This is a genomic window from Kitasatospora sp. NPDC058063 (genome assembly GCF_042885395.1).
GTDB classification, from domain to species: domain Bacteria; phylum Actinomycetota; class Actinomycetes; order Streptomycetales; family Streptomycetaceae; genus Kitasatospora; species Kitasatospora lactacystinica.
Genome location: NZ_JBHVSD010000004.1, coordinates 2,843 through 60,513 on the forward strand (window position 1 = coordinate 2,843; position 57,671 = coordinate 60,513).

The window sequence follows — 57,671 nt, forward strand, 5'->3', positions numbered from 1 at the left end:
CCGGCGAAGGTACCGTCCCCGTTACCGGGCCACATGTACAGGTTGCCCGTCGCGTCCTCCCTCGCCATCAGATCCGCGTGACCGGTCCCCCGGAAGTCACCGGCGACCGTCTGCGAGAACGGACCCCACCCGTCGGTGACGAGCACCCGACCGGCGAAGGTACCGTCCCCGTTACCGGGCCACATGTACAGGTTGCCCGTCGCGTCCTCCCTCGCCATCAGATCCGCGTGACCGGTCCCCCGGAAATCACCGGCGACCGTCTGCGAGAACGGACCCCACCCGTCGGTGACGAGCACCCGACCGGCGAAAGTACCGTCCCCGCTACCGGGCCACATGTACAGGTTGCCCGTCGCGTCCTCCCTCGCCATCAGATCCGCGTGACCGGTCCCCCGGAAATCACCGGCGACCGTCTGCGAGAACGGACCCCACCCGTCGGTGACGAGCACCCGACCGGCGAAAGTACCGTCCCCGCTACCGGGCCACATGTACAGGTTGCCCGTCGCGTCCTCCCTCGCCATCAGATCCGCGTGACCGGTCCCCCGGAAATCACCGGCGACCGTCTGCGAGAACGCGCCCCAGCCGGCCGTCAGGTCGGTCCTGGCCGCGAAGGACCCGTCTCCCAGCCCCGCCCACTCGTACAGGTGCCCGTCCGAGTCGTCGCGGGCGACGAGGTCGCCGATGCCCTTGCCGTGGAAGGCTCCGGCCGTCGTCTGGGAGAAGGTGTGGGAGGGGCTGGTCGGGGCGGGCCGCGGGGTGAGGACCTCGGCGAGGGCCGCGTTCCCGTTGGTGGTGAAGTGCAGGTGGTCGGAGGAGACGTAACCGGCGAACGCGGCGCTCGGGTTGAGCGGGTCGCGGGTCGCCCGGTCGAAGTCGTGGAAGCCGTCGATAGCCGTCGTCGTGCGGATCCAGTCGTTGACGCACTGGCGCACCCGGTCGCGGGCGGCGGTGTAGTCGGTGTAGCCCTGGAAGGCGGGGATGGTGGCAACGGTGAAGCGCAGCCCGGCCGCGTGCGCGCGTGAGGCCAGCTGCTGGATCCCCGACTCGAGCGCGGAGTCGGAGGCGTCGTCCATCGTGATGTCATTGATGCCCTCGTAGAGCACGACGCTCCGCACTCCGGTCTGGGAGAGGACGTCCCGGTCGAAGCGGTTGAGCGCGCTCTGACCGAAGCCGACGCGTCCTCCCGTCCCGTCGGTGAGGATCCGGTTGCCGGAGATGCCCTTGTTGACGATGCCCTCGGGCGTCGGTCGGGCGCTGAGGGCGCGCCCGTAGTCATCGGTCCAGCGGGTGTTGGAGTCCTGGTTGGTGTGCCCGCCGTCCACCTGCGAGTCGCCGAGGGTGACCACCGTCCCGTCGCTGCCGGCGGCCGTGACGTCCAGGCCGTCGAGGAAGGCCCAGTAGGCGTACGGGGTGGAGAGGTTGGCGCCGCCCGTGTCCTGGGTGCGGTCGGCACCGTCGCCGGGGGCGGAGGTGTAGGAGGTGGTGAGCGTGTACGGGTGGTAGGGCGCGGTGGTGACCCCGTCGGGCAGCCAGAGGCTGACCAGCAGGTTCTCGTCTGCGGTGACCGGGAAGGCGACCGGGTCGCTGTAGACCTCGCCGCCGGGTGGGACGACGGTCCGGCCCGAACCGCCGAACGTCAGGGTGACCGGCGCGGCCGCCGCCGTGGCCGGGTTCCCGTTCCGGGCGGAAGTCCCGTCCTGGGCCGCGACGGTGACGTGCCCGATGGTCACCGGGTCCGGGCTGAAGGTGTTCACCAGGTGGATCCGGACGGAGCTGCCGCCGATGCTGGTGTGGACGACCATGCGCAGGGTCTGCCGCCCCGTCACGCCCGAGGATGCCGACGGTCCGGCCAGGCTCATGGCGGTACCCCAACTCCCCGTCCAGGCCGAGGACTCGGGGCGCGGCGCGCCCGGGCCCGACCGGAGCGCGGCGGGGACCGGCCCGCAGCCGGCGGCCGCGTTCGCCGGGGCCGCGGGCGGCAGGGCGGCGAACGCGCCGAGGACGACGGCGGCTGCCGTCATGGCGGACAGGCGGCCCCGCGGTGGGCGGTGGGCGACGTGCACAGGAGTCCTTTCGCCGGGTACGGAAAACCATTCCCGCATGGCTCGGGTGACGAAGAAGTGGCGGCGATCCGCTTCCCGAGGGAGGAGGCCCGAGAATGCGTCGAGAATTCTCGGAGCCGGCTCGCCATCCACCATGCAATCACTGCCGGCCCGGATTTCGCCAGGAGGAACATCAGGCGGAAACCATGGGGAAGTTCCAGCAGAAACCGCGCTGCACAGGCGAGATCGGCGGGAAGCAGACGGAGTGGCTCAATTGTCCGTCAGTCGACTGTCGTACCTGACGGGATTTGCGATATACCGTCTCGGGCACTTCTCGCCCTGCAATCCGCCAATCTCCTCCTGGCGTGATCACCTGCCGACCTCGAATCTCGAATGAGGGGAAATCACATGGCAATCGGACGACGGCAAATCCTCACCTCCCTCGCGCTGACCGCCCTCGCCGCACCCGTCCTGGCCAAGGGGGCCGCGACCCGCGCCTCCGCGGCCACGGGTACGGCCACGGGTGCGGGTACGGCCGCACGTATGGCCGCCGGCTCCGGGCCGCTGTTCATGCAGGTCGTCGCCCACGAGGACGACGACATCCTGTTCATGAACCCGGACCTGTCCAACGCACTCGCCAACGGCACGCCGTCCGTCACGGTGTTCGTCACCGCCGGAAACATCACCGGTGACCCGTGCGTGGGCGGCTGCTGGGACCCCGCCGGCGACCCACTGCGCACCTGGAACCGCCAGATGGGCGCCGTCAACGCCTACTCCCGGATGACCGGGGTCGGCGACAACGACCCGGCGACCGACGAGATCGGGCACTGGACGGCCGAGGCGTGGACGGTCGCGGGCAAGCAGGTCGAGCGGTACATGCTCAAGGACCGGCCGGTGCACCTGATCTTCCTCAACCTGCACGACGCCGGGCTCGCCAACGTGCTGAACGGCGGCACCGACACCACGGTCGTCCCGAAGGACAGCCCGCTGTCCGGGCCGTCGACCTACACGGCGGCGGACGTCGTCGAGGTGCTGCGGCAGATCATGGTGACGTACCAGCCGACCGTGCTCCGGGCCCAGGACGAACTCCCGGACACCCGCTACAAGGACGACCACTCGGACCACATCTCCGCCGCGAAGTTCGCGGGCGTGGCGGCGAGCCAGTACGGCGGCTCGCTGATCCAGGTGAACTACCGGGACTACAACATCAGCGACTGCCCGGTGAACCTCGACCCGGCGACGACCGGCGCCAAGGGCGTGTTCGTCTCCGAGTACGCCAGCCACGACCACTCGGGGAACTACGAAACCGCCTGGTTCTCCCGGATGTACTACCGCTGGTCGCGGGGCACCTCCTGGGCCGGACTCAACCAGGACGGCCGGCCGCAGGTCTTCGTCGTCCGGGCGGGCTCCCTCTACACGTACTGGCGCCAGGGGGACGGCAGTTGGGGCGGCCCAGCACGGTTCGCCGACCCGGGCGGGCGGCTCGCACCGGGTATCGCCGTCGGCACCAACGCCGACGGCCGGATGGAGGTCTTCGCCCGCCGCCTCACCGACCACCACATCGTCTCCGTCCCGCAGACCACGCCCAACGGCGTGTGGCGGGACAGCTGGGCCGACCTCGGCAACCCCAACGCCGGACTCGGCAACGAGGCCCAGGTCGGCGTGCCCGCGGTGGTCGCCTCCCAGGACGGCCGACTGGAGCTCTTCGTCAAGAACGGCGGCGGCGGCCTCAGCGCGATCCGGCAGACCAGCCCGAACGGCGCCTGGACGACCACCTGGGATGACCTGCACGGCACCGACATCCAGGACCCGGTCACCGCGATCCGCAACGGCGTCGGGAGGATCGAGGTCTTCGCCAGCACCCGCGACGGGGTCGTCAACTGGTGGCAGACCGCTCCGAACGACGCCATCAACGGCCCGGGGCCGATCCCGAACTCCCGGCCGGCCAGCCCGCCCAGGGCCGCGCTCGACCAGGACGGCCGCATCGAACTCGCCTACCGCGAGGCCGGCACCGGCGCGATGCTCGTCAGCTACCAGACCCAGCCCGGCGGACCGTGGAGCCAGTCCCCGACCGACCTCGGCGGCCACAAGGGCGTGGGCGAGCCGGCGATGGCCAACCTCGGCGGGCGGGTCGTCCTGTTCGAGCGCAATGCCGGCGGCGGCGTGAGCACCACCGCGCAGACCGCCCCGAACGCCGGCTACGGCGCCTGGCAGGACCTCGGCGGCACCGTCCTCGACTACCCGACCGCGATCGTCGACGGCGGCGGTGTCCTGTACGTGTTCGCCATTGGCACGGACGGCCGCGTCTACTACCGCACGGGCACGACGCCCACCAACCTCGGCGGCTGGCAGGGCATGCCCCTGTGACCGCCGGTCCCGTCGGCCGGTCGGACACCCTCCCGACCGGCCGACGGGCCGGGCCCGTGGGAGCGCCGGTGGAAGCGCCGGTGGGAGCGCTCTCACGGCGTGTAGGATGGCCACTCCCGAGAGTGAGCCACACCGGAGTGTGATCATGACCCGAACTGACAGGCCGGGCCCCGGTAGCACCCGGTCTGCCGCGCGACCGACGGTGGAGGACGTGGCCGCCCGCGCGGGAGTCAGCCGGGGAACGGTGTCCCGGGTCATCAACGGTTCGCCCAAGGTGAGCGCCCGGGCGAGGGAGGCCGTGGAGCACGCCGTCGCCGAGCTCGGCTACGTACCCAACCAGGCGGCACGGTCCCTGGTGACCTCGCGCACCGACGTCGTCGCCCTGGTCGTCCCGGAGAGTCTGGCGCGGCTGAGGTCGGAGCCGTACTTCGCGGATGTCATCACCGGGATCTCCGACGAACTCGCGTCGACCGACCTTCAGTTGCTGCTGACCCTGGTCCGCAACGAGGACGAGCGCGAGCGTCTGACGCGCTACCTCACCGCGCGTCGGGTCGACGGGGTACTCCTGGTCTCGGTGCGCCAGGACGACCTGTTGCCCGACCTGCTGGAACAGCTCGGGATGCCGGCCGTGCTGGGCGGTCGCCGGTCCGAGCGCGAATCGCTGAGCTACGTCCACGCCGACAACGCCGGCGGGGCCCGGGCGGCCGTCCGGCACCTGGTCGGGAGCGGCCGCACCAGAGTGGCCACCATCACGGGGCCGCTCGCCATGGAGGCGGCCGGGGCACGCCTGGCGGGATACCGGGAGGCGCTCACGGAGGCCGGCCTCGCTCCGGAGGACGCGCTCGTCGCCCACGGCGACTTCACCGAGGCGGGCGGCTACGCGGCGATGTGCGAGCTCCTGGCCGAAATGCCCACCCTCGATGCCGTGTTCTGCGCCTCCGACCTGATGGCCGTGGGCGCATTCCGGGCGCTGCGCGAGGCCGGGCGACGTGTGCCGGGAGACGTCGCCGTCGTCGGCTTCGACGACTCCGTCATCGCCCGTAGCACCGAGCCGCCTCTCACCAGCGTTCGCCAACCGACCGAGGCGATGGGGCGGTTGATGGTTCAGCTGCTGATCGAGGAGATCGCCGAACCCGGGCGGCCGCGTCGCCAGGTGATCCTTCCGACCGAACTGACGGTCCGCGCCTCGGCCTGACGGCCTCGGACGGCTTCGAACTGAACGGCCGTCACGTCCCGTTGTTCCGGTATGAGCCACTGCCGCGTGTCGCGGCTGACCTGGGCATGAGGTGCTGCTACGCTCCCGATGGGTGTGGGAGCGCTCCCACGCGCCAAGATCCTGGGGGGTGACGTGTCGAAGGCACAGCAAGGGGATTCGGCATTCGGGGGCATGCTGAGGACGCTTCGTCGTGAAGTGGGATTCACGCATGAGGAACTCGCCCGGCGTTCCCAGGTCAGTGTGAGGACGATCAGCGACATCGAGCGGGGCCGGGTGCGCCGACCACAGCGCCGCTCCGTCCAGCAGCTCGCGGAGGCGCTCGGCCTGGGGACCACGCGATTGGAATGGTTTCTCCGTGCCGCGCGAGCCGTTCCCGACAGCGGGCTCGATCAGCCGGACGGGAGCCGTCGCGAGACGCCGGCCGACGGAGAGGTGGACGGGAGCCGTAGCGAGACGCCGGCCGACGGAGAGGTGGACGAACAGCCGTCCGCGGTGGTCGTGATGGTCCTGCCGTTGACCGCGATCGGCGAGAACGGTCCGTGCTGTCGGCGCCGCCGACGCTGTCCGCAACCCCGCCCGACCGGGCCCCGACACGTGCGCCGGGCCGGTTGACGGCCGTCACGTGCGGCGGGCAGGCGCCGGCGGCCACGCGTCCGCCACGAGGACCCCGAACGCGTACGCCCGCCCCACCAGCGCCGTCCGGTTGGGGACGCGCCACCGGCGGCTCAGCCGGTCGAGGTGGTAGTTGACGCCGCCCGCGGTCAGGCCGCCCTCCCTGCCGATCCGGGCGGTGGTGTCACCCCAGGCGGCCACGGCCAGGATCCACGCCTCGGTCGGGCTCGCCTCGGCACGCGGCGCGGACGCCGGGGCCGGGGGCTCGGCTCGGGAAACGTCCCGAGGCCTCTGAGATCACCGGGTCCGGCTCCAGCGTTCGCCCGCCACCGGGCCGGTCGGCGATCCGGTACCCGTACGGCGGCTGCCCGCCCGCCCACCGGTCCGTCTCGCGCAGGTGCTTGTGCGCCGCGGTGACGCGGGCCTTGATCCGCTTGAGCTCCATCTCCGCGAAGATCGAGGCCAGCATCAGGAAGACCTCTGCCTGGATCAGGTCCGAGACCTTGCCCTCGTTGCCGTGCGTGTCCGAGAGCCGGGGCCAAGGTCTACGTCTGTGGCGATGGCGCCCGCATGGCCTCGACGTACGGGCCGCGTTCCACGCCCTCTACCTGAGCCACACCCCCAACGTGCGGGAGGACGACGCCGAGACGTGGCTCAGTCACTGATCGACGCCGGCGATACTTCCAGGGCGTGTACGCCGCTCGCTCAGGCACGAGGCACCGGCGCACGGTGACATCGGCGGGAGGTGAGTGCGGGGGTGGTCGGCCGGGGACTTGTCAGTGGGACTCACTAACGTTCGTCTCCTGATCATCAGTGCGAGGAGAGGGGCGGGGCTGTGCGGCGCTGGGAGTTCGTCGAGGGCGGCTCGGACAAGTTCTGGGAGGCCGCGGTCGACGGTGTCGCGGTGACTGTGCGGTACGGGCGGTCCGGTACGGGCGGGCGGGAGCAGGTCAAGGCGTTCCTGACCGTGGAGGAGGCGGAGGCGCACTTCGCCAAGGTGGTCGCCGAGAAGGAGCGCAAGGGCTACCGCGAGATCTGCGCGGGGGCGGGTACGGAGCCGGGTACGGCCACGGATTCGGTGCCCGTGGCGCAGCCCGGCGTGTCCGCGCCCACGGCCGAGGCCGCCGGTCCCGAGGACGAGGACGTCTTCGTCATGCCGGACGCCTGGCGTCGGGCCCTGATTCCGCGCCGGGGCGGCATTCCCCGGAAGCCGTCCGCGCCGGGGAAGGGCCCGGTGACCTCGTACCGCGACGGGCTGCGGCAGATGGGGGACTGGCTGGAGCAGACGCTCTCCTCGGAGCGCAGTGACCCGGAGCTGGTCGCGGCCGCCCGCGCCCACCAGTCCGGCAGCCGGGATCCGCTCGGTGCGGCAGTGCTCGCCTCCGTGTTCTCGTATCCCGGCAACAACGGGGTCCGCGTGGCCGTGGACGCCTGGGTGGCGGAGTTCGGCCTGCCGTTCGCGGCCAGGGCCACCGTCGAGCTGTTCACGACGGCTGTCGAAACCGACTGGATCCACCAGAGGTCCGTCCACCCCCGCGTCCGGCGCGGGGCCAACCAGAGGCACGGCGCTTACCGTCCCGCCGCGGACCGGGTCCGGTCGCTGCTGGCGGCGTGCGACGAGGAGACCCACCGCGCGGCGGTCGAGGCCCTGGCGGGCTGCCGGAACAATCTGACCCGCCTGGTGGTGGCGGCGTACCTGGTGCCGTCCGAGACCGCCTGGGTCGAGGAGTGCGTCGCGTCGGGCTCCCGTCTGGCCGCCGTCGAGTGGTCGATGTTGCTGTGCTCGCTCTCCTCGGCGGAACCGCTGGAGAAGCTCCCCCCGCTGCCGAGCCTGAGCTATAACGGTTGGTCCACCGAGATCATCGCGACCGTGGCCGAGGGCCTCGGCGGCGACGCAGCACCGGTGATGCTGCACGACCTGACCACCAGCTACCACAACAAGGACGGCAAGAAGCGGATCCTGGACGCGCTCGCCGAGCTCCCCTCCGACGAGGGCTTCCGGGGGCTACTGGCCCAGCAGGACGGCATCAAGTCCACCCGCGCCGCCCTCATGGCCGGTCTCCGCCGCTTCCCCCGGCGTGCCCTGCGCCTGCTCGCCGAGGCCGCGGCCACCTCCACCGACCCGGCCGCGCAGCAGCTCGCCCGGCAGCTCCTCACCGGCCACGTCGCCGTCCACCGCGCGACCGCGCTCGAACTGCTGCCGGAGCTGACGCCGGAGCAGGCAGCCCTGGTCGAGCCGCTCACCGACCTCGGCGAGCGGGTGCCGGAGGTCGGCCCCGACTCGCTGCCGGAGCTGTTCACCAGCCCGCCGTGGACGCGGCCGCGCTCCGCCGGCAAGCCCCGCGTGCTGACCGGCCTCAGCGCGCCTCGGGAACCGCAGATGCGGTGGCTGCCGGGTGAGCGCGAGGCGTGGGCGGCGACCTCCGAGTCCTGGTACACGAGCTGGTCGGACGACGACTGGCAGCGGGTCGCGGCCACGATCCGGGCCAGGATCGGGCAACCCGAGGACGCGCGGCTGCGCGGCGGACAGCACGCCGAGCTCGCGCTGTTCGCTTACGGCGACGAGGAGTTGGCCCGGCCCCTGCTCGCGCAGTGGCGCGCCGGTGAGCGTATCTGGCACTCCGGGGACTCCCTGCGCCGAGTCGCCGCCCGCTTCGGGACGGACGCCGTCGAACCGATCCGGGCCGCAGCGGCGGGGAACCCGGCCACGCACGCGTCCCTGCTGCTGCCGTACCTGGACGTCCGGGTGGCCGAGACGATGGCGGACTGGCTGGTGCGTCTCAAGTCGGCCGGGAGCACAGCGCGTTCCTGGTTCGTCCGGCACGGCGTGGACGCGGCCCGGCTGCTGGTTCCGGCCGCGGTCGGGAAGGCCGGAGCGGCCCGGCGCAACGCCGAGCAGGCCCTGCGAGTGATCGCCGAGGCGCACGGCGCGGCGGCGGTGCACGCGGTGGCCTGCGAGTACGGGCCGCAGGCGCAGGAGGCCGTGGGCGCACTGCTGTCGGCCGACCCGCTGGTGACCGCGCTCCCGGCGAAGCTGCCCCCGCCCTGCGACTGGACGGAGCCGGTGATGCTGCCGCAACTGCTGCTGTGCGGCAGCGAGGGCGCCCTGCCCGCCGAGGCGGTGCGGCACGTGCTCACCATGCTCGCGCTGTCCGCGCCCGGGGCGGTCTACCCGGGCCTCGACGAGGTGGCCCTGCTGTGCGAGCCGCGGTCGTTGACGGAGTTCTGCTGGGCGGTGTTCGAGCAGTGGCGGCTGGCCGGCATGCCTGCCCAGGACGGCTGGGCGCTGCACGTACTCGGCCGGTTCGGTGACGACGATACGGTCTGCCAACTGACGCCGGTGCTCCGCGCCTGGCCGGGCGAGGGGGCCCACCACCGTGCGGTGGACGGCCTGGAGGTGCTGGCCGCCATCGGCAGCGACGTCGCCCTGCTGCACCTGCACGGCATCGCACAGCGGGTGAAGTTCAAGGCGCTCAAGACCCGGGCCCAGGAGAAGATCACCGAGGTGGCGGCCGGTCTCGGCCTGACCGGGGAGCAGCTGTCCGACCGCCTGGTCCCGGACTTCGGGTTGGACGCCGACGGCACCACCGTCGTCGACTACGGCAGCCGGACGTTCACGGTCGGCTTCGACGAGCAGCTCAAGCCGTACGTTCGTGACGCGGACGGCGCCCGCCGCAAGGACCTGCCCGCCCCGGGGGCGCGGGACGACGCCGAGCTGGCGCCCGCCGAGCGCAAGCGCTTCGCCGCGCTGAAGAAGGACGTCCGCACGGTGGCGGGAGACCAGATCCGCCGCCTGGAGGACGCGATGATCACCCAACGCTCATGGACGGCGCAGGAGTTCGACCAGCTCTTCGTCGGGCATCCGCTGCTCTGGCACCTGGTGCGCCGCCTGGTGTGGCTGTCCGAGACGAACGGCACGGTGACGGCGTTCCGCATCGCCGAGGACCGCACCCTGGCGGACGTCCGGGACGAGGCGTTCGCGCTGCCGGCCACGGCCTCCGTCCGGCTGGCGCACCCGCTCCTGCTCGGCGACGGCCTCGCCGACTGGTCGGAGCTGTTCGCCGACTACGAGATCCTGCAGCCGTTCCGCCAGCTCGGCCGCCCGGTGTACGCGCTGACCGACGAGGAGCGGGCCGGCCACCGCCTCACCCGCTTCGAGAACGGTCCGGTGCTGCCCACCACCCGGCTGGTCGGAATGGAACGGCGCGGCTGGCGGCGCGGCGAGCCCCAGGACAACGGCGTCGAGCAGTGGCTGTCCCGCCGGGTCGGGCCCGACCTCTACGTGGTGATCGCCCCGGAGGAGGGCATCGCCGTCGGCATGTTCGACTCGTACCCCGAGCAGCGGGTGGAAACGGTGTGGCTCGACAGGCGCCCGGGCGACTACTGGACCCACAACCGCACCTTCCCGACCTTCGCCGAGCTCGACCCGGTGATCGCCTCCGAGGTGATCGCCGACCTCACCGAGCTGACCACGCTGTGACCCCTCGCCACCTCACCGACGACCACCCGGGAAAGGCCGCGGTGACCACGCCCACCACCGAGGAGGAGCTCCAGCGCCCGCCTGCCGAGGTCCGGTACGCCGAGGAGCTGGCCGCACTGCGCGCCGAGGACCGCGACCCGCGCCCGCCGGGCTGGGAGCTGAGCCTGCGCGCCGCCAGCCGGTTCATCGTCGGCGACCAGACGGCCGGCATCGCCCGCAAGTTCGTCGGCGATCCCGTCAGTCCCGCTCATCACGCACCCGACGCCGAGCTTGCAGCGCACTCCAGCTGTCCTGCGCGTGCTTGGAGTTCGGCGGGCAGGTACCAGCCTTCCGTGTCGGGTGTCATGTAGAGGCGGGTTCTGAGGCCGAGGAGGAGTTGGCGGCGGTGTTCCTGATCGGCCTGGGTCCAGGCATCGGCGAAGGTCTGGCCGGTCTCGGCCTCGACCCAGGCGGAGGGGCGTTGTGGGAGAGCGGCGAGGCGGCGGCGTTCGTCGACCAGGACTTCGAGGGCCTCGGAGTCCTCGTCGCCGCCGCCGGGGTGTGACGGTCGGCCGCCTCGCGGGCGCCGCCGCCTCCTCGGCGATCCCCTCCCGGTCCGCCGCCGTGGACCTGCCCGACCTCGGACTCGCCGCCGCCGGCTACGGCCTGCCCCTGCAACGCCTCGTTGTCGCCGACCGGGTGGGCGACCACGACTTCGGCGGAGCCTGGTTGGCGGACTGCTGCGGCGGGCCTCGGCTTCGGCGGTCGCGGGGCCGGTATCGCTTCCTGGCCGCGTGCCGCTCGGGTGCGCCGTACGCGGTGGCGGTCGACGAAACTGTGCTCGCTCTCGTCCTCGGTTGTTCCGGTCGAGGTCCGCGGCGACGACCCGCCCGCCCCGGCCAAGAGATGTCAGCCCCGCAGGATCTCGTACGCGGCCCAGGCGTCCAGCAGGGGCGGCACCACGGAGCGCCGCGCGGATGTGCGGGTGGCGCCGCGGAGCACGGCCGCGCGGACCTCGGCCGGGGCGGCCCGTGGGAAGCAGGACAGCAGCAGGGCGAGGGTTCCGGTGACGAAGGGGACGGCCACGCTGGTGCCCGAGAGCACGAGCGGGCGCTCGCCGGGGTTCAGGTGCACCACGGCCTGTCCCGGTGCGCCGACACCACGGGCGCCGATCGAGCCGCCGAGGTTGGACAGGCCCATCGGGCGGCCCGGGCCGTCGTACCCGACGACCGGGATGGTCCAGGGGTGCCGGGTCAGCACGGAGCCGCCCAGCCGGCCCTGGTTGCCGGCCGCGACGACGGTGAGCACGCCGCGCGCCGCCGCGTGGTCCAGGGCGGCCGTCAGCTCGCGGTGCCCGCCGCCGGACGGCCGCGCGGGCGCGACGCTCAGGTTGAGCACCCGGGCTCCGGCGTCGACGGCCTGGACTACGGCAGCGGCCAGCTCCTCGGCCGAGGCGCTCAGCGGGGTGGGACAACCGGCCGGTACGGCGGCCGGGTCGGCGCGGTGGCCGGCGAAGACGGGGCGGATCAGCAGGGTGCAGTCGGGGCAGATGCCGGGCGACGGCGAGGCGCGGTCGGCGCTCAACACGCCGGCGACGAAGCTGCCGTGCACGCAGGGACCGTCGCCGGCGGTCGCGCAGACCGACCCGGCCCCGGCCGTCCCGCCGGTGGCGTCCGGCCGGCCGGGCAGAACGCGCAACCGCCGCCCGGCGAAAGCGGGTTGTCCGACCGCGACCAGGCCGTCGAGCACCCCGACGGCGACCTCCGGCCGCCCGGCACTGCGCGCCATCAGCGGCGTCAGCCCGACCAGGTCGAGCGGTCTCACGCGCTCGGGTACGGCGGGCAGAGGGCGTAGCAGTCGCTCATGCAGTCGCGGCACTTGCGGCCGAGAGGGTCACGCACGCAGTACGGGAAGCAGGCCCCGCGGCACTCGGGGATGCAGATCGGGTCGATCACACTCCGCGAGCCCCTGCCCGCCCGTGCGGACGGCACCAGGACGTTCGCACGGGCCGGCCCGCCCCGGGACGGCCCCGGGCGGTAGTGCCCGCGGCTCCGGTAGACCGCCGCGTCGGCGGTGAAGCCCGGCGTCCTCATCGGTACACACCTCCTCAGAACGGGCCCACGTCGTCGACGGGGCCCGTACAGGCATCGAAGCAGGGGGAGTAGCACACGTCGCACCCCTCGCTGAGCGGGTTGTGGCAGAACGGTCGGCACCGGTTTTCGCACAGCACGGCGCACCTCTCCCACGTGGCGATGCCACCGTCTCGTCGGACGGCCCGGCCCTGTGGCACCACGCCCGCCCTCCCCCGTGCCGGGGCGCCGCGCCCCGGCCGATACCCTCCACTGCCCCGGTAGGTCACCGTGTCCGCGGTGAATCCCGGAATGCTCATCGTCGCTCACCTCACTTCGGCCCGGAGGCCGGTCAGTGGTCGTAGTAGGGCGCCAGCTTCGTCACCACGAAGGGGAACTCCTCGGTGCAGTCGAGCCGCACGAAGAACTTCTCGGTGACGTCGCTCTGGCGGTGCGTGTAGGAGAGCACCACGTCGAGGATCCGGCGGGCGCCGCTCAGTCTCGAGTCGCAGACCTCGACGGCGCTGAGCGCGGAGTTGGCCGCGAACGCCTCCACGGTCTTGTGGTAGATCCCCTGGTACCGGACGGCCAGGTAGTTGAGCGCGCGGTGCTCATCGGTGTCGCCGGCGTTGTCGCCCAGATGCAGGATCCGGCTGAGGAGTTCGTAGGAGGCGGACTCGAACCGGTCGGCCGGGATCTGTTCGGGCCGCTCGATCGCGCCGATCAGCTCAGCGCTGTCGAAGGAGTAGAGCTGGTCGAAAAAGACCACCGGGAGCGTCAGACCGTTGCAGAGCGACGGCGGCGCCAACGGCCCTCGCAGGCCGATCACCACGTCCAGGTCCGTCGGGCGCGGGTCGGGCCGGACGGCGTCCACCAGCAGCGCGATGTCGGCCGGATCGCGGGGGCGCAGCAGGTAGGTGTCGATGCCCTGGATGTTCAGCACGTAGCACAACTGCCGTGCGAGGTAGCGGTTCTCGGGCTGGGAGATGACCGAGTGCACGGTCTGGCGGTCGTTCAGCCCCGAGGCCTCCATGCGGCCGACGGCCTGCGCCAGCTCCTTCTCGATCCCCAGGCTCGGCAAGCGGAAGTCGATCTGGCCGATCGCGTAGACGAAGGCGGGCTGGTCCGGTGCCGAACCGATGGCCTCCGCCTGTGGCCCTTCGGCCGCGCCGGCGCCCGGACCGCCGCACCCGCAGGCCGGGGCGACCGGCGCGGACGCGGGTTCGAGGTGGCCGGGCGGATCCGTCCAGGCTCCGCCGTAGCCGGGGTCCGGTGCTGACTGCCCTCCGTCCGGCGGCGCTTCCGGCACCGGCCGCTCCGCTCCCGGTGGCTCCACCGCTCCCGTCGCGCGGGCCTGCACCGGCCCCGTCGCGCGGGCCTGCACCGGCCCCCTGACGTCCTGGTCCTGTTCCATCGCTGGCTCCTCGGAGGTCAGTTCCGCTGCCGTCGGCTCGGCCCGCCGGACACGACCAGCCGGCGGTTCAGCGCGGCGGCGCGCCGCTCGCACCCGCCGCAGGGCCGGATGCCCAGCGTCGAGGTGACCCGCTTGACGGCGTCGCCGAGCCCGATGTCCTGGTCCGTGACGAAGCCCGGCAGCCGGACCCGCCGCGGCGCACTCCCGGCGGCCCCCTGTTCGCGGCCATCACGCGTCCCGCCCGTCGTCATGCCGGATGCTCCCCACCTGGTGTGGGCGCAGGACGGACCCGCACGCCGAGACCGCTGCCGAAGACCGCGCCCCGCCGCACCGCACCGCACGAGCGCGCACCCGCGGCGTCCCGCACTTCCAGGCTGCGCCCGCGCCGCCGCCCGCGCGCCCCGGCGGGGCCCGGTGCCATGGCCTGGAAGGTGAGGGGACGGGCCGCCGTGGAGGAGCCGACCGGCTTCGGCCGCACAGCCTCACAGCCGCACATTCGGTCGTACACCATGGGACGCTCGACCGGTTCCACCCGCACCATGGATGAAGAGCGCCCCTGCGGCAAGGTTCTGCCCGTCCGTGACGAGGGCGAGGGCGTACCCATCCACTCCGAGCTCGGTCGCTGCTGGGTCCGGTCCGCGCACGGGCTCCTGCGTCCGTCACTCCGCGTTCCAACCGGCGATCAGGCGCACCAGAGAGGTACCGAGTGTGACCACGATTGCCTATGTGAAGATCCACCCCGCGATCGGTATCGCGCGGGTCGGCAACAGCGAGGAGTTCTTCTACGGGCCGGAAACGCCGGACGAGGATCCCAAGACCCCGGGCTCCTACAAGGAGGGCACCGGCAAGATCAAGCGACAGGCGGCGCGCTTCCGCGCCTACGGCTACGACAAGGACGGCAACGTCGTCAGGGAGATCCTGCACGGGCAGGACAAGGCCAGCATCGACTGGACGGTCCAGCTGGCCAACCACAAGGCCGCCTGGTACCAGTTCTCGCTCGCGCTGGACATCCCCGAGGCCCAGAACCTGGCGAAGGACCAGTACGGCCGACGCAATGCCACCTACAAGGGCAAGGACAGGGACAAACTGCGGATCACCCCTGATCCGCGAACGATCTCGGGTACGGGCCGGAGCGGCCAGAAGTTCGACACCGGGAAGATCGCCGGCAAGACCGTCTACCTGGGGGAACTGAGGACCGACGAGAAGGGGCGTCTCGTCGTCCTGGGGGGCAGGGGCGGCTCGGCCTCCTTCACCGAACCCCCGTCCGAGCTCACCACCTTCGGCAACAACGAGGGCTGGCACGACGACATCTCCGACGGACCGGTGACCGCCACCGTCAAGATCGACGGCAAGGCGGTCGAGGTGAAGCCGGCCTGGGTGGTGGTCGGGCCGCCGAACTACGCACCGGACGTCAAGGGCATCGTGACCCTCTACGACCTGCTGTACGACCTCTTCGCCCAGGGCGGGTACCCGACCGTCCCCCTGCCCTCCACCGTCGTCTTCGACGAACACATCAAGCCCTTGCTCCAGCGGTTCACCGGTCACCAGTGGGTCAACCAGGGATTCGCCGCGGAGTTCGGCTGGCAGGGTCCCAACGACTTCACCTCGCCCCGACTGCTCGCCGTCCTCGGCAGCAAGAAGGAGCAGTACCGGGAGCTGAGGCAACGCGTGTACTACCAGATGCGCAGCTACGACCGGGACGGCCTGTCCCCGCTGCCCTGGCCCTGGCTCTACGGAGACGCGATGGCCGTCCCCGCACAGTCCCCGCGCCAGTACGGTGTCCTGACCCGGACCCAGGAACAGATGCTGGAACAGTGGGTTCAGGGGAACTTCGACGACAAGACCAAGCACACCACCTACACGTCGCTGGAAGCCGCGCCCCTCGCACAGCAACCCGGGCTGCTGGACCGAGCCGCCCTGGACTACTGCCTCGCCGACGCCTTCCACCCCGGCTGCGAGGTCACCTGGCCGATCCGCCACGACACCCTGTACACGGAGCCGTTCCGCATCCGCCACCGCGCGGCCGGCGAGACCGAACACGACTACGGCGACCACCTCACACCGCAGCTCGCCCTGTCGGCCCATGGCCCCCTGCACGGCCAGGGTCCCGGCGGCCTCACCCGCTGGATGGGTGTCCCCTGGCAGACCGACACCGCCAGTTGCCGCTCCGGCTACGAGCTCCGCGCCAACATCGGCCCCCGTTACAGCCCCTACCTGCCCTCCTTCTGGCCGGCCCGGGTGCCCAACCACGTGCTGAAGAAGACCGACTTCGACACGGTCAACCAGAAGCCCAACGGCACCGTCACCGACGACCGGCGCGCCGAGGCCTTCGAGAGACGCGCCGTGTGGCTGCGGTTCCTGTCCCCGGACAAGAAGACGGGCCTGAAGGACATGGTCGCCGGCTGGTCCAAGTTCGGCATCGTCGAGACCAACGCCTACACGGTGGACGACAAGTTCCCGGCCGCGATCCTGGTGGAGTCCACTCCCGACCCCTCGCTCCCCAAGGTCGACGACCACCAGAACCGTGTCAACATCCACGTGCGCGAGTCCGGCCACCCCCAGCTCTCCGAGACCCAGCGCACCGCGGTCGACGAGCGGGCCGCCAACGAGATCGCCCGGTCCACCGGGTTCCGGCCCGAGGAGATCTCGGCCGGCTACATCGCCAAGGTCGACCCCTTCCGGGACGCCGGATGACCACGGCGGCGCCCACCGACGACCACTGCGCGCGGCAGCACCCGAGGTACGACGCCGTCGTCGCGGGCGGCGGCCCGGCGGGCGCCGCCGCCGCCCTCACCCTGGCCCGGGCAGGCCGCACGGTGCTGCTCGCCGACGCCGGCAGCGGCCCCCCGAAGACCGGCGAATCCCTCGTCCCCGTCGCCCAGTTGATCCTCCGAGACCTCGGCGTCGACATCCGATCCCTCGACGCGGACCACCGCCAGTGCCACGCCACGCTCTCCGCCTGGGGCTCACCCCACCTGCACCGCACGGACTTCCTCACCGACCCGTACGGGCACGGCTGGCACCTCGACCGGCCCGTCTTCGACCGCCTGCTGCGTACCCACGCCGAGGCCAACGGGGTGAAGGTCACCGAACGGACCACGGTGAGCCACCCCGTACCGCAGCCGGACAGCGGATGGCAGGTGACGCTCCGGGCCGACGGCGCGGAGCACAGCGTGCGGTGCCGCTGGCTGGTCGACGCCACCGGCCGCCGAGCCTCGCTCGCCGCCCGCTGCGGGGCCCGTCGCCGCCGCTACGACCGGCTGGTCGCCGTCCACCTGAGACTGGCACACGACGCCTCCGACATCGAGGAGGCCTCGCTGGTCGAGTCCGGCCCTGACGGATGGTGGTACACCGCGCCGCACTCCCCCGCCCACCGCCTGGTCACCTACTTCACCGACACGGACCTCTCGCCCCCCGGCCTCCGGGCGACCCGGACGTTCCTCGACCGGCTCGCGGCCACCCGACACACGGCCGAACGCGCCCGCGGCCGCCAGGCCCTCGCCGGGGCGTCCCCGCGCCGGTGCGCCGCGCACACCGCGCGGCTGGAACCGCTGGCGGGCGAGGGCTGGATCGCGGCCGGGGACGCGGCGATCGCGCTCGACCCGCTCTCCTCGCAGGGCGTCCTCACCGCTCTCTACTCGGGCCTGTGCGCCGGCCGGGCAGTCGAGGCCCTGTTGTGCGGTGAAGCCGACGCGCTCGACACCTACACCGCACAGCTCGGCGAGACCTTCGAGGCCTACGCGTACGGCCACCGCGAGATCCACGCCCACGAAGACCGCTGGTCCGACCGCCCGTTCTGGCAGCGCCGCCGATCACCACTGCCGCTCAACGCACTGTAGAGGGCATGTCCTCGCGACGGCTCAGTATTCCGTCAGGCTCCGGTAGTCGAGCCGGCGCGACCTCCCGCCGATCCGTCCGGTGACGTGCACGTCATCTTGGTCCTTCGCCCCCAGGAGGGCTGGTACACCGACGCCCCGACCGCATCCACGTTTGCGGCCGGCCGTGATGGCCGCCCACGTGCCGTCCCGGATGACGGTCGCCCGCAGGGCGCCCGGCCCAGGACAACGCGGCCGATCCGCAGGACGGATGGGAGAGGCCTCACGCCGGTCGACGAGCCGGCCGAGCCCACCGGGGACGCCGGCTCTCGGCCCACTGCCGCGGGGCCGGAAACGCCTCGTACGACCGGCGTCCCGGAAGCGACCGCTCCGCCGCGAAGGCGGTGGAGGCCCATGTCGCGCGTGCCGCCACCCACACCGGGCGCTGGTCCGACCCCGCGCCCGGCCACCGCCCTGGCATGCATGGCCTTCGCATGGCGCGAGGCTGGATCGCCTTCCTGCCAAGGGAGATCGGGCGAAGGGACCGCCCGCGCCCACAGCCTGCGACCCACGACCCGGCCGCGCCCGGCCGCGACCCGCCTCGGCCCGGTAACCACCGGGGCGGCCTCGCCGTCGAGCCGTTCGAGCGCAGAACGACGGAGCAGGTGCACACCCCGACCACGACGGAATCCAGCCGAGGCCTCGGCATGGCGTCGGACCGAAGGTAGTATCGGTTCCCGCACTGACTGACTGTCAAGTGCACGCTATTCATCGGAACTTGCTGGCGGGGGCGTCAGCCGACCCCTCAGGTGGGAGCGACGTGGGAAGTCGCGCCGAGCCGCGCCCCCCCTGTTCCCCACCCTCCGCACCGGAACCGGCCACCGAATCCGGTAAGAACCAGAAAGCGTCCATTGGTTGCCATCGCACATTCCGAGCTCGACGTCTTTCCACTCTGCCTCGGCGGCAGCGTCTTCGGATGGACCGTCGACGAGCCGACATCCTTCCGCGTCCTCGATGCCTACGCCGCCGCGGGCGGGAACTTCATCGACACCGCCGACTCCTATTCCCAGTGGGCCCCCGGGAACACCGGCGGGGAGTCCGAGTCCATCCTCGGCAACTGGCTGGCCGCGCGCGGTCAGCGGGACCGTTTCGTCATCGCCACCAAGGTGGGCCGACTGAACGGACTGTCCGGGCTCACGGCGAAGGTCGTCCACCAGGCGGTGGAGGAATCCCTGCGCCGCCTGCGGACGGATCATATCGACCTCTACTACACGCACGCGGACGACCCGGAAACTCCCCTCGAAGAGACCCTCACCGCACTCGACACGCTGATCACGGCAGGGAAGGTGCGCCACATCGGCGCCTCGAACATCAGCGGCCCCAGGCTGGCCGAATCCCTTGAGGTGTCGAAGAGTTCGGGGCTCGCCTCGTACGTGGCGGTCCAGCCTCCCTACAACCTCATGGAACGCGAGCCCTTCGAGAGTGGGATCGCCCCGGTCTGCGAGCGCGAGGGCGTCTCCTGCGTCCCGTACTTCGCCCTGGCGCAGGGCTTCCTGACGGGCAAGTACCGCGAAGGCGCACCCGCCGTTCCCAGCGTCCGCAGCGACGCGGCACGACCGTACGGCGAAACGCCCCGCGGCCGCGCGGTGCTCCGGACGCTGGACACGATCGCCGCCGAGCACGGCACCGCCCCCGCCGCGGTGGCCCTGGCCTGGCTGAGGGCGCAGCCCCATGTCGTCGCTCCGCTCGCCAGCAGCAGGACGCCCGAGCAGCTCGCCGAACTGATCCCGGGGGCGACCCTGGAACTCTCCCCGGCCGAGGTTCACTCGCTGGATCTCGCTTCACGGACCACCGCGGCGGACCACCGTGCGCATGTCGACTGAAGGAGGAGGAGCCGCCGTGACCGTCACCCCCCACACCGCCCTGATCGGATTCGACGCCCTCAAGTCGTTCATCTCAGTAGCGCGTGATGAATACGAGGCCTGTACCCCGCAGGAACCACCCTCCTGTTTCGCCCTCCTGCTCGGCACCGTCGACGACGGTGTCGCGGCCGTCACCTCGGTCCAGTTCGCGACCAACGTCCGTGCCACCGACCCGATGGCGCTCGAAGAGTTCTCGAGCTCCATAGCGCCGTGCTTCGGAAGCGCCTACCGAAACCCCCGCCGGGGATTCTGGTGCAGCTCGAAGGATCTGATTCGTATTCACCGGCAGGCGGACCGTGACGGGGCCGAGATCCTGGGCTCCATCCATCTGCATCCCGACTGGCACCGGATCGGCCCACCCGAAGAGCGAGGGCTGCGAATAAGCGAGGAGCCGACACCGATGGACCGCTACATGTTCGACAACAGTCGGTACCCGGTGAACATGATCTGCTATCTGGAATCCGGCCCGCAGGGGGTTTCCGCCGCGCTCGCGGCCTGGGGCCCTCCTCCTGAGGACGAGGTCGCGGCGCCGTGCCCCCGCCTCCTTCTGAGGTTCAGCGTGTCCTGAGGAACGGCAGGCTCACCCCTCACCACCGGCGGGACTCCGCCCCGGTCACGCTCGCGGATGTGACCGGGGCGGGGCCGTCGGTCCACCCCTGGGTGAGTACCGCCGGGGCGGGGCCGTCGGGGCGGACGGCGGTGCTGCTGTAGGCGGCGCTGGTGGGGGTGGGGGAACAGCCCGGTCGGCGTGGTCGCGGTGGCCTCGCCCCCAATGGAGGCGGGGCCCGCGATTCGTCCTCGCGAGCCCCGCCCGGTATCACGCTGTCACCTGCACTGGCGGCCATGCTTGTTGCGGTTGGCGAGGGTGTGCCCCTCGGTGCTGCTGCGGCATTCCGATCAGGGGGTCACCGTCACGGTGATGGTCTCGGGGTTGGCACTGTTGTCCTGGTACACCGAGTCACCGCTGTAGACGGCGGTGATGGTGTGGGTGCCTGCCGTGCGGAAGGCGGTGACCGTCCCGGCGGCGGCGCACCTGCCGAGGGAGAGGGACAGGCGTCCGGTGCCGAGGGTCGTCCCGGTGGTGGTGTCGGTGAAGGTGACGGTTCCGGTGGGCCTGATCGTGGAGCCCGCGCCGGGGCAGACGATGTCGCTGAGCACGACCGGCGAGCCGATCCGGGTGCGCTGGGGCATCGCGCTCAGGGTCGTGGTGATCGGCTTGCCCACGGTGTAGCTGATGATCACCTGGCCGTTGTGGTTCGCCGTCCCGATCGTGGACAGCGCGGAGGACGTCCCGGTGCCCGACGGGGTCGCGAAGCTGCTCCCGCCACCGCCACCGCCGCCGCTTGCCAGGGTGCCGGTGTTGTTGACGGCACCGCTGCCGCCGCCCCCGCCGGCGAAGTACCCGCCGCCACCGCCGCCGCCCGCGCCGGTGGCAGTGGCGGCACAGCCGCCGTCGATCGCTCCGCCGTTGCCGCCGGTGCCGATCGTGGTACCGGCGAACCCGCCTCCCGGCCCACCCGCCGTGGCACTGCAGGGCACGGCGGCGCCGGCGGCCCCGCCCGCACCACCCGTGGTCGTGCTGGTGCTGCCGCCGCCCCCGCCGTGCCCTGCCGCGGCCCCGGGGCCGGTGGCGCTTCCCGTGGTACCGCCGGTGGCATCGGGCGTTGTCCCGCCGTTGCCCCCGTTGCCGCCCGTCAGGCTGCCTCCGGTGCCCCCGGCGGCACCGCCGCCCCCGGCGACCACCAGGAAGGAGCCCGCGCTGACGCTGGACGCCCCGCCCCCGCCCGGCCCTTCCGCCCGGAAACCGGTGACCGGGATGCCCCCGCCCGAAGCGCCGCCGTTGAACCCGCCGGCACCCCCCGTGCCCGTGCCGTTGCAGCCCTTGCCGCCGGTGCCGCCGACGTTGACGGTGACCGTCGTCGGGACGGTGGTCTGCGGGAGGATGGTGACGACCCGCGCCCCCGTTCCGCCCGTCCCCGTGACGGAACAGGAGGTGCCGGTGTTGTCGGCGCCGCCCGCGCCGTCGGCGGTGATCGTGACCACCGCCTGGGCCGGGATGGTGAGGCTCTGCGGCGCGCCGGTGTAGCCGAAGGTGAACACCGGGTCGGCTCCTCGGGTCCGCACCGGGGTGGTGGCCGGCGCGGACCCCGTTGCCGCGGCGGTCGCGGGGATCAGCCCGGTACCGGCCAGCGCCACGCACACCCCTGCCACGGCCCCGGCCCGCCACCACCGCGCACGAGCCTGGAGGCCTGCCTCTCCTCCGGCGACGGGATGTCCTGGGGCGCGGTGTCCGATCACTGGTGTCTCCCGGTGTGATGGCTTGAGGTGAGGCTTCGGGGTGCTGGATCACGCGACCCGTACGGCGGTGGACCCCTGGTCCGGAGCGTGATCGACAGGCACAGCGTGACAACCGGACGGCCCTTGTGCCCCGATTGCTCCGACAGCGGCGTGCCGCACACCATCGCACTGGGCGGCACACGAACTCTCCGCCCGGGGTTCGACGGCCGGAGTATGTCATCATGTGATGACATCGCATGATGACAACGGGTGGCACCTCCCATCGGACACGGCTGGATTCCGGGGACTTCCAGCCCCCGGTCCGACCACTCGATCTCCGACGAAAAGGACACCCCGATGGAGACCCTGTCGACGCGCCGTGAACGGGCCCTGGTGCCCGTCCTGGTGTTCCTCAGTGCAGTGGTGGCGGTGATCAGCAGTCTCGGCGCGCCGATGATCCCCACCATCGCGGCCGTCGACCACGTCTCGCTCTCCGAGGCCCAGTGGTCCCTGACCATCACCATGCTGGTCGGAGCGGTCACCACCCCGGTGCTCGGCCGTCTGGGCGACGGACCGCACCGCCGTACGGTCACCCTCACCGCCGCCGCCGTGGTGGTGCTCGGCAGCGTGCTGGCCGCGCTGCCGCTCGGCTTCGGCTGGCTGGTCGCGGGGCGCGCGCTGCAGGGGGTCGGGCTCGGACTCACCCCGCTGGCCATCGCCACCGCACGGGACAGCCTCGGCCCCGCGGCCTCCCGCTCGGCGGTCGCGCTCCTGTCCATCACCACCGTCGCCGGCGTCGGCCTCGGCTACCCGATCACCGGCCTGATCGCCGAATCCTTCGGCATCCACGCGGGCTTCTGGTTCGGCGCCGTGATCAGCGCCCTGGCCCTGCTGCTGGCCGCCCTGGTGCTGCCCCCGACCACGGACCGCGAGAGGCGCCCGCTGGACGTGCCCGGCGCGGTGCTGCTCGGCCTGGCCCTGGTCGGCCTCCTGCTCGTGCTCAGCGAGGGCGAGACCTGGGGCTGGGACAGCGCACGGCTGCGGACGGTGGCGGTCCTCTCGCTCCTGCTGCTGGCCGGCTGGCTGTGGCACGAGCTGCGCACCGCCCACCCGCTGGTCGACCTGCGCGCGCTGCGCAACCCCGTCGTCCTGACCGCGGACGTGGCCGGGCTGGTCGCCGGCGTCGGGATGTACTTGCTGATGTCACTGGTGATCCGCTACGTCCAGACCCCGACCTCCGCCGGCTACGGCCTCGGCGCCTCGGTCGTGGTCGCCGGCCTCGTCCTGCTGCCGTTCTCGGCGGCCAGCCTGCTGTCCAGCAAGGTGGTCCCCGGGCTCGCCCGGCGCACCTCCTCCGCCCTGGTGCTCCCGCTGGGCTGCGCGGTCTCGCTGGTGTCGGTGCTGCTCTTCCTGTCCGCCCGCGACCGCCTCTGGGAGCTCATGGTGGTGATGGCGATCGCCGGACTCGGCGTCGGCTGCACCTTCGCCGTGATGCCGGGGCTGATCGTCAACGCGGTGCCGGCCCACGAGGTCGGCAGCTCGGTCAGCTTCAACCAGGTGCTGCGCTACGTCGGCTACTCCACCGGCAGCGCGCTGTGCGGCGCCGTGCTCCAGGCGCACACCGCGCCGGGACGGCAGCTGCCCACCGACAGCGGCTACCGGGACGCGGCGCTGATCGGCTGCGCGGTGTGGGTGGTGATCGGCCTGGCTACGATCGTCCTGCCGCGGCTCGGTGCCGCGACCGGCTCCCGGAGGGGTGCGCGCGTGGACGAGGGGCTGATCGTGGAAGAGAGCATCGACGACATGGTTGTCGGCGGGAGCGAGGCACCCGTCCTGCGGGCCGGGGCCGAGCGGTGAGCGACGCCACCCCCGAAGCCGACGCCACCCCCGAAGCCGGCGCAGCCCCCGAGGCCGGCGGGTCCGCCGAGGCCCGCGGGTCCGCCGCCGCGACCGGCAACGGACCGGGGCCCGCGGCACCCCGGCGCCGCGACGCCGCCCGCAGCCGGGAACTCCTGATCCGGGCGGCGACGGAACTCTTCGCCGAGCGTGGATTCGAACGCACCACCATCCGGGAGATCGGCGACCGGGCCGGCGTCGATCCGGCGCTGATCGCCCGGTACTTCGGCGGGAAGACGCAGCTCTACCTGGCCGCCGTCCAGATGGAGCTGGGCGACACGGCACCGGCCGACCTCCTGGAGGAGGACCGGCTGCGCGGCCTGCTGGAACGCTTCTCCCGGCGCGGCCCCGGCCCGACCTTCCAGGCCGCGGTGCTGCCCGGCGACAACACCGAGGTGCAGCGGGCAGCGCGCACCTACCTCCACGAGCGGCTGGTGCAGCCGCTGCAGGACCGCTTCACCGCCGAACGGGCCGACCGGCCGCGGCTGCGGGCCGAACTGGCGGCGGCGGCCTTCGCCGGGATCGTCCTGGCCCGCACCAGCGGCGCGTTCGACGAACTCGCCGAGGCCGACTCCGAGGACCTGCTCCCCCTCCTGCACGACCTGCTGGCCGCGAGCCGGCCCGCCCGGTAGACCGTCCGCCGCTCCGGACCCCGCCGCTCCGGACTCCGCCGCTCCCCCGCCGCTCCGAACCCCGCCGTGGACGGCCTGCCGGGCCGCCGCGACAGGCGGTCCGGCGGTCGGCCTGTCGGTGGGCCTCGCTACTGTTCCTTCCCTGATCAAACGTGTCGAGGAGAGGGGCGGAGCTGTGCGGCGCTGGGAGTTCGTCGAGGGCGGCTCGGACAAGTTCTGGGAGGCCGCGGTCGACGGTGCCGCGGTGACCGTTCGCTACGGCCGGTCCGGCACCGCCGGGCGGGAGCAGAGCAAGGAGTTCCCGACCGCGGAGGCCGCGCAGGCGCACTTCGCCAGGACGGTCGCCGAGAAGGAGCGCAAGGGCTACCGGGAGACCACGGCCGGCGCGGCGCCCGTCCCGCAGCCCGTCGCCCGGCCCGTCGCGTCGACCCCGCAGACCCCGCCGACCCCGCAGGCCCCGCAGGCCGCCGCCCCCGAGCCGCCGGACGCCCCGGTCGACGAGGACGCCTTCGTCCTGCCGGAGGTCTGGCGGAGGGCCCTGGTCCCCCGCCGGGGCGGCGTCTCCCGCCCGCGGGCCGCCGCGGTGAGGAACGCGGTGGACGAGTACCACGCCTCGCTGAGGCGGATGGACGACTGGCTGGAGCAGGCGCTCACCTCCGACCGCAGCGACGCGGACCTGGTGGAGGCCGCCCGCGCCCACCGCTCCGGCAGCCGGAACCCGGTCGGCGCGGCGGTGCTGGCCGCGGTGTTCGCGGTCTCCGCCGACAACAAGGTCCGGACGGCCGCCGACGCCTGGGTGGCGGAGTTCGGCCTGCCGTTCGCGGCCAGGGCCACCGCCGAGCTGTTCGGGGTGGCCGTCAAGACCGATTGGAACGGCTCACGCGCCGTGAACCCGCGCGTCCGGCGCGCGGCCGCCCGGACGGTGGCGGCGTACCGCCCCGCCGCGGATCGCGTCCGGTCGCTGCTGGCGGCGTGCGACGAGGAGACCCACCGCACGGCGGTCGAGGCCCTGGCCGGATGCCGGACCGAGCTGACCCGCCTGGTGGCGGCGGCGTACCTGGTGCCGTCCGAGTCCGACTGGGCCGAGGAGTGCGCGACGTCGGGCGCGCGGCTGGGCGCGGCCGAGTGGTCGATGCTGCTGTGCTCGCTCTCCTCGTCCGAGCCGCTGGAGAAGCTCCCACAGCTGCCGAACCTGGGCTGGGACGGCTGGTCCACCGAGCTGATCGCGACCGTGGCGGAGGGTCTCGGGGGCGACGCCGCACCGCTGCTGCTGCACGCTCTGGCCAGCGACCACCTCTACAGCGACAAGCAGAAGCAGCTGCTGAACGCGATCGCCGAGCTTCCCTCCGACCAGGGCTTCCGGGGGCTGCTGGCCCATCAGGAGAACGGCAAGGCGGCCCGTGGAGCCCTGGTGGCAGCCATGCGCCGTTTCCCCCGGCGTGCGCTGCGCCTCCTCGCGGAGGCAGCGGCCGCGTCCGCCGATCCGGCCGCGCAGCGGCTCGCCCGTCAGCTCCTCACCGCCCACGTCGCCGCCCACCGCGCGACCGCGATCGAGCTGCTGCCGGAGCTGACGCCGGAGCAGGCAGCCGTGGTCGGGCCGCTCACCGATCCGGGCGACCGGGTGCCGGACGTCCCGGCCGGTTCGCTGCCGGAGCTGTTCACCAGCCCGCCGTGGACCCGGCCGCGCTCCACGGCCAAGCCCCGCGTGCTGACCGGCCTCACCGCGCCGCAGGAGACGCAGCTGCGGTGGCTGCCGGGTGAGCGGGAGGCGTGGGCGGTCTCCGAGTCCTGGTACGCGAACTGGTCGAACGCCGACTGGCAGCGGATCGCCGGCACGATGCGGGCCGCGGACGGGCAGTCCGGCGCCGCACGGCACCGCTCCAACCGGAACGAGGAACTGGCGCTGTTCGCGTACGGCGACGAGCAGCTGGGCCGGCCGCTGATCGCGCAGTGGCGGGGCGAGGAGTACATCTGGGACGCCACGGGCGCGCTGCGCCGGGTCGCCGCCCGCTTCGGGCCGGACGCGCTCGGGCCGATACGGGCCGCCGCGCTGCAGAGCCCGGCCGCGCACGCGGCGCTGCTGCTGCCGTACCTGGACGTCCGGGTGGCCGAGACGATGGCGGACTGGCTGGTGCGTCTCAAGTCGGCCGGGGACACCGCCCGTTCCTGGTTCGTCCGGCACGGCGTGGACGCGGCCCGGCTGCTGGTTCCGGCCGCGGTCGGGAAGGCCGGAGCGGCCCGGCGCAACGCCGAGCACGCCCTGCGGCTGATCGCTGCCGCGCACGGCGCCCCGGCGGTGGACGCGGTGGCCGGCGAGTACGGGCCGCAGGCGCAGGAGGTGGTGGGCGCGCTGCTGTCGGCCGACCCGCTGGTGAACCTGCTGCCGGCGAAGCTGCCCCAGCTCGGCGACTGGGCCGAGCCGATGATGCTGCCGCAGCTGCTGGTGCGCGGCGGCGAGGGCGCGCTGCCCGCCGAGACGGTGCGGCACGTGCTCGCCATGCTCGCGCTGTCGAAGCCCGGCGCGTTCTACCCGGGCCTCGACCAGGTGGCGGAGGTGTGCGAGCCGCAGTCGCTGACGGCCTTCGGCTGGGCGGTGTTCGAGCAGTGGCGGATGGCCGGCATGCCGTCCGAGGACGGGTGGGCGCTGCACGCGCTCGGCCGGTTCGGTGACGACGGGACGGTCCGCCGGCTGACGCCGGTGCTCCGGGCGTGGCCGGGCGAGGGGGCGCACCACCGTGCGGTGGACGGCCTGGAGGTGCTGGCCGCGATCGGCACCGACGTCGCCCTGTTGCACCTGCACGGCATCGCACAGCGGGTGAAGTTCAAGGCGCTCAAGGCGCGGGCGCAGGAGAAGATCGCCGAGGTGGCGGCCGGGCTCGGCCTGTCCGGGGAGCAGCTGTCGGACCGTCTGGTGCCGGACTTCGGGCTGGAGGCCGACGGGACCACCGTCGTCGACTATGGCAGCCGGACGTTCACGGTCGGCTTCGACGAGCAGCTCAAGCCGTACGTTCGTGACGCGGACGGCGCCCGCCGCAAGGATCTTCCGGTCCCCGGGGTGCGGGACGACGCCGAGCTGGCGCCCGCCGAGCGCAAGCGTTTCGCCGCGCTGAAGAAGGACGTGCGCACGGTGGCGGGGGACCAGATCCGCCGCCTGGAGGACGCGATGGTCACCCAACGCTCATGGACGGCGGAGGAGTTCGACCAGCTGTTCGTCGGGCATCCGCTGCTGTGGCACCTGGTGCGCCGGCTGGTGTGGCTGGCCGAGACGGACGGCACGGTGACGGCGTTCCGGGTCGCCGAGGACCGCACCCTGGCGGACGTCGCGGACGAGGTGTTCGTGCTGCCCGCCGGGGCCTCCGTCCGGCTGGCCCACCCGCTCCTGCTCGGCGACGGCCTCGCCGACTGGTCGGAGCTGTTCGCCGACTACGAGATCCTGCAGCCGTTCCGCCAGCTCGGCCGCCCGGTCTACGCGCTGAGCGACGAGGAGCAGGCGGGTCACCGCCTGACCCGCTTCGAGAACGGTCCGGTGCTGCCCACCACCCGGCTGGTCGGCATGGAGCGGCGCGGCTGGCAGCGCGGCGAGCCGCAGGACGCGGGCGTGGAGCGCTGGCTGTCCCGCCGGGTCGGGCCGGACCGGTACGTGGTGCTCGCACCGGAGCACGGCATCGCGGTCGGCATGCACGACGTGTATCCCGAGCAGCAGGTGGAGACGGTGTGGCTCGACAGGCGCCCGGGCGACTACTGGAGGCGCGACCGGACCTTCCCGACCTTCGCCGAGCTCGACCCGGTGATCGCCTCCGAGGTGATCGCCGACCTGACCGAGCTGACCGAGCCGACCACGCCGTGACAGCGCACCACCTCACCGACAGCCACGCGAACCACCCCGGGAGGGCCGCCATGACCACCACCGCCGAGGAGCAGCTCCAGCGTCCGCCCGCCGAGATCCGGTACGCCGAGGAGCTGGCGGCCCTGCGCGCCGAGGACCGCGACCCGCGCCCGCCGGGCTGGGAGCTGAGCCTGCGCGCCGCCCGCCGGTTCATCGTCGGCGACGAGGCGGCCGGCGTCGACCGCAAGTTCGTCGGCGATCCGGCGCTGGTCGAGCGGGCCCTGGTGACCCTGGCCACCAACCGCGGCCTGCTGCTGGTCGGTGAGCCGGGCACCGCCAAGTCGCTGCTGTCGGAGCTGATCGCGGCGGCGGTCAGCGGTACCTCCCGGCTGACCGTGCAGGGCGGCGCGGCGACCACCGAGGACCAGATCAAGTACTCGTGGAACTACGCCCTGCTGGTCTCCGAGGGCCCCTCCACCCGCTCGCTGGTGCCCGCGCCGATGCTGCGCGGCATGGCCGACGGCCGGCTGGTCCGGTTCGAGGAGATCACCCGCTGCCCGCTGGAGGTGCAGGACTCGCTGCTGTCCCTGCTCTCCGAGCGCGTGGTGGCGATCCCCGAACTGGACGGGCCGGAGGGGATGGTCTTCGCCAAGCAGGGCTTCAACGTGATCGCCACCGCCAACACCCGCGACCGCGGGGTGAACGAGATGAGCGCGGCGCTCAAGCGCCGGTTCAACTTCGAGACGGTCTTCCCGATCCCCGACCTGGACACCGAACTCGCCCTGGTGGAGGCCGAGTCCGCACACCTGCTGCGCCGCTCCGGGGTGGCCGCCGCACCCGACCGGGACCTGCTGGAGGTCCTCGTCACCACGTTCCGCGAGCTGCGGGCCGGTGAGGGCGGTGACCGCCTGTCCGCGGTGATGAGCACCGCGGAGGCGGTCTCGGTCGCCCACGCGGTCGGACTGCGCGGCTGGTACCTTCGCGGCGAGGCCGGCAACGCGGCCGACCTGGTCGCCAGCCTGGCCGGCACCGCCGCCAAGGACAGTCCGGAGGACCTGGCCCGGCTGCGCCGCTACCTGGAGCAGCGGCTCCCGCGGCGGCGCGGCCCGCACTGGCACGCCGTGCACGAGGCCCGCCACCTGCTGGCCGGCTGATGCCCGCGGTCTTCCTCGGGGTCCGCCACCACTCCCCCGCCTGCGCGCGTCTGGTGGCGGACACCGTCCGACGGCTGCGGCCCGCGTACGTGCTCGTCGAGGGGCCGGCCGACCTCAACGGCCGCCTGGACGAGCTGGCCCTCGGCCACGAACTGCCGATCGCCGTGTTCAGCCACTACCGCGACACCGAGCGCACCGCCACCACCTGGACGCCGCTGTGCGACTACTCGCCCGAGTGGGTGGCGCTGCGGGAGGGCCGGGCGGCCGGCGCGGAGGTGCTCTTCGTCGACCTGCCGTCCTGGCACCCGGCGTTCGAACTGCGCGCCAACCGGTACGCCGACGCGGAGGCCCGGTACGCCGAGGCCACCGCCCGGCTGTGCGGACGCTTCGGCACCGGCTCGGTGGACGCCCTGTGGGACGGCCTGTTCGAGGTGGCGCCGGCGGACGGGCTCGCCGAGCGACTGGACGCCTACTTCGACCTGGTCCGCGGGGACGCCGAGGCGGACGAGGGCGACCGGGCCCGCGAGGCGTACATGGCGGCCTGGATCCGCGCTGTCCTGGCCGAGGCGGGAGCAGCGACCGTGCTGGTGGTCACCGGCGGCTTCCACACCCCCGCGCTCCGCACCCTCGCCGAGCGGCCCGCGGAGGTGCCCGGCCGGCCCGCGCTGCCGGCGCCGCGCCCCGGCGCGGTGTCCGGCAGTTACCTGGTGCCCTACTCGTTCCGGCAGCTGGACGCCTTCGCCGGCTACCAGTCGGGCATGCCCTCGCCCGCCTACTACCAGCGGCTGTGGGAGGACGGCCCCGAGGCCGCCGCCGACCACCTGCGGCAGTCCGTGGTGTCACGGCTGCGCGGGCGCCGCCACCCCGTCTCCACGGCCGACCTGGTCGCCGCCACCGCGCTCACCGGCGGCCTGGCCGCGCTGCGCGGCCACCCGGTGCCGGCCCGTACCGACGTGCTCGACGGCCTGGCCGGCGCACTGGTCAAGGACGACCTGACCCAGCCGCTGCCCTGGTCGGAGCGCACCCCGTTGGCGCCCGGCAGCCACCCGGTGGTGGTCGAGATGGTCGCCGCGTGCAGCGGCTCCCGCACCGGGCGGCTGCACCCGGACACCCCGGCCCCGCCGCTGGTCCACGACACCGCCGCCCGGCTCGCCGCGATCGGGGCCACCGGCACCCGCCCGCTGACCTGCGACCTCACCACCGAGGACGGTCTGACGGCCAGCCGCACCCTGCACCGGCTGCGCGTCCTCGGCGTGCCCGGCCGCCACCGCACCGCCGGACCCGCCCACGGCGCCGACCCGGTCACCACCGAACGCTGGGAAGCCGGACCGGACACCGGCCGCGACGCCGCCCTGATCGAGGCGGGCGCGTACGGCGCCACCCTCGACGAGGCCGCCGCCACTGTCCTCGCCGAGCGGGCCCGTACCACCGGGCCCACGGACACCGAACTCGCCGCCCTGCTCCTCGACACCGTGCTGTGCGGCGCCACCGCCCTCACCGACCGCCTCCTGACCGCGCTCACCGCCGTCCTCGCCCGCCACCCCGACCCGGGTGCCCTCGGCTCCGTCCTCGCCACCGCGCTCGGCCTGTGGCGGCACGACCGGGTGTACGGCACCGCCCGCAGCCCGCTGCTGGCCGCCGTCATCGACGGCGCCGTCGCCCGCGTCCTGTGGCTGGTCGAGGGCGCGCACGGCCGCTCCGGCACCGATCCGGCGCGCCTCGCGGCCCTCGCCGCCGTCCGCGACGCGCTGTGCCACGCCCCCGATCTGCTCACGGTCACCCCCGAGGACGCCGCCGCCCTCGCCCTCCGCATCGCCCGCGACCCGCACGCCCCCGCCGACCTGCGCGGCGGCGCCCACGGCCTGCACCTCGCCCTCACCCCCACGGCCGATCCCGACCTCGCCTCCGCCGCCCTGCGCGCCGCGGGCGACCCCGGCGCGCTCGGCGACTGGCTGGCCGGCCTGTTCGCACTCGCCCGGGAGGAGGTCACCGCCGACGCGGGCGACGGCTCCCTGCTGGCCGCCGTGGACTCCGTCCTCGCCGAGCTCACCGACGCCGGGTTCCTCATCGCCCTCCCCGCCCTGCGTCAGGCCTTCGCCTGGTTCCCGCCGCGCGAGCGCGAGCGGATCGCCCGCCGTCTGATCGAGCGTCGCGGCCTGCGCGGCTCCGCCCGCGGCCTGCTCCGCACCACCGCCGACCCCGTGCGCCTGGCCGCCGCCCGCGCCCTGGAGGAGAACGTGACCGCCCTGCTCGACCGCCACGGCCTGCGGAGCGCCCGGTGACCGCGCCCGAGCCCACCCCCGCGACGGCACCCGACCCCGCCCTGGAGCGCTGGCGCCTGGTCCTCGGTTCCCCCGCCGAGCCCTGGACCGGCAGCCCGGGCGCCGACGGCGCCGCCCGCGACGCCGCCCTGGAGTGGCTGTCCGGCCGCGACGAGGACCTCGACCGCCGCGGCATCCGCGGCGCCGGCCGGGAACCGTCCCGGGTCACCGCGGTCGACTGGCTGGACGACATCCACCGGCTCTTCCCGCGCGAGACGATCGAGCGCCTGGAGCGCGACGCCGTCGAGCAGTACGGCATCGACGAGATCGTCACCGACCCGACCGTCCTGGAGCGGGTCGAGCCGAGCGCCGCCCTGCTGCGCGCCGTGCTCCGCACCAAGCACCTGATGAACGAGCAGCTGCTCGGCCAGGCCCGCCGCATCGTGGCCGCGGTGGTCCGGCAGCTGATGGAACGCCTCACCCCGGAGCTGCGCCAGGCGTTCACCGGCGCCCGGTCCGCCCGACCGAGCCGCCGCCCGCTCGCCCGCGACTTCGACTTCCGCCGCACCGTCCGGGCCAATCTCGGCCGCTACCGTCCCGCCGAGCGGCGGATCCTGATCGAACGCCCGCACTTCCACTCCCGCACCCGCCGGCACCTGGAGCAGTGGCAGCTGATCCTGCTCGTCGACCAGTCCGGTTCCATGGTCGGCTCGGTGATCCACTCCGCGGTCACCGCGGCCTGCCTGTGGAGCCTTCCCGGCCTCAAGACCCATCTGGTCGCCTTCGACACCCAGGTGGTGGACCTCACCTCCGACGTCACCGACCCGGTGGAGCTGCTGATGCGGGTCCAGCTCGGCGGCGGCACCGACATCGCCCGGGCCGTCGACTACGCGGCCGGACTGGTGGAGAACCCGCGGCGCACCGTCCTCGCGGTGGTCAGCGACTTCTACGAGGGCGGCGACCGGTACCGGCTGCTGCGCACCGTCCGCTCGCTGACCGGGCAGGGCGCCACCGTGCTCGGACTCGCCGCGTTGGACGAGGAGGCCGCCCCCGCGTACGACCGCGAGCTGGCCGGGCAGCTCGCGGACGCCGGCGCGCACGTGGGCGCGATGACGCCGGGAATGCTCGCCGAGTTCGTCGCCGAGCGGCTCGGCCGATGACCGCCGCGACGCGGGCCGATCTGCTCGCCCTGGACACCGACACGCTCGCCGCACTCGCCAACCGCGGCCTGGTGAAACGCGCCGCCCGCGAGGTCGCCGCGGGCGACGGGCCGGTGCCCGGCCTCGACCTCGACGGCACGCTCCGCGGCACCTGCCCGGACGGCAACTCCGTCGTCCTGCCGCCCGGCACCGGGCTGGACGGTGGCAGCTGCACCTGCGGCGCCCCGGGCGTGTGCCGCCACCGGATCGCCCTGGTCCTCGCCCATCAGCACGCCGCCGCCGACGCCCCGCCGGGTCCTGACCCCGGCCCCGCCGCTTCCGGCACACCCGGCGCGCCCGGCACCCCCGCGCCCGCCCCCGCGTGGTCCCCCGGCGCGCTGGACGACGAGGCGCTGACCACCGCCGTCGGCGCCCGCGCCGTGGCCGCCGCCCGCCGGACGCTGGAGCGCGGTTATGCCGCGCGGCTGCACCACGCGCGCCCGGACGATCCGCAGCCGGTCGCCGAACTGGCCTCCTGCACCGTCCGGTTCCCCGTCCCCGGCGAGCTGGGCTTCGCGGTGACCGACGCCGCGCAGGACCGCCGCGGCGAGATGATCGCCCTCGCGGTCTGGGCCTTCCGGGCGGCCGACGGCCGCCCGGCCGTCACCCTCGGCGGCCGTCCCGAGCCCGATGCGGGCATCCCGCCGGTCCTGGACGCCGCCCTCGGTCTCGCCCGCGAACTGCTGCTCGACGGCGCCGTGCACGCCGGGCCGGTCCTCACCGCCGATCTCCACCGGGTGCGCGACGAACTCGCCGACCGTTCCCTGCACTGGCCGGCCGGCCTGATCGCCGACCTGATCGGCCAGCTCGACGCGTACGCCGCCCGGTCCGCCGACCACCGGCCCGAGGAGCTGGCCCTGCTGCTGGCCGAGCTCCACGCCCGTCACCGCGCCGCCGCCCGCCCCGGCGCGTCCCGGTCGGAGGTACTCGGTGTCCGGGAGAGCGCCGAGACCCCACTGCGCCGGATCCGCCTGACCGCGCTGGGCTGCCGGATCCGCGGCACCGCGACGACCCGGTCCGCCGAGGTCTACCTCGCCCACCCCGCCGCCGGCACCGTCCTGGTGCTCCGCCGCAGCTGGGACGTCCCGGCCGACGGCCGTCCGCCGACCGGGCACTCGCTGGCCGCCCGCCGGATCGCCGGCCACCGCCTCGACGCCCTCGCCGCCGGCAACGTGGTCAGCGAAAGCGCCGTCCGCAGCGCCGCGCGTGAACTCCGCCTCGGCCGCGGCCGGACCGCCGCCACCACCGTCACCCCGGTCGGCGGCGCCTGGAGCGACCTGCCCGCCCCGCTGCTGCTCACCGACCTCGACGCCCACCTGCGCACCCTGGAGGGCCGGCCGCCGCGGCTGATCCGGCCCCGCATCGCCGCCGAGTCCCTGCACGTGGTGCGGCTCTCCGCCGTCGAGGGGGTCCGGTACGACGCCGCCGAGCAGCGCCTGGAGGCCGCGGTCCGCGACGCCGCTGGCAACCCGGCCACCCTCGCCGCCACCTACGACCCGGCCTGCCCCGGCTCCCTCGACGCGCTCGCCGCGGCGCTCGGATCCGGCGCCGTCACCCACGTCAGCGCCACCCTCCGACGGGCGGCGGGCCGCACCGTCCTGGAGCCCGTCGCACTCCTCGCGGGCGACACCGTCGTCGTCCCCGACCTCGCTCCCGGCACCGCGTCCACCGCCCTCGCCCCCGCCGCGCCGCCGTCGGCCGACCCCGTCGCCGCGGACCTCGCCGAGGCGCTCGCCGCCCTCGTCGACACCGCCCACCGCGGCCTGCGCCACCCGGACGGCCCCACCCTGACCCGCCTGGACCGCACCGCCGCCCGGCTGGACCGCGGCGGCCTGGCCACCACCGCCGGGCTCCTGCGCGCCCTCGCCCACGCCGTGCGCGCGGGCGACCCGGACACCGCCGCCCGCACCTGGTCGGACGCGGCCGTCCGGCTCGCCGTCACCGTCGAGGCACACCGGGAGACCGCCGGCCGCCCCTGAGCACCTTCGCCGAGGACGCCCCCGAGGTACGCACCGGACTTCGCACTACCCCCGGGCCCTCCACAGCCTGCGAGTCGAAGGCCGGTGCGCCCGGTTGAGGAGTAGGGTTGTCCGAGCCGCTCGGTCCAGCCAGTCGTAGGTGTGCATCCGGATGTCCTGGGAAAACGTGATCCGGCGCCGCAGCGCACCCGCCCGGGTGCAAGCCTTGCCCTGGATCATGGATAAGCCCCCCCACCGGTCACCTGATGCGACTCCAACTCGTGTGGGCCGCCTTCTGGTCAACCTTGCGGCAGCGGTCATGACGGGCAGGTCCTGGCACTCCCGCAACCTCGGCCGCACTGTTCACGCGGGCCGGGCGGCGAGTGTCCGGTCCAGGAAGCCGACGGAGCGCTCGATGAGCGTGTCGACGTCGGGGTAGCCCTCAAAACAATGGCCTGCGCCGATGGCGGGGAGAAGTTCGGCCGACACGCCTTGGGCTCGCCAGGCGGCGACCAGGGCCTCGCTGGCACCGAACGGCACGTTTCGGTCGAGGCTGCCGTGGACGCAGAACAGCGGCGGCGCCTGAGGGTGGACCTGGTAAACGGGGCTACCGAGGCGGGCGATGTCAGGGACGTCAGCAGGCAGACCGCCGAACAACGGGATCGCGGGATCGTCGGGTGCGGGTGGACCGTCGGGGAAGGTGAGGTCCGTTGGACCGTACCAGTCGACGACGGCCCGTACGGCTGGGCGAGGATCGTCGCCACGCGTCGCGGCGAGAGCGGTCAGGACAGCGAGATGGGCGCCCGCGGAGTCACCGAAGAGCGCGAACCGCTTGCCGTCGAGGCCGGCTCGGGGCGCGATCGAGTGGACCCAATCGATCGCTGCCCGGATGTCGTGGAGCTGGGCGGGATAGACCGCTTCGCTGCTCAGCCTGTAGTCCACGTCGGCAACGGCGTAGCCCCGAGCCAGCAGCCTTCCGTGCAGGTCCGAGGTCTTTCCTGCCGGCGGGCGGTCCCGGCGTGATCCTTCCCGCCAGGCGCCACCGTGGATCCAGAAGACGACGGGGTGCGGGCCCTCACCGTCGGGAACGTGGAGGTCGCATTCCAGCGGCCGATATCCCATGAACCGCGCCACGGTGAGGTCGCGGTACTCGGTGACGCCGTCCGCAGTACGGCCAAAGGCTCGTGGACGGTCGGGTTCGGGGTGCATGAGTTTCTCCCAAAATGCTTTTCTCAGGCCCGAGTTGGTGAATACTGCAGTGGTGTCGAATGGTCTGCGCGGGCGTTCCGTACTGGTCTACGACTGCAGCTCCTGGTCGGGCTACCTGCTTCAGCGACTGCTGCCGAGGGCTACCAGGATCCCCGCCTGGCGCGGGCAGAGCTCTGCCGAGGTGCTGTCGGCCGTGACTGTCGCTCGGACCGGGATGCGGACGGTCGTGGTCTTCCACGTCGATCTGACCTTCGCCGACGAAGTGCCGGTGGGGAGGCGGGCCCTGACCGAGGAACTCGGTCGTCGTGGGCTGACACTGGTGAACCATCAGGTCATCGACATCTCCAAGCGCAGCCTCCAGCGCAGTTGCGCGAAGCTCGGCCTGCCGACCACGGCGGCCAGGAGGTACGGGCCGCCGGACGAGCTGGTCATGGTCAAGACCGACCGGAACTACGGCGGCGTGCCCGAACTCATGGCCGAGCGGCGCGCGGACGGTGCGGACGTGGGCCCGGGGAAAGGCGCCCCGGAGCCGCCCGAGTACACCGTGGCGAGGCGCTGCGACCTCGACGACGCGGTATGGAGTCGGCCCGACCTGTTCGTCGAAACCTATGTGTCGAACCGGCGCGGGCTGATCTACCGGGCGATCGTGGTCGGCGCCGCCACCGCGTTCATGATGTACCGGAGCAGCCGGCGGGTGGCCCGGGTACCTGCGGACCACACGCTTGTGGTTGCCCCGGAGCGGGTTCCGGATGCCGTACGGTCGGCCGTGGCACGGCTCGCGGCGCACTGCGGGATCCGCTTCGGCGCGTTCGACGTGCTTCACGATGACAACGACCGAGCCTTCGTCATCGACTTCAACTCGACGCCGTTCTGGGGCGGGACGGAGCTGGGCAAGCTGACAGACCTGTCCCGCAGCTGGCCCTGAGCGGTCCCGGCGCCGACCGCCGGTCACGGTAGGAGGTCCAGCACGTAGAGGCCGGCCTCGCCGGTGACGCAGAGGCGGGAGGCCGTCGCCCAGGCACAGGACCGGACCGGCTGGCCGACCCGCAGGACCGCTTCGCAGACTCCGCTGCGCACATCCCAGACCCGCACGGTCCCGTTGGTGCTGGTGCCGGCGACCCAACGGTCGTCCGGGGAGACCGCGCAGCCCCACACCGGTCCGTCGCCCGTCAGGGTACGGCGCAACGAGCCGGTCTCGACCTCCCAGATCCGTACTGTCCGGTCGAAGCCCGCGGAGGCCAGCCAGCTGCCGTCGCCGGAGAATGCGCAGTCGTTGACCCGGGCTGAATGCCCGGCCAGGACGCGGAGCTGGGTGCCCGTGGCGACGTCCCAGAGCCGGACGAGCTGGTCCGAGCCGGCCGAGGCCAGATTTCGGCCGTCGGGGGTGACAGCGCAGCCGAACAACTCGCCGAGGTCGCCTTCCAGGACGGAGCGGAGCCGGCCGCCCGGAAGGTCCCAGAGGCGGAGGGTGGCGTCGGAGGCGGCCGACACCAGCCAGCTGCCGTCCGTCGCGATGGCGCACCGGTTCACCTGGCCGGCATGGCCGCGCAGGGTGGCGAGGGGAGCCGCGCCGTTCTCGGCCCACAGTTGCACCAGGCCGTCCGCGCCGCCGGACGCCACGAGGCCGCCGTCCGGGGCCACCGCGCAGCAGCGGACCCAGCCTCTGTGGCCCTGCCGGGTCAGGGTGGCCACTCCGGTCGCGACGTCCCAGGTGGACACGGTGCCATCGGTGTTGGCGGCGATGATCCGGCTGCCGTCGGCTGTGGCGGCGCAATCCCGGACGGAGGTAGCCGGCCGGCGGATCGTGCCGGCGCGGTCGGGGTCGTGGCCGCGGTCGGGCTCCTCCTGCCCGGCCCGGGTGGGCCCCGCGGTGCGGGTGGCTCGCCCGGGCCCGGTGGGTTCTTCGCCGCCGGTGCCGTGCCCGGTATCGACCGGCGCCAGGTGCCAGACCCGTACCATGCCGTCTGATCCTGCGGCGGCTGTTCGGGCACCGTCGGGCGTGATCGCGCAGCCGTTCGCGCCGCCGGTGTCCCCGATGAAGGTCGCTTCGAGCCTGGCCTCGGCAACGTTCCAGAGGCAGACGGCCCGGTCCGCCCCGGCGGACACCAGCCGTTCGCCGTCCGGGGAGACGGCACAGCCATTCGCCCAGTCGTCGTGGCCGGCGAGGACGGCTCGTCCGGTGCCGGAGGGCAGGTTCCACAGCCGAACAGTGCCGTCGGTGCCGGTGGAGGCAAGCCAGGTCCCATCGGGCGCAACAGCACAGCCCGTGACCGCACCCTGATGACCGACCAGGACACCCCGCTCAGTACCCGAGGGCAGGTTCCACAGCCGAACGGTACCGTCGGTGCCGGTGGAGGCAAGCCAGGTCCCATCGGGCGCAACAGCACAGCCCGTGACCGCACCCTGATGACCGACCAGGACACCCCGCTCAGTACCCGAGGGCAGGCTCCACAGCCGAACGGTACCGTCGGTGCCGGTGGAGGCAAGCCAGGTCCCATCGGGCGCAACAGCACAGCCCGTGACCGCACCCTGATGACCGACCAGGACACCCCGCTCAGTACCCGAGGGCAGGTTCCACAGCCGAACAGTGCCGTCGTCGTGGGCCGAAGCCAGGATGGTGCCGTTCGGGTCGGCGGCGCAGCCCCAGGCCCAGCCCGGCCGGCCGTGAAGCACTGCGTCCAGGGAACCGGAGTCGGTGTTCCAGACGCGGATCGTGTGGTCGAGCCCGGCGGAGACAAGTCGGCCGTCAAGCAGGAAGATGCAGGCGCGGACGGAGCCGGTATGGCCCTCCAGGGTCCGGTGGAGCAGTGGATCCGGCCGGTCGGGGAGGCGCCAGTACGGGGTCAGCAGCCGGCGAGGGGTCTCGCGCGCGGCGGCGGCCAGGTGCACGCCCGGGACGGTGCCGTGCAGCCGGGACAGCAGGGTGTCGGTGATGCTGGGGTCGAGCGGCACCAGCAGGTGTGCGGCCTGGCCGACGGCCCGACGGATCCCACGCGCGATCGGGCCCTTGGCCAGGGACAGGTCGCGGTCGGCTGCGACCGGCCCGTATCGTTCGATCCGGGCGGTCAACCATCGCGGGTCGCAGACGAGTTCGGTCAGCTCGGCGGAGCTGTCCGCCTCGGCCAGGTGGTAACTGAGATTCCGCCACACGTAGTCGGCCTCGGGTGGGAGCCGCCACCACGCGGAACGGGGGTTAGGGCCGGCCGCCGGCGGGTCGAGCAGGGTGCGGGCTCCGTCCAGCAAAGCCCGGTTGAGTTCGATCAGTCGAGACTCGCCGAGCCGGTGGCGCAGGAAGCCGCGGAAGACGTCGTGCAGCCGCAGGGCGGGCCCGCGCTGCCAACTCCCGGTGGCCAGGCGCAGTGAGACCAGTTTGACGCGCAGCCGCTCGGCGGCCCTACGGTCCAGGCTGCCGGTGGATTGCCACAGGAGCGCGAGGACGCTCCCGGGGATATCGGTGTCCTCAGGGAAGACTCCCAGGTCGAAGTAGCGTCGTTGTTCGTCGGGGTCCAGCAGGTCAAGGCTCGCTTGAAGGCTCACTGCCACTGCGCGTTCTCTGCTCCGCAGGTCGTCCAGGTCCAGCGCGGTCGGTCCGTCGACCGCCAACTGTTCCAGTACCCACGATCCGGCCTCCGCCACCGTCGCGCCCTGGCGCCGGTATTCCAGGACAGCCGCGTTCGCCAGGCCGAGCAGGACGGGCCAGCGGCCGGTGAGTGCCACCAGCCGGTGGACGGTGCGCGTCGGCATGTCGGTGAGACTTTCCGTCAGGGTGCGGACGGCCTCGTCGTGCTTCATCGGTTCGACCGGGATCGCGTGTGCGCTGTGCGGCAGGACGGCGCGGTTGCGGGTGGTGATCAGCCGTCGGCATCGGTGTCCGCCGAGCAGGAACGGCTTGAGCTGTTCGGCGTGCCACACGTCGTCGATGACGAACAGCGTGTCGGGCCGCTGGTCGAGTTGGGCACCGAGCCGGGCTCCGGCGAGTTCCGGGTCGGAGACGGCGGACGGGGCGCCGACCAGCAGCTCGTACAGGCCGTTGATCTTGTCGGCGAGTTCGGCACCCGCGATGTGCTGGCCCAGGGTGGTCCACAGCAGACCGCCGGGGAACCGCTCTCGGATCTCAGGGTCCGTGCGGCACAGGTGGGCCGCCATGGTGGTCTTGCCGAATCCGCCCGCGCCCTCCAATGCCGTGGTCAGGGCGACCAGTGCCGGGTCCGTCGCGGTCAGGGCGGAACGGAGGGTCTGAGCCAGCTCCGGGCGCTCGACCACCGGGCCGGTGGGCATCGGCGCCATCCAGAGCTGTCCTGTGGTGGGGGGCGGGGCACCACCGATCACCAGGGTGCCGATAACACCGGTGTTGCCGATGTTGATGCCGCCGGCGTTGCGCAGAACGACGCCGCCGGTCGGTCCGATGCTGTCACCCATTCCCGACCACCCTGCCCACCCGGTCCGTCGGGACGGTTCAGGACGTCGGTCCGCGGCCTTCGACGTTCAGCCTGATGTCCCCGGTGACCCCTGTGTTGGCGAAGTTCACCCCGGACCTGTTGGCCATGAACACTGCCCCGGAGCCGACAGCCTGGCCGGACCGGGGCAGTCCGACCGGGAACGTCTCCGCGGCCTGCTGGACCAGATTCCGGAGGTCCTCGGCAACGTCCGGCCGCTCCTCCAGCAGGTCCGCCAGCCGGGTGCACCAGGTCGCCAACAGGGCCTCCCGAACCTGCTCCTGGTGCTCTTCGTCGGCCTGTTCCAACTGGGCGGCCGTGTCGTCGAGCCGATGGGCGGCGACCTGGTCACGCTGCGGGTCGCCGCGCCCGATGAGGCGGAGGAAGCCGGACCGGATGGCCTGCCAGGCATCTGTGGTGGCGGCGTCGACCAGGGCCTGGGCAGCGGATGAAGCCAGCGGGATGATCAGATCGGCGTCCATGGATTCCCCCTCTGAGTCGCTCGACTATCACACAGAGCTACCACGGCTTCAAGGGGGCGCGGACCTCCTTCGGGGGACTTGCGGACCCACCACGGCTCGGGCACTGTTTCTGCTGTGTTCGCAGCCGGGGACGAGACCCTGACCGGAACGTGGCTGGGCGATGACCGCGCCCTCTATTTTCTCCGCCAACTGGCCGGAACCCTCTGGTGGGTGGGACTCAGCGCCGATACCCCGCAAGGCGCCGGGGAGTTCCATCTCGGCCTGCGGTTCGCCAACGTCTACCGGGGGCGGATCCTCGGTCCGTCCGTGCTGGGTGCTTGGGTGGACACGCCTCGCGGGGACGTTCCGCAGCACGGCTCGATGGACCTCTCCGTGGAGTCCGCTGGTCAACTCAGGCGGCTGCGGGAGGTCGGCGGCTTCGGCTGCGCGTCCTGGCGGCGGGTCGAGCCGCCTTTGACACTGAGCACGGGGGCGGCGGCGATCCGGCCCCATCCGCTGCCACGCGCCGAGTCCGTAGTGGCCTACGGGACGGTGACTCGCGGCCTGGCCACCGCCACCGAAACCCCGTCCGCTGCCTCCGCCGACGACCTGTCCTTCACCATCGGGCTCGACCGCCCTCCGGAAACGTCGGACCCCGGAGGGCCGGCCGACGGCGGCCGGCGGAACACGCCACCCGGCACCACCGCAACAGAGCTGGAGTGCGTCATCCTGGCCGGCACAGGGTCGGCCGAACTCCCCGGCTGGCGGCAACGCGACGGGAACAGCGTGCTTCTGAACGGCCGTCCGCTCAACGGCTACGTGTCGACCGAGCCGGACGGAACGGCGCTTCTGCGCGACCATCGACTCGCGCCCGGCACCCGGGTACGGGTCTGCGGACTGATGGACCGGACACCCGTCGACCCCGGACAGCCGGCCCCCGCCGTCCTGCGCCCCGTCCACTCCATCGACGTCGTCCAACCGGTGGCCCGGGGCAACCTCAGCGGGATCTGGACCTCCGACGACGGCGGCACCTACTACGTACGGCACCTCGGCGACACCGTCTGGTGGCTCGGCATGAGCCACGACCGGGGACACACCTTCACCAACGTGCTGAGCGGAATCGTCATCGTGTCGGGCACGGACCTCGCGATCCACGGGGAGTCGGTGGATGTACCGCTCGGCACCAGACGGGAGGGCGGTCCGATCATGCTGCGCTCGACCGATCCCATGACGCTCACCCCGGAGCACGGCACAGCCCCGCAGTGGACGAAGATCTCCGACTCCCTCGGCCGCTGACCGGCCGGGGCGTCATGGCGTGAAGGGGGAGCGCGAAATGGCCCTGAAGGTTGTCTCGGTCCTGGGCGGCCGGCCACACCTCGTCAAATGTTCGGTCGTACACCAGGCATTCAACCGGCCAGACGTCCGACACGACACCGTGGAATGCCGGCTCGGGCCACTCAGCGACTCCCCGCAAACCAGCTCGGAGTTCCGGCTGCCGACACCCCTGGCGCTGATCCACGAAGACAGCCCCGGGCGACTGGCCGGCCGACTGCGCTCGGCGATGGCGGCGGCCCGGCCCGAGGTGGTCCTGCTCTACGGCGACCTCGATGTCACCCTGCTCGCCCTCGGCGTGGCCAATCGCCTCGGGGTGCCGACCGTGCACGTCGAGTCGGGGTACCGCACCGGGGACATAGCCGACCGTGAGGAGTTCACGCGCGTCGCGGTCAGCCACGGCGTCGCGCACCGGGTGGTCTTCACCAAGAGCATGGAGGCCAACCTGCGGGCGGAGGGGATCGAACCCCACACCATCTCGCACTTTGGCAACCCTGTGGTGCACGCCCTCGCGGACCGGCTCGCCGAGTCACAGGGATATGCGCCGCGGCCGCCGGACGGCCCGGAGCGGGGGCTGGTGCTGTTCCACCGGGAGGAGACGGTCCTCGATCGGAACCGGCTGACCCGGGTGATCGACCACATCGAGGCGCTGTCGGCACGCTTCGCCCTCACCGTGGTGCTGTTCAGACGCACCGATCAACAGCTCCGAGCTCTCGGGATCCGCGCCCGACTCGACCGCGTCGCGGCCACGGCGCCCACCGTCCGGCTCACCCCGACCCTGCGGCACGCCGAGTACGTCGGCGAGCTGAACCGCGCGTCCTTCGTACTCACCGACTCCTCCACCGTCCAGGACGAGTGCGCCTTCCTGCGCATCCCGTGCTTCGTCCTGCGTCGGACCAGTCCACGCGCCGCGGACTTTCCCCCGACGACCATGCTGGTCAACCACTGTGAACCGGCCGAGCTGGCCGCCCTGGTGACTGCGGCCGTCCGAAACGAGCCGCCGGCCCCACCGGACGTGGAACGGCTTGGGCCTGCCTACGACGCCAGCTTTGCGGACCTGTTGCACAGATTGACGCACCCCCAGCAGGTCGCGGTCTGACAAACCATCACCTGTCTCGGGCGGGGCGACGACCGGACCGAAGGGCAGAGTTTCCGCGCATGCCCACCTTGTTGCGGGTCAGAGCCTGGCGTGGGTGCCGATGTCGGTGTGGAAGGCCTCGACCATGGCGGCCGTCACCGTCGGGCGGCTCGCGCCGATCGCGGCGAGGTGGTCCGCGGTGGTCGCCCCCGGTACGGCGTCGTCGCGCTCGAACGCGGTCTGCGCCGCCAGGCGCGCGGCGTGCTCGATGTCGGCGGGGGAGAAGTGCTCGCTCGCGGCCACCAGCGCGGGAACGTCCACGTCGAGGCGGTCGGTGCCGAGCGCGTAGCGCGACCAGATCGCGGCGCGGGCGTCCGGGTCGGGGGTGCCGATCGGGATGACGTAGTCGAACCGGCCGGTGCGCAGGAACGCCGGGTCGAGCGAGCGGACGGAGTTGGTCGCGCAGACCAGCAGTCGGCCGTCACGCTCGCGGAAGCCGGGGATCAGCTTGAGCAGTTCGTTGGTCACGCCGTGCATCGTCCCCGTCCGGCCGGCCTCGCCGCGTACGGGGGCGATCTCCTCCACCTCGTCGATGAAGACCAGCACCCGCTCCAGCTCGCCGATCCGGGCGAAGGCGCTGCGCAGCGCCGCGGCGAGGTTGCCCTCGTCGGCGAGCCGGGAGGGCAGCAGTTCGACGAACGGCCAGCCCAGGCGGGACGCGATGGCCCGGGCGAAGGTCGTCTTGCCGGTGCCGGGCGGCCCGAACAGGGTGATCGCGCGTGGCGGCCGGACCCCGTGCCGGGCCGCCCGCTCGGGCTCCGCGAGCGGCAGCACGACCCTGCGCTCGATCAGCTCCTTCTCGGCGGCCATTCCGGCCACCCGGTCCCACAGGTCGCCGCTCAGCACCCGCCCGCCGAGTTCGTCCAGCGTGCCGGCCGCGGAGCCCGCGGCGGGCTCGGTCTTCTCGAAGTACGCGGCGGCGGGCCGCCGTTCGTAGCCGGCGTTGTGCAGTCCCTCACCGAGCAGTTCCTCCTCCGGCAGCACATAGGCGATCCGCCGCACGCGTGCCTCGACCAGCCGTCGCTCCAGTTCCCGCAGGAGCGCGCTGGCCAGGCCCCGCCCGCGCCACGCCGGGGCGATCGCCACCCGCATCACCCACGCCCGCTCCCCGGCCACCTGCGCGAGCGCGGCACCGATCGGCGTACCGTCGTGCACCGCGACGACGGCGGGCTGGCGCGCGGTCAGCGCGGCGATGCACTCGGCGAGCGAGAACACGGACTCCTGCCCGAGCCCGGCGGTGCTGTCGATCAGGTGGACGACGGCAGCCAGGTCGTCCTCCCGGTAGTCGTGGATCAGCCAGTTCACGTGCGTCGCTCCCTCGGGTCTCCGGTCGTGCCGGTTGCGGAGAACGTAGGCGCGCCGGGCCCGGCCCGTCGTGCGCCGCTCGGGACAACGCGGCGTGGACGAACCGTACGCGGCAGCGGGTTGCGCGCCGGGGCTCCGCGGGCCGTCGGCACTCGGGCCCGCCCGCGCTCGGCCGCGGCCCGTCGGTACTCGCACCCCGGCGCTCGGGCCCGGGGACGCTCAGGATCCGCCGCTCCCCCGGCGCCACGCGACGCCCGACCCGGCCCCCTCCCGGCCCCCGGTCCTACGCCGTCCGGCGCTCGACGCCGTCGAGCAGCAGGCCGAGCCCCAGCTCGAACCCGCGGTCGTCGAGGCCGGTCGCGCCGCCGCCGCGGGCGAAGGAGCCGTCCAGGGCGTCCGCGAGCGCCGGGTACTGCGGCCGGTACGCGGCCGGTGCGCGGGTGAAGCTGGCGGCGAAGGTCTCCATCGCGGAGCCGAGTACCAGGTAGTCCAGTGCCGCGGCGACCTCGGCCGCGTCCGCGGGGCCGAGGCCGGCCCGGCCGAGGAGGGCGAGCAGCGCCTCGTAGCCGCGCAGCGCGCTGGCCGCTTCGACGCGGCGGCGGGCGAGCAGGGCGACGGCGTTCGGGTGCCGCCGGAAGACCGCGCGGTAGCCGCGCGCGTACGCCGCGAGGCCGGCCCGCCAGTCGGGATCGCCCAGCGGCGCGTGGTCGATCTCGTCGTTGACCAACTCCGAGACGGTGTCGACCAGTTCGTCCTTGCCCCGGATGTGGTTGTAGAGCGACGCCGCCTTGACCCCGAGCCGCTCCGCCAGTGCCCGCATGGTCAGGCCGTCGGCGCCGTCCTCGTCCACGACCTGGAGCGCGGCGCGCGCGATCCGCTCGCGGGTCAGCACTGCCCTGCTCGGTCGGCCCACCGAAATCCCCTCTTCCGCTCTCCGCTTCCGGGAGCTATCGTGCCAGACCGAGAGCAGTTGCTAACAAAGTTAGTTTTATCAGGAGGGCGCAGCCCGTGGCCGAGAGCACCCCGGCCGGCGCCGACCAGGACCATGGAGGCACCCGCATGACCCGCGCGTTCGACGTCGTCGAGACAGGTATCGCCGACCTGCGCACGGCGCTGGAGAAGGGCGAGACCACCGCGGTCGGCCTGCTCGACGCCTACCTCGCCCGGATCGAGGCCTACGACCGGCCCGGCACCACCACGGCACTCAACTCACTCGTCGTGATGAATCCGGACGCCCGCGCCGACGCCGAGGCCTCCGACGCCCGCCGCGCCCGCGGCGAGACGCTCGGCCCCCTCGACGGCATCCCCTACACCGCGAAGGACAGCTACCTCGCCAAGGGCCTGACCGCCGCCGCCGGCTCGCCGGCGTTCGAACACCTCGTCGCCCAGCGCGACGCCTTCGCCATCGAGCGGCTGCGCGCCGCCGGTGCCGTGCTCATCGGCCTGACCAACATGCCCCCGATGGCGAACGGCGGCATGCAGCGCGGCGTCTACGGCCGCGCCGAGAGCCCCTACAGCGCCGACTGGCTGACCAGCGCGTACGGCTCCGGCTCGTCGAACGGCTCGGGCACCGCCACGGCGGCCTCGTTCGCCGCGTTCGGCCTCGGCGAGGAGACCTGGTCCTCGGGCCGGGCGCCCGCCTCGTACAACGCCCTGTGCGCCTACACCCCCAGCCGCGGCGTGATCTCGGTGCGCGGCAACTGGCCGCTCGTGCCGACCATGGACGTCGTGGTCCCGCACACCCGCACCATGGCCGACCTCCTCGAACTGCTCGACGTCGTCGTCGCCGACGACCCGGACACCCGCGGCGACCTGTGGCGGTCCCAGCCCTGGGTGCGACTCCCCGCGCCGTCCCGGGTCCGTCCGGCCTCCTACCCGGCACTGGCCCCGGCGGACGCGGCGGCGGCGCGCGCGACGCTCGCCGGCAAGCGCGTCGGCGTGCCCGCGATGTACATCAACGCCGACCCCGACGCCGGGACCAACCCCGACGGCGGCATCGGCGGCCAGACCGGGCAGCGGATCGACACCCGCGCCTCGGTCATCGCCCTGTGGCAGGCCGCCCGCCGCGACCTTGAGGCCGCGGGCGCCGAGGTCGTCGAGGTCGACTTCCCCGTGGTGACCAACTACGAGTCCGACCGCCCCGGCGCACCCTCGCTGCCCACCCGCGGCCTGGTCGGCCGCGACTTCCTCGCCGTCGAGATCGAGGACCTGTCCGCCTGGGCATGGGACGACTTCCTGCGCGCCAACGGCGACCCGCGGCTCGCCACCCTGACCGAGGTCGACGGCGACCGCATCTTCCCCAAGCACCAGGGCGAACTCCCCGACCGCTACGCCGGCTTCGACGACACGATCGGCGACTACCCGCGCTTCGTGCGCGAGCGCCCGTACGCGTCCTTCACCGACATGCCGCACCTCGAGGAGGGCCTGCGCGGCCTGGAGGAGACCCGCAGGATCGACCTGGAGCAGTGGATGGACGGGCTCGGCCTGGACGCCGTGGTCTTCCCCGCCGTCGCCGACGTCGGCCCGGCCGACATGGACGTGAACGAGGCCTCCGCCGACCTCGGCTGGCGCAACGGCGTGTGGGTCGCGAACGGCAATCTCGTCCCGCGCCACCTCGGCATCCCGACCGTGACCGTGCCGATGGGCACCATGACCGACATCGGCATGCCGGTGGGGCTGACCTTCGCGGGCCGCGCCTACGACGACAACCTGCTGCTCCAGCTCGCCGCCGCCTTCGAGACGACCGGGCACCGCCGCACGGAACCGCCGCGCACCCCGCGCCTTCCGGCCGCCTGACGATTCGTCAGAATTGCTTGAAGGGACCCTGGTTCATCTCTTCGTGACCACGGGATGACGGAACGGGGAGGCCGCTTCCACCAACGGTGGAGGTGGCCTCCCGGTCTCCCGGGAGCCGCTCGCCCGACCCGCTCACAGCCCCGGAATTCCGACGCGGAGCCCGACGGGACACAGCCGGCCGGGGCCGTCCGAGTGAGACTCCCGGAGCGCGCGGCGGCGCGGCGAGTTCCCCCTCCCTCCGGGCGGGACCGACGGCGAGGAGGGGATCCCCGGGACGGCCCGGCCGGCGAAGGAGCCCCGCCGGGGAATCCGGCGGGGCTCCTTCCTTTCCACGGTGGGTCCCGTGCGGCCCGGTGGTCCTTTCCGGTCCCCGGGGGGTGCGCGACGGCCGGCGGCTGCCTCAGCCCGCGGTGCCGGCGAGGCTCGCGGTGCCGGTGAGGCCCGCGGTGCCGGTGAGGCCGGTGAGGCGCTTCGCGACTGCCAGCGGGCTCGGCATGGCCGCGATCTCGGTGCTGACCTCTCGCGCGGCCCGGGTGAGCCCGGTGTCGGTGAGCAGCCGGGTGAGCAGGGCCGGACCGATGTCCTCGGCGGCGGCGCGGAGGCCGGCGCCCCGGTCCCGTACCGCGTCCGCGTTGATGAAGCGGTCGGAGCCGTCGGGGAGGACGAGTTGCGGGATGCCCGCGTCCAGTGCGCCGAGGGCGGTGCTGCTGCCGCCGTGGTGGATGGCGGCCGCGCAGGTCTCCAGCAGCGCCCGCCACGGGACCCAGCCGTAGGCGCGGACGTTGTCCGGCAGGGTGTCGAGCGTGCTGAGGTCGAGGTCTCCGGTCGCCAGCACGAACTCCGCGTCGATGTCGGCCGCTGCCTCGATCACCCGCTCGATCCTGGTCAGGCCGTCCGTCTTGGGCGGAACGGTGCCCAGTGTCACCGCCACGCGCGGGCGGTGGGCGGGCACGGCCAGGTCGGCGGGGAGGTCGCCTTCGCCGTTGTAGGCGACGGGCCGCATCGAGCAGCCGTACCGCTCGTCCCCGGCCATGCTCGGCGGCGCGAGGTCGATGACGTCGGCCGGCTCGGGCAGCCGGTCGATTCCGTGCCGGGCGAAGGTGTCCGCCATCTCCGCGAGCATCAGCGCGCGCAGCTTCGGGGTGCGGACGAACCCGAGGTCGTGCTGGACCGCGGGCACGCCGAGGCGGGTCGCCGCGAGCAGGGCCACCGGGAACTGGTAGTCGTACACCACCAGGTCCGGCCGCCACCGCGCGGCGAGCTCGACCACGTCGTCGGCCACCCGGTTGTTGACGAGGGCGGCCAGCGGGACGAACGCCTCGCGATCGGCCGAATTGCTCTCGACCACCCGCTGCATCAGGTCGGGCCGCTGGGTGCGGCCGGCCTCCCTGATCACCTTGCGCCAGTCGAGCCCCGGCGCGATGGGCAGGTACGGCAGACCGGCCCCGGCGACGTCTTCGCCACCGTCCATCGAGGCCATCGCGACCTCGTGGCCGAGCTCGTGCATCGCCCTGGCCAGCGGGACCAGCGGGAAGAGATGGCCGATACCGGGTACGCCGGCGAACAGTACACGCATGGAGGAACCTCGCTCGGAGGGATGGGGGTTGGGGACGAGGGGGTTGGCGGGGTTCAGGAGGCGGCCCGGTGCAGGGCGGCTTCCATGCCGTTCAGCACGGCGTTGCAGTCGCGCTGCAGGGTGGCGGCGTCGACGGCGCTCAGCAGGTAGACCCCGAGCCAGTTGCGCGACCCCGCGGACGGGTCGAAGGCGGGGACCGTCCGGCCCGCGGGCATCGCGAAGGCGGGTACGGCCTCGATGGTGCTGCCCGGGGAGAGCAGGCTCTGCCAGTCCACGGCCTGCGGGTTCCAGACCGGGCTGCTCCGCCAGGGCGCTCCCGACGCGTCGGCCGGGACGACGGCCAGCGACGCGGCGGCCCTGACCCCGTCGGTGAGCATGGCCTCCGGGTAGTCCACCCGCTCGCCGAGCAGCTGCCGGACCAGCATGCCGATCGGGTCGAGCCCGAAGACCTCGTGGACCTGCCTGGTCGTCAGCAGGCCGCCGAACCTGGCCGCGGTCTCGATGACCACCAGCTCGCCGTCCTCCATCAGCTTCAGCTCGGTGTGGGTGCCGCAGTTCTCCAGCCCGAGCGCGTCGACGGCCTGCCGCGACACCTCCTCGATCCGGCGCTGCAGCGGCACCGGCAGGACGGAGGGCGAGGTGCTGGCCACCTCGACGAAGGACGGCACGGTCGGCAGCTTGGCGGTCATGGCCAGCGGACGGTAGACGCCGTCCGCGACGATCCCCTCCACGCTGACGTAGTCGCCGTAGCCGGGCTCCTGGTACCAGCCCTCGGTGGAGCCCTGGGCAATCGTCTCGACCAGGCGGTCCCGGTCGGTGTCCTCGGCGTACAGCTCGTTCATGCCGACCTGGCTGCCCGCCCGCAGTCCGCTCTCGATCCCGGCCCATGCCGGGGCGGCCTCCTCGACCGAGTCCAGCACGATCTGGGCGACCGACCCGGCGCCCCAGGCCGGCTTGAGCAGCAGCGGGGTTTCGAGTTCGGCCAGTGCGGAGGTCAGGTCCCCGAGGCTGTCGACCCGGCGGAACGCGGGTATCGGCACCCCGGCGGCGGCCCAGGCCTCCCGCATCAGCCGCTTGTCCCTGGCGCGGACGATCCCCTCCCCCGGACCGGCCAGGTGGAGACGGCTCGCGGCGTGCGCGACGGCCAGGACCGCGAACTCCGAGAGGGTCAGCAGCGCGTCGGCCCCGATGGCCTTCGCGTACTCCACGATCAGCTCGACCAGTTCGTCGCCGCGCGGCGCCTCGGGCACCAGCTCGATGCTGGTACAGCTGGGCCGCCACACGTCCTCCCCGGACGTGGGCAGCGGCGCCAGCGCGAGGACGTGCAGCTCGCCGCAGGCGGCGATACGCGGGAAGGCGTACTCCAGCGGGGCGCCGCCCTTGACGTAGACGTACAGAATCTTGTTCAACGTACTTACTCCTGAAGGAAGTTCAATCGTTCGCGGGCGTGCCGGAGCCACGCCGCACCGGCCCGCGGCAGGTCTGCCCGCGGTATGTCGGCTCGCGGCGGCGCGTCGGCCCGCGGCGCGTCGGCCCATGACAGGCCGGGCCGCGGCACGCCGGGCCGGGCCGGTGCGGTGCGGCGCTCCGGCGGCGTCAGCCGGCGGTGCGGAAGGGGCGCAGCTGCAGCAGGCTGGCCCGGTCGCCCTCGATCGCCCACTCGATGTCGACCGGGGCCCCGTACGTCTCGTCGGGCGAGAAGTGCGACTGCAACAGCCTGCTGATCAGGGCCAGTCGGCGCACGAGGTCCTTGGTCGCGGCGTCCAGGTCGGTGGCGGCGGTGCCCAGCGAGACCGTCCGGCTTCCGCCCTCCATGGTGTTGCACAGGTACTGGAGCGGTGCGCCCCGGCCGGTCACCACGTCGGCCACCGAGCGCGGCGAGATGTTGAGGTAGACGTCGCGGAAGTCCTGCGGGCTCAGCGGGTTGCAGGTGACCAGGACGCCGCCGACGGTGGATCCGACCTGTTCCTGGACGACCACGCCCATCCGGCAGTGGTCCAGGGCGATGCCCGCCTGGCGCCGCAGCAGCACCGCACGCGGCGAGAACAGCGAGGCCCAGACCTCCCGGACGGCGTCGAGGACCGCGCCCGTGCCGCTGACGTGCGCCACCGATTCGTAGAGTCCGGCGGCGGAGAAGCCGGACAGGTCCTCGGCGTTGGAGGAGCTGCGGACGACCTGGACGGTGGCGCCGTACAGGTGGCGGTCGATCGCCCGGTCGACCTCGGCGCGGATCGGGTCGGGCAGCGGGGTGCTGCGGATCAGCCGCTGCACGTCGAGGCAGAGTTCCTCGATCCGCGACGTCTCCGCGTGGAGCGACGCCCGGTTCGAAGTCCCCTCCTGGAGAAGGGAGTCCAGCCGGTCGACAGCGCCCCGGAGCTCCGCCGAGGAGTCGAGGAAGCGCTGCTGGAGGGAGAACGGCAGCACGATCCCGCGCGGCACCTCGGCGAACTCCTTCACCAGGAGCTGCGCGGCGGCGTTCAGCTCGGCCCCGTCCGCGTCCTCCGGGAGGCCGAGTTGCCTGGCCAGGTAGCGCAGCAGGTCGGCCCGGGGCGGCCGGGGCACCTGGTAGAAGCCGAGCCAGCGGGAAGAGCCGTGCTGCAGCAGGTGGGTGAGTTCACCGAGGTTGGCGGCCTTGGTGCCGAACCGGACGTGGTCCCCCGCGCGCAGTTCGGACAGCGGGGTGATCGGCGTGGGCGTGAGGTCGGGCCGGTCGACGACGATGTGATCGGCCGGCGGAGTCGGCCGGACTCCCCCGTGGCCCTCGCGGCCCTCGCCGCTGCCGTGACCCTCGCAGTCCGCAGGGCTCTCGCAGCCCCCGTCGCCACCGCGGTCCTCCGGCCGGGCGGCCTCGAGGAGGAGGTCCCCGCCCTCGGCCTCGACCCGGTAGCGCACCCACTGGCCGTCTAGCCCGGCGCGGTCGATCCGTTCGACGGCGCCGATGCCGACGGCGTTGGGGATCCGCCACCCGGCGGCCATCACGTTGATGTGGGAGAGCGGCGTGGTGTGCTCGGTGTGGATGATGCCGGACACCCGGGGGATGTCCTCCGGCACCCGGGGCATCACCACGATGTCGTGCCACTCCAGCGGTTCGGCCTCGGCCCGGTACTCCTCCTCCGAGCGGAACACCCGCAGCCGTCCCTGGGCCTCCCCAGGGTTCAGCGGCACGAACGAGGCCACGGAATAGAGCTCGTGGGACAGGATGCGCGGAATCTCGCTCTCCGGAATTCCGGCGAGGTAGCCCTCCTGCTGGTGGCCGGCCGGCTTCAGGACCAGCCGCAGCGAAGGATCGACGTGCTCGCGCACCCGGTGATAGAAGAAGCGCAGCATGTCCTGGGACATGGTGTCGACGTCGACCGTTTCCAGGGACAGGAAATCCTCGGCCTCGTGGCCGCTTTCCGTGGACCGGCCGGCGCGGCCGGTATGGCGGGCGAGCGTGCCGAGATAGAAGCGGCGGTCGGGATTCCGGTAGACGTCGTCGTTGAACGAATCGAGCCTGCCGGCGAGTTCGTCGATCGACATGCCGAGGATCTCGCACGCGATGTAGCGGACATGGAGAGTGCCGTCGGCACTGTCGATGAAGTGAAGCACCGACTCGTCGCAGTCGAGCACGATCTTCACATAGGGATAGCCGCCGACCTGGCCGGCGAGCTCGGAGAACTCCTCAAGGGTGAGCTTTTCGTCCAAGAAGCGGGGCCGCGTGGTCGCGTCGTTGCGATCCGAACGGGTCATGCGCACAGAGTTCAGCCATTCGTCATCGTGTACACGATCCGTGCACACCTGTTGCAGAAGGGTCGGGTACGACCACGCCCACACTGCCATTGGGTATGAACGTTTGACGAATGATCATGCGACATCTGGCCATCATGCATCGATCCGGCCATAAGAATCCCGTCAAGGAAGCCACGACTCCGCATAAAGCTGTGGCAAAGGTCACAGACCGAGAAGGCGGGCGCGTGACGGGCAATCGGGGATTTCCGGAAGTGTTGATTCCTGAACGACTGCAGGACCTCGAAGGGCCGCATACTCGCCCACCTCACCCGTCGGCAATGCCGACAAGTGGATCGAATCATTCCCCCGAATTCCGGGCTTCCCGCCGCTCCGAATGTCCGCCGTTCCGGACGGGACGCCGCATTCGTCAACCGAGCGTGCGGTCCAGGTTGAACGCGGCGCTGATCAGCGCGAGATGGGTGAAGGCCTGCGGGAAGTTGCCGAGCTGCTCACCGGTCGGCCCGATCTCCTCGGCGTACAGGCCGAGGTGGTTGGCATAGGTGAGCATCTTCTCGAAGGCCAGCCGGGCCTCCTCCACGCGTCCGGCGCGGGCGAGGGCCTCGACGTACCAGAACGAGCAGATCGAGAAGGTGCCCTCGGCCCCGCGCAGACCGTCGGGGCTGGCCTCCGGGTCGTAGCGGTAGACCAGCGAGTCGGAGACGAGTTCCGCGCTCAGCGCGTCCAGGGTCGCCAGCCACTTGGGGTCGCTCGGCGAGATGAACTTGGCCAGCGGCATCATCAGCACGGAGGCGTCGAGGACGTCGCCGCCGAGGCTCTGGGCGAACGCCCTGCGGTCGGCCGACCAGCCGCGTCGCATGATCTGCCGGTAGATCGCGTCCCGGCTCCGCTGCCAGCGCGGGAGGTCCGCCGGCAGCCCGCGCCGGTTCGCCAGCCTGATGGCCCGCTCGATCGCCACCCAGCACATCAGCCGTGAGTACAGGAAGTCCTTCCGGCCGCCCCGGGTCTCCCAGACGCCTTCGTCGGGCTGGTCCCAGTGGTCGCAGAGCCAGTCCACCACGGCACCGACCTCGTCCCAGTGAGCGCTGCTGATCGGCCGTCCCCACTTGTCGTACAGGTAGACGGAGTCGATCAGCGCCCCGTAGATGTCCAGCTGGAGCTGGCCGGTGGCCGCGTTCCCCACCCGCACCGGGGCGGAGCCCAGGTATCCCTCCAGGTGGGACAGTTCGCGCTCGGGCAGGTCGCCGCGCCCGTCGATCCCGTACATGATCTGCAGCGGTCCCGTGGCGCCGGCGCCGCCCCGCAGGATGCCCCGGTCGGAGAGGAAGCCCATGAAGGCCTCGGCCTCCGCGGTGAAGCCCAGCCGGAGCATGGCGTAGACGCAGAAGGCCGCGTCCCGGACCCACACGTACCGGTAGTCCCAGTTGCGCTCGCCGCCGATCCGCTCGGGCAGGCTCGTCGTCGGCGCGGCCACGATCGCACCGGTCGGCGCGTAGGTGAGCAGTTTCAGCACCAGCGCGGAGCGGTGCACCATCTCGCGCCACCGCCCGTGGTAGCGGGACCCGGCCAGCCAGCGGCGCCAGAACCGCACCGTCGCCTCGAACTGCTCCTCCGCCTCGGCCCGGGGACACGCCCGCGGGGCCAGGTCGCCGCCGACCCGGTCGAGGGCGAACACCGCCGACTCGCCTTCGAGGAGCTTGAAGTGCGACCCCACGTCCACGCCCTCGCGTTCGAGCGGCACGGTGGCCGTCAGCGCGAGCGCCATCGAGGGGGACTCGAAGACGGCCTCGTGGGCCCGGACACTCACGGTGTGCGGTTGGGATCCGTAGTCGAAACGGGGAGCCACCCGCGCCCGGAACGGAAGCGTTCCCCGGGCGCAGACCACCCGCCGGATCAGCCGGTGCCGACCGGCCTCGCGCGACTCGTCCACGACCGGCATGAAGTCCTGGATCTCCGCCACCCCGTCGGTGGCGAAGAACCGGGTGATCAGGACGTTGGTGTCGGGGAAGTAGAACTGCCGGGTGCGCGTCGGCACATCGGCGGCCAGCTCGAACGACCCGCCCCGGTCGGCGTCGAGGATGGACGCGAAGACGCTGGGGGCGTCGAAACGCGGGCAGCAGTACCAGTCGATCGTGCCGTCGGTCCCCACCAGCGCGGCGGACCGGAGATCGCCGATCAGGCCGTGCTCGGCGATCGGCAGATAACGCGAGCCGTCCGCCGGCCCGAATCCGGTGCCCTGCAGTGCCATACCGGCCTCCCTACCGCCGCGGCGTGGACGCCGGGCAGAGCCGTGCCCGTTGACGGTGGAACACCGTCGTCGCGGACCTTGTTCCGGCTCACCCTGCGTATCGGGGGCGGGAGCGGCCACGGGCCGATCCGAAGGGCTCCTCGAACGCAGGGGTCCGCGCACCCCGGGGCCGCTCACTCAGGGTCCGCTCACGCAGGGTCGGTGAACACCGCGAGCGCGGCGTCCCGGACGTCCGGCCGCGGGTGGCGGCGCAGCGCGTGCAGCACCTCCCGCCACTCGGCGGGCCAGCCGAGCTGCGCCCCCGTGTTCGTCAGTGCGACGGCGAACAGGCCGGGCGCGAGTCCGTCGTCGGCGGCCAGCCGGCGGGCGGCCGCCAGCGCGTGCTCCGGTGCCTCCCGTCGTCCGTTGCCCTGGCGGTTCAGTGCGTCGGCGGCGGCCACCGCCAGCACCGGACGGTCGGCGACCAGGACGGCCAGCTCGGCGGCGCGCTCGCCCAGGTCCGGTGCGTCGAGATCGAGCGCCTCGACCAGTTGGCGGCTGGCCTCGGGCAGCAGCGCGGGTTCGGTGAGCAGAATCGCGGCAACCTCCCGCCGGGTGGCGCGGACGGCCCGCTCGGTGGCGTTCGGGCTCCACATCCAGCCGGTGAGCGCGTCGATCCGCCGCCGGGCCGGCTGGTCGCGGCCGGGAAACGCCGGTTCCCCGGCGCGCAGGGTCTCGATCAGGGCGGTCAGGGCGTCCGCCAGAACGCTGCCCGGCGCGCAGCCGCCGAGCGGGTGCGGGGCGTCCGACAGGGCCGTCCCGGTCAGCGCGCGGGCCGCTCCCCGGCAGCGGTCCTGCTCGGCGAGGTCGGTCACCAGAGGGACCAGTGCCCGCACCGCCTCCGGCGCGTACCGGCCCCAGGAGACGAGCTGCCCCTGGGCGGGTGAGGCGGTGAGGAGGTCGGCGTCGACCGCCAGCCGGGCCATCAGGCCGGCGAACGCCGGGCGGTGCTCCGCGGCTGTCCGTTCCCCGCTCAGGTGCAGGACCAGTGCCTTCCGCAGTCCCTCCGGCCCGTCGGCCGCGTCGGTGAGCACGTCCCACAGCGGCAGGTCGGCGATCCGGTCACCGACCGTCGCCGGCACCGCGGCGCGGACGTCGTGGTGCTGCCCCGGCGCGGTGTACACCTCGCGCAGCAGGGCGGCCGCCTCGTCCAGGACCAGGTGCGCGGCGGCGAGCCGGACGGCCTGCTTGCGGCTGGTCACCTTGGCCGCCGGATCGAGCGCGATCCGCCGCAGCGCGGGGCCCAGTTCGGAGCTCCGCGCGAACCGGGCGGCACGGCCGGCCGCGTGGAGGGCGACCCGGGCGCGGTCGTCGGCGGCGTGGGAGAGCAGTTCGGGCAGCGCCCCGGCGGGGCGCTCGGTCCAGGGCAGCGCGGCGAGCGCGGCCTCGGCGAGGACGGTGTCGGCGGAGCCCGCGTACCGGCGCAGCAGGGCCTCGCCGTGGACGGGGATCCGTGCCGCGGCGCGCAGGGCGGCGGCACGCTCGGCCAGGGCCCGGGTCGGGTCGCCGACCGTGCGGGCGAGCTGTTCGGCGGCCGCGTGCTGCTGTGCGGGGAGCCAGCGGTCCGCGTCGGCCAGGTCGGTCGCGGTCAGGGGGGTGTCGAGCAGGGGCCCGAGCAGATCGGTGCGGATCCGGGTCAGGACGGCCCGCACCGGGGCCAGGGTGACGGCCGACGGCCTGAGCGCGAGCAGCCGGGCCACGCGTTCGCCGCCGGTGGCGGGGTCGCGCAGCAGCGGTGCGGCGGCCCGTTCGACGGCACGGTCGCCGCCCGAGTGCAGGACGCGCTCCAGGAGTTCGGCGAGGGCGGGAGCACGTCGTGCCCGGTCGCCGAGCGTCCCGGCCAGCGCGAACAGCAGTGCGGCGTCACGGGATCGGGCCGAGCGGTCCAGGGCGGCCCACAGCGCGTCGACCACCGCCGCCTCGCGCCGGGGCGGGACGGTGAGGCCGGCGCCGTCGGTCCGTTCGAGGGTGCGGACGGCCCAGGCGAGCAGTTCGCGGGCCGGCCCGCCCACGTGCTCGCCGAGGACGGCGCCGGCGAGGCGGCCGAGTGCGGTGCGCGTGCGCGCCGAACAGTCCCGGGCGGCCAGGGCGTCGTCGGTGAGCCGCTCCAGCGGGCCGGCGGTGGCGTCGTCGAAGAGCCGCGGCGGCACGTCCGCGACCTCCTCCAGCGCCGTGCCGCGGACCGGGTCCTGCTCGTTGCGCAGTCGGGTGAGCAGTTCGAGCGCCTCGGGCAGGGCGCCCGGTTCGCCGGAGAGTGCGGCCTGCCGGACCAGCTGTGCCCAGGCCCAG

Annotated in this window: 39 protein-coding genes (1 of these 39 cut by a window edge); 21 read left to right on the forward strand and 18 right to left on the reverse strand. The window is 73.2% G+C overall.

Features of this window, described 5'->3' with window-relative positions; genetic code table 11:
* Nucleotides 1-2,018, reverse strand: a 2,018-nt coding sequence (locus ACFVUY_RS08210) for an FG-GAP-like repeat-containing protein (RefSeq protein WP_387728238.1), incomplete at its 3' end; no start/stop codon positions are given.
* Between the two features lie 429 nt (nt 2,019-2,447).
* On the opposite strand from ACFVUY_RS08210, the gene ACFVUY_RS08215 reads away from it, so the two are divergent.
* The 3 genes from ACFVUY_RS08215 (at nt 2,448) to ACFVUY_RS08225 (ending at nt 6,234) form a co-directional block, all read left to right on the forward strand.
* Entirely contained in the window at nt 2,448-4,406 is a 1,959-nt protein-coding gene (locus ACFVUY_RS08215) for a PIG-L family deacetylase (RefSeq protein WP_387728240.1), read from the forward strand.
* Between the two features lie 145 nt (nt 4,407-4,551).
* Nucleotides 4,552-5,601 carry a LacI family DNA-binding transcriptional regulator gene (locus tag ACFVUY_RS08220; RefSeq protein WP_387694179.1) on the forward strand — a complete coding sequence of 350 codons (1,050 nt, stop codon included), beginning with the start codon at nt 4,552-4,554 and terminating at the stop codon, nt 5,599-5,601.
* 153 nt (nt 5,602-5,754) lie between these two features.
* Complete coding sequence (locus ACFVUY_RS08225; protein WP_387728242.1) at nt 5,755-6,234, forward strand: helix-turn-helix domain-containing protein; 480 nt, start codon at nt 5,755-5,757, stop codon at nt 6,232-6,234.
* Between the two features lie 6 nt (nt 6,235-6,240).
* Here ACFVUY_RS08225 and ACFVUY_RS08230 read toward each other — a convergent pair whose 3' ends face one another.
* The gene (locus ACFVUY_RS08230; protein ID WP_387694177.1) at nt 6,241-6,435 is read right to left on the reverse strand and encodes a hypothetical protein; all 195 of its coding nucleotides are present in this window, start codon (nt 6,433-6,435) and stop codon (nt 6,241-6,243) included.
* On the reverse strand, nt 6,419-6,703 hold the full coding sequence (locus tag ACFVUY_RS08235) for a hypothetical protein (RefSeq protein WP_387694176.1): 285 nt from the start codon (nt 6,701-6,703) through the stop codon (nt 6,419-6,421). Before ACFVUY_RS08235 ends, ACFVUY_RS08230 begins: the two co-directional genes overlap by 17 nt.
* 366 nt (nt 6,704-7,069) lie before the next feature.
* Between ACFVUY_RS08235 and ACFVUY_RS08240 the strand changes: the two genes are divergently transcribed.
* The 3 genes from ACFVUY_RS08240 to ACFVUY_RS08250 are packed head-to-tail and all read left to right on the forward strand — an operon-like array spanning nt 7,070 to nt 11,258.
* Nucleotides 7,070-10,714, forward strand: a complete 3,645-nt coding sequence (locus ACFVUY_RS08240; protein WP_387728244.1) for a DUF4132 domain-containing protein — start codon at nt 7,070-7,072, stop codon at nt 10,712-10,714.
* Nucleotides 10,711-11,064, forward strand: a complete 354-nt coding sequence (locus tag ACFVUY_RS08245) for a hypothetical protein (RefSeq protein ID WP_387728246.1) — start codon at nt 10,711-10,713, stop codon at nt 11,062-11,064. Before ACFVUY_RS08240 ends, ACFVUY_RS08245 begins: the two co-directional genes overlap by 4 nt.
* Nucleotides 11,065-11,099: 35 nt before the next feature.
* On the forward strand, nt 11,100-11,258 hold the full coding sequence (locus tag ACFVUY_RS08250) for a hypothetical protein (protein ID WP_387728248.1): 159 nt from the start codon (nt 11,100-11,102) through the stop codon (nt 11,256-11,258).
* Between the two features lie 344 nt (nt 11,259-11,602).
* Here the strand turns inward: ACFVUY_RS08250 and ACFVUY_RS08255 are convergent, their stop codons facing one another.
* The 4 genes from ACFVUY_RS08255 to ACFVUY_RS08270 all read right to left on the reverse strand — a co-directional run bounded on the left by ACFVUY_RS08255 (nt 11,603) and on the right by ACFVUY_RS08270 (nt 14,427).
* Nucleotides 11,603-12,517, reverse strand: coding sequence for a S8 family serine peptidase (locus ACFVUY_RS08255; protein WP_387728250.1), 915 nt, complete (start codon nt 12,515-12,517; stop codon nt 11,603-11,605).
* Nucleotides 12,514-12,786 carry a hypothetical protein gene (locus ACFVUY_RS08260; protein WP_387694171.1) on the reverse strand — a complete coding sequence of 91 codons (273 nt, stop codon included), beginning with the start codon at nt 12,784-12,786 and terminating at the stop codon, nt 12,514-12,516. Before ACFVUY_RS08260 ends, ACFVUY_RS08255 begins: the two co-directional genes overlap by 4 nt.
* 328 nt (nt 12,787-13,114) lie before the next feature.
* Entirely contained in the window at nt 13,115-14,176 is a 1,062-nt protein-coding gene (locus ACFVUY_RS08265) for a hypothetical protein (RefSeq protein WP_387694170.1), read from the reverse strand.
* A gap of 17 nt (nt 14,177-14,193) precedes the next feature.
* A complete protein-coding gene (locus ACFVUY_RS08270; RefSeq protein WP_387728252.1) occupies nt 14,194-14,427 on the reverse strand; it encodes a hypothetical protein in 234 nt (77 codons plus the stop codon).
* Nucleotides 14,428-14,884: 457 nt separating this feature from the next.
* On the opposite strand from ACFVUY_RS08270, the gene ACFVUY_RS08275 reads away from it, so the two are divergent.
* The 4 genes from ACFVUY_RS08275 (at nt 14,885) to ACFVUY_RS08290 (ending at nt 20,481) form a co-directional block, all read left to right on the forward strand.
* Nucleotides 14,885-16,870, forward strand: a complete 1,986-nt coding sequence (locus tag ACFVUY_RS08275) for a LodA/GoxA family CTQ-dependent oxidase (protein ID WP_387728254.1) — start codon at nt 14,885-14,887, stop codon at nt 16,868-16,870.
* On the forward strand, nt 16,867-18,015 hold the full coding sequence (locus tag ACFVUY_RS08280) for an NAD(P)/FAD-dependent oxidoreductase (RefSeq protein WP_387728256.1): 1,149 nt from the start codon (nt 16,867-16,869) through the stop codon (nt 18,013-18,015). The genes ACFVUY_RS08275 and ACFVUY_RS08280 overlap by 4 nt, the downstream gene beginning before the upstream one ends.
* Nucleotides 18,016-18,902: 887 nt before the next feature.
* Nucleotides 18,903-19,874, forward strand: a complete 972-nt coding sequence (locus tag ACFVUY_RS08285) for an aldo/keto reductase (protein WP_387728258.1) — start codon at nt 18,903-18,905, stop codon at nt 19,872-19,874.
* A gap of 16 nt (nt 19,875-19,890) precedes the next feature.
* Nucleotides 19,891-20,481 carry a hypothetical protein gene (locus tag ACFVUY_RS08290; RefSeq protein WP_387728260.1) on the forward strand — a complete coding sequence of 197 codons (591 nt, stop codon included), beginning with the start codon at nt 19,891-19,893 and terminating at the stop codon, nt 20,479-20,481.
* A 329-nt stretch (nt 20,482-20,810) separates the two neighbouring features.
* Here the strand turns inward: ACFVUY_RS08290 and ACFVUY_RS08295 are convergent, their stop codons facing one another.
* On the reverse strand, nt 20,811-22,109 hold the full coding sequence (locus ACFVUY_RS08295; RefSeq protein ID WP_387728262.1) for an Ig-like domain repeat protein: 1,299 nt from the start codon (nt 22,107-22,109) through the stop codon (nt 20,811-20,813).
* A 438-nt stretch (nt 22,110-22,547) separates the two neighbouring features.
* Here ACFVUY_RS08295 and ACFVUY_RS08300 point away from each other — a divergent pair, with 438 nt between their 5' ends.
* The 7 genes from ACFVUY_RS08300 (at nt 22,548) to ACFVUY_RS08330 (ending at nt 35,137) form a co-directional block, all read left to right on the forward strand.
* Nucleotides 22,548-24,047: an MFS transporter gene (locus ACFVUY_RS08300; protein WP_387728264.1), complete on the forward strand. Its 1,500-nt coding sequence runs from the start codon at nt 22,548-22,550 to the stop codon at nt 24,045-24,047.
* A complete protein-coding gene (locus tag ACFVUY_RS08305; RefSeq protein ID WP_387728266.1) occupies nt 24,044-24,718 on the forward strand; it encodes a helix-turn-helix domain-containing protein in 675 nt (224 codons plus the stop codon). Before ACFVUY_RS08300 ends, ACFVUY_RS08305 begins: the two co-directional genes overlap by 4 nt.
* Before the next feature lie 175 nt (nt 24,719-24,893).
* Entirely contained in the window at nt 24,894-28,565 is a 3,672-nt protein-coding gene (locus ACFVUY_RS08310; protein WP_387728268.1) for a WGR and DUF4132 domain-containing protein, read from the forward strand.
* A 50-nt stretch (nt 28,566-28,615) separates the two neighbouring features.
* Nucleotides 28,616-29,698: an AAA family ATPase gene (locus ACFVUY_RS08315; RefSeq protein WP_387728270.1), complete on the forward strand. Its 1,083-nt coding sequence runs from the start codon at nt 28,616-28,618 to the stop codon at nt 29,696-29,698.
* A complete protein-coding gene (locus ACFVUY_RS08320; RefSeq protein ID WP_387728271.1) occupies nt 29,698-31,980 on the forward strand; it encodes a DUF5682 family protein in 2,283 nt (760 codons plus the stop codon). Before ACFVUY_RS08315 ends, ACFVUY_RS08320 begins: the two co-directional genes overlap by 1 nt.
* On the forward strand, nt 31,977-33,119 hold the full coding sequence (locus ACFVUY_RS08325) for a VWA domain-containing protein (RefSeq protein WP_387728273.1): 1,143 nt from the start codon (nt 31,977-31,979) through the stop codon (nt 33,117-33,119). Before ACFVUY_RS08320 ends, ACFVUY_RS08325 begins: the two co-directional genes overlap by 4 nt.
* Nucleotides 33,116-35,137 carry a hypothetical protein gene (locus tag ACFVUY_RS08330; protein ID WP_387728275.1) on the forward strand — a complete coding sequence of 674 codons (2,022 nt, stop codon included), beginning with the start codon at nt 33,116-33,118 and terminating at the stop codon, nt 35,135-35,137. The genes ACFVUY_RS08325 and ACFVUY_RS08330 overlap by 4 nt, the downstream gene beginning before the upstream one ends.
* A 342-nt stretch (nt 35,138-35,479) precedes the next feature.
* Here ACFVUY_RS08330 and ACFVUY_RS08335 read toward each other — a convergent pair whose 3' ends face one another.
* Entirely contained in the window at nt 35,480-36,325 is an 846-nt protein-coding gene (locus ACFVUY_RS08335) for an alpha/beta hydrolase fold domain-containing protein (RefSeq protein WP_387728277.1), read from the reverse strand.
* 52 nt (nt 36,326-36,377) lie between these two features.
* Between ACFVUY_RS08335 and ACFVUY_RS08340 the strand changes: the two genes are divergently transcribed.
* Nucleotides 36,378-37,250, forward strand: a complete 873-nt coding sequence (locus ACFVUY_RS08340) for a hypothetical protein (protein ID WP_387728279.1) — start codon at nt 36,378-36,380, stop codon at nt 37,248-37,250.
* Nucleotides 37,251-37,273: 23 nt separating this feature from the next.
* On the opposite strand, the gene ACFVUY_RS08345 is transcribed toward ACFVUY_RS08340, so the two are convergent.
* Together ACFVUY_RS08345 and ACFVUY_RS08350 are read right to left on the reverse strand one after the other, a co-directional pair.
* Complete coding sequence (locus tag ACFVUY_RS08345) at nt 37,274-40,744, reverse strand: NB-ARC domain-containing protein (RefSeq protein ID WP_387728281.1); 3,471 nt, start codon at nt 40,742-40,744, stop codon at nt 37,274-37,276.
* Nucleotides 40,745-40,781: 37 nt separating this feature from the next.
* Nucleotides 40,782-41,243 (reverse strand): hypothetical protein, encoded by a 462-nt coding sequence (locus ACFVUY_RS08350; protein WP_387728283.1) that lies wholly within the window; start codon nt 41,241-41,243, stop codon nt 40,782-40,784.
* A gap of 114 nt (nt 41,244-41,357) precedes the next feature.
* Between ACFVUY_RS08350 and ACFVUY_RS08355 the strand changes: the two genes are divergently transcribed.
* Nucleotides 41,358-42,518 carry a hypothetical protein gene (locus tag ACFVUY_RS08355; RefSeq protein WP_387728285.1) on the forward strand — a complete coding sequence of 387 codons (1,161 nt, stop codon included), beginning with the start codon at nt 41,358-41,360 and terminating at the stop codon, nt 42,516-42,518.
* A 139-nt stretch (nt 42,519-42,657) separates the two neighbouring features.
* Nucleotides 42,658-43,653, forward strand: coding sequence for a UDP-N-acetylglucosamine 2-epimerase (locus tag ACFVUY_RS08360; RefSeq protein WP_387728287.1), 996 nt, complete (start codon nt 42,658-42,660; stop codon nt 43,651-43,653).
* Nucleotides 43,654-43,731: 78 nt separating this feature from the next.
* Here the strand turns inward: ACFVUY_RS08360 and ACFVUY_RS08365 are convergent, their stop codons facing one another.
* Together ACFVUY_RS08365 and ACFVUY_RS08370 are read right to left on the reverse strand one after the other, a co-directional pair.
* Nucleotides 43,732-44,997, reverse strand: coding sequence for an ATP-binding protein (locus tag ACFVUY_RS08365; RefSeq protein ID WP_387728289.1), 1,266 nt, complete (start codon nt 44,995-44,997; stop codon nt 43,732-43,734).
* A gap of 283 nt (nt 44,998-45,280) precedes the next feature.
* Nucleotides 45,281-45,910: a TetR/AcrR family transcriptional regulator gene (locus tag ACFVUY_RS08370; RefSeq protein WP_387694149.1), complete on the reverse strand. Its 630-nt coding sequence runs from the start codon at nt 45,908-45,910 to the stop codon at nt 45,281-45,283.
* Between the two features lie 146 nt (nt 45,911-46,056).
* Here ACFVUY_RS08370 and ACFVUY_RS08375 point away from each other — a divergent pair, with 146 nt between their 5' ends.
* Nucleotides 46,057-47,793: an amidase gene (locus ACFVUY_RS08375; protein WP_387728736.1), complete on the forward strand. Its 1,737-nt coding sequence runs from the start codon at nt 46,057-46,059 to the stop codon at nt 47,791-47,793.
* 400 nt (nt 47,794-48,193) lie between these two features.
* Here ACFVUY_RS08375 and ACFVUY_RS08380 read toward each other — a convergent pair whose 3' ends face one another.
* From ACFVUY_RS08380 to ACFVUY_RS08400, 5 genes are all read right to left on the reverse strand, one after another.
* A complete protein-coding gene (locus ACFVUY_RS08380; protein ID WP_387728291.1) occupies nt 48,194-49,369 on the reverse strand; it encodes a nucleotide disphospho-sugar-binding domain-containing protein in 1,176 nt (391 codons plus the stop codon).
* Between the two features lie 53 nt (nt 49,370-49,422).
* Nucleotides 49,423-50,778 carry an acetyl-CoA carboxylase biotin carboxylase subunit family protein gene (locus ACFVUY_RS08385; RefSeq protein ID WP_387728293.1) on the reverse strand — a complete coding sequence of 452 codons (1,356 nt, stop codon included), beginning with the start codon at nt 50,776-50,778 and terminating at the stop codon, nt 49,423-49,425.
* Between the two features lie 187 nt (nt 50,779-50,965).
* Entirely contained in the window at nt 50,966-53,098 is a 2,133-nt protein-coding gene (locus ACFVUY_RS08390) for a PEP/pyruvate-binding domain-containing protein (RefSeq protein ID WP_387728295.1), read from the reverse strand.
* Nucleotides 53,099-53,504: 406 nt separating this feature from the next.
* Complete coding sequence (locus ACFVUY_RS08395) at nt 53,505-55,343, reverse strand: glycoside hydrolase family 15 protein (protein ID WP_387728297.1); 1,839 nt, start codon at nt 55,341-55,343, stop codon at nt 53,505-53,507.
* A gap of 188 nt (nt 55,344-55,531) precedes the next feature.
* Nucleotides 55,532-57,671: the 3' portion of a hypothetical protein gene (locus ACFVUY_RS08400; RefSeq protein ID WP_387728299.1), read on the reverse strand. The gene runs 1,127 nt beyond the window's last position; only the last 2,140 of its 3,267 coding nucleotides appear in the window; its start codon lies off the right edge, out of view; its stop codon occupies nt 55,532-55,534.

What these genes read in the sequence shown, in the direction of transcription:
- ACFVUY_RS08330 (WP_387728275.1), top strand. Translation starts at nt 33,116, where the DNA reads ATGACCGCCGCGACGCGGGCCGATCTGCTCGCCCTGGACACCGACACG.
- ACFVUY_RS08375 (WP_387728736.1), top strand. Translation starts at nt 46,057, where the DNA reads ATGACCCGCGCGTTCGACGTCGTCGAGACAGGTATCGCCGACCTGCGC.
- ACFVUY_RS08345 (WP_387728281.1), bottom strand. Translation starts at nt 40,744, where the DNA reads ATGGGTGACAGCATCGGACCGACCGGCGGCGTCGTTCTGCGCAACGCC.
- ACFVUY_RS08220 (WP_387694179.1), top strand. Translation starts at nt 4,552, where the DNA reads ATGACCCGAACTGACAGGCCGGGCCCCGGTAGCACCCGGTCTGCCGCG.
- ACFVUY_RS08280 (WP_387728256.1), top strand. Translation starts at nt 16,867, where the DNA reads ATGACCACGGCGGCGCCCACCGACGACCACTGCGCGCGGCAGCACCCG.
- ACFVUY_RS08265 (WP_387694170.1), bottom strand. Translation starts at nt 14,176, where the DNA reads ATGGAACAGGACCAGGACGTCAGGGGGCCGGTGCAGGCCCGCGCGACG.
- ACFVUY_RS08335 (WP_387728277.1), bottom strand. Translation starts at nt 36,325, where the DNA reads ATGCACCCCGAACCCGACCGTCCACGAGCCTTTGGCCGTACTGCGGAC.
- ACFVUY_RS08350 (WP_387728283.1), bottom strand. Translation starts at nt 41,243, where the DNA reads ATGGACGCCGATCTGATCATCCCGCTGGCTTCATCCGCTGCCCAGGCC.
- ACFVUY_RS08320 (WP_387728271.1), top strand. Translation starts at nt 29,698, where the DNA reads ATGCCCGCGGTCTTCCTCGGGGTCCGCCACCACTCCCCCGCCTGCGCG.
- ACFVUY_RS08380 (WP_387728291.1), bottom strand. Translation starts at nt 49,369, where the DNA reads ATGCGTGTACTGTTCGCCGGCGTACCCGGTATCGGCCATCTCTTCCCG.
- ACFVUY_RS08315 (WP_387728270.1), top strand. Translation starts at nt 28,616, where the DNA reads ATGACCACCACCGCCGAGGAGCAGCTCCAGCGTCCGCCCGCCGAGATC.
- ACFVUY_RS08260 (WP_387694171.1), bottom strand. Translation starts at nt 12,786, where the DNA reads ATGAGGACGCCGGGCTTCACCGCCGACGCGGCGGTCTACCGGAGCCGC.
- ACFVUY_RS08235 (WP_387694176.1), bottom strand. Translation starts at nt 6,703, where the DNA reads ATGCTGGCCTCGATCTTCGCGGAGATGGAGCTCAAGCGGATCAAGGCC.
- ACFVUY_RS08215 (WP_387728240.1), top strand. Translation starts at nt 2,448, where the DNA reads ATGGCAATCGGACGACGGCAAATCCTCACCTCCCTCGCGCTGACCGCC.
- ACFVUY_RS08300 (WP_387728264.1), top strand. Translation starts at nt 22,548, where the DNA reads ATGGAGACCCTGTCGACGCGCCGTGAACGGGCCCTGGTGCCCGTCCTG.
- ACFVUY_RS08395 (WP_387728297.1), bottom strand. Translation starts at nt 55,343, where the DNA reads ATGGCACTGCAGGGCACCGGATTCGGGCCGGCGGACGGCTCGCGTTAT.
- ACFVUY_RS08390 (WP_387728295.1), bottom strand. Translation starts at nt 53,098, where the DNA reads ATGACCCGTTCGGATCGCAACGACGCGACCACGCGGCCCCGCTTCTTG.
- ACFVUY_RS08270 (WP_387728252.1), bottom strand. Translation starts at nt 14,427, where the DNA reads ATGACGACGGGCGGGACGCGTGATGGCCGCGAACAGGGGGCCGCCGGG.